47 protein-coding genes (1 of these 47 running past the window's edge) are annotated in these 57,671 nt (G+C 66.6%); 33 read left to right on the top strand and 14 right to left on the bottom strand.

The window, feature by feature from the left end; genetic code table 11:
- The 3 genes from polA to rpsA all read left to right on the top strand — a co-directional run.
- Positions 1 to 2,043 carry the 3' portion of a DNA polymerase I gene (gene polA, locus K4G53_RS10545; protein WP_260323526.1) on the top strand. The gene continues 600 nt to the left of window position 1, outside the view, so only the last 2,043 of its 2,643 coding nucleotides appear in the window; its start codon lies off the left edge, out of view; it ends in the stop codon at positions 2,041 to 2,043.
- 75 nt (positions 2,044 to 2,118) lie between these two features.
- The gene (locus tag K4G53_RS10540) at positions 2,119 to 3,417 is read left to right on the top strand and encodes a GNAT family N-acetyltransferase (protein ID WP_221385665.1); all 1,299 of its coding nucleotides are present in this window, start codon (positions 2,119 to 2,121) and stop codon (positions 3,415 to 3,417) included.
- 221 nt (positions 3,418 to 3,638) lie between these two features.
- Positions 3,639 to 5,114: a 30S ribosomal protein S1 gene (gene rpsA, locus K4G53_RS10535; protein WP_221385664.1), complete on the top strand. Its 1,476-nt coding sequence runs from the start codon at positions 3,639 to 3,641 to the stop codon at positions 5,112 to 5,114.
- A gap of 227 nt (positions 5,115 to 5,341) precedes the next feature.
- Here rpsA and K4G53_RS10530 read toward each other — a convergent pair whose 3' ends face one another.
- Positions 5,342 to 5,839: a GNAT family N-acetyltransferase gene (locus K4G53_RS10530; RefSeq protein WP_221385663.1), complete on the bottom strand. Its 498-nt coding sequence runs from the start codon at positions 5,837 to 5,839 to the stop codon at positions 5,342 to 5,344.
- Positions 5,802 to 6,512: a YigZ family protein gene (locus K4G53_RS10525; protein ID WP_308287862.1), complete on the bottom strand. Its 711-nt coding sequence runs from the start codon at positions 6,510 to 6,512 to the stop codon at positions 5,802 to 5,804. Before K4G53_RS10525 ends, K4G53_RS10530 begins: the two co-directional genes overlap by 38 nt.
- A gap of 121 nt (positions 6,513 to 6,633) precedes the next feature.
- Here K4G53_RS10525 and K4G53_RS10520 point away from each other — a divergent pair, with 121 nt between their 5' ends.
- The 5 genes from K4G53_RS10520 to K4G53_RS10500 all read left to right on the top strand — a co-directional run bounded on the left by K4G53_RS10520 (position 6,634) and on the right by K4G53_RS10500 (position 13,426).
- Positions 6,634 to 7,311 (top strand): SRPBCC family protein, encoded by a 678-nt coding sequence (locus tag K4G53_RS10520; RefSeq protein ID WP_221385661.1) that lies wholly within the window; start codon positions 6,634 to 6,636, stop codon positions 7,309 to 7,311.
- Between the two features lie 21 nt (positions 7,312 to 7,332).
- Positions 7,333 to 8,547: a dephospho-CoA kinase gene (gene coaE / locus K4G53_RS10515; RefSeq protein WP_221385660.1), complete on the top strand. Its 1,215-nt coding sequence runs from the start codon at positions 7,333 to 7,335 to the stop codon at positions 8,545 to 8,547.
- 79 nt (positions 8,548 to 8,626) lie between these two features.
- Positions 8,627 to 10,741, top strand: coding sequence for an excinuclease ABC subunit UvrB (gene uvrB, locus K4G53_RS10510; protein ID WP_221385659.1), 2,115 nt, complete (start codon positions 8,627 to 8,629; stop codon positions 10,739 to 10,741).
- Between the two features lie 187 nt (positions 10,742 to 10,928).
- Entirely contained in the window at positions 10,929 to 11,957 is a 1,029-nt protein-coding gene (locus K4G53_RS10505; protein ID WP_221385658.1) for a TerC family protein, read from the top strand.
- A 107-nt stretch (positions 11,958 to 12,064) separates the two neighbouring features.
- On the top strand, positions 12,065 to 13,426 hold the full coding sequence (locus K4G53_RS10500) for an MFS transporter (RefSeq protein ID WP_221385657.1): 1,362 nt from the start codon (positions 12,065 to 12,067) through the stop codon (positions 13,424 to 13,426).
- Here the strand turns inward: K4G53_RS10500 and K4G53_RS10495 are convergent.
- From K4G53_RS10495 to K4G53_RS10485, 3 genes are all read right to left on the bottom strand, one after another.
- A complete protein-coding gene (locus K4G53_RS10495; RefSeq protein ID WP_221385656.1) occupies positions 13,412 to 14,686 on the bottom strand; it encodes an alpha/beta fold hydrolase in 1,275 nt (424 codons plus the stop codon). The genes K4G53_RS10500 and K4G53_RS10495 overlap by 15 nt on opposite strands.
- A 67-nt stretch (positions 14,687 to 14,753) precedes the next feature.
- Entirely contained in the window at positions 14,754 to 15,254 is a 501-nt protein-coding gene (locus K4G53_RS10490; RefSeq protein ID WP_221385655.1) for a GNAT family N-acetyltransferase, read from the bottom strand.
- Between the two features lie 26 nt (positions 15,255 to 15,280).
- Positions 15,281 to 17,824 carry an RNA helicase gene (locus tag K4G53_RS10485; protein ID WP_221385654.1) on the bottom strand — a complete coding sequence of 848 codons (2,544 nt, stop codon included), beginning with the start codon at positions 17,822 to 17,824 and terminating at the stop codon, positions 15,281 to 15,283.
- A 95-nt stretch (positions 17,825 to 17,919) separates the two neighbouring features.
- Here K4G53_RS10485 and K4G53_RS10480 point away from each other — a divergent pair, with 95 nt between their 5' ends.
- The 17 genes from K4G53_RS10480 (at position 17,920) to K4G53_RS10400 (ending at position 37,288) form a co-directional block, all read left to right on the top strand.
- Complete coding sequence (locus tag K4G53_RS10480) at positions 17,920 to 18,699, top strand: trans-aconitate 2-methyltransferase (RefSeq protein WP_221385653.1); 780 nt, start codon at positions 17,920 to 17,922, stop codon at positions 18,697 to 18,699.
- Between the two features lie 151 nt (positions 18,700 to 18,850).
- Entirely contained in the window at positions 18,851 to 20,626 is a 1,776-nt protein-coding gene (locus tag K4G53_RS10475) for an ABC transporter ATP-binding protein (protein ID WP_260323508.1), read from the top strand.
- Between the two features lie 92 nt (positions 20,627 to 20,718).
- On the top strand, positions 20,719 to 22,437 hold the full coding sequence (locus K4G53_RS10470; protein ID WP_221385778.1) for an ABC transporter ATP-binding protein: 1,719 nt from the start codon (positions 20,719 to 20,721) through the stop codon (positions 22,435 to 22,437).
- The gene (locus K4G53_RS10465) at positions 22,434 to 22,814 is read left to right on the top strand and encodes a GntR family transcriptional regulator (RefSeq protein WP_221385651.1); all 381 of its coding nucleotides are present in this window, start codon (positions 22,434 to 22,436) and stop codon (positions 22,812 to 22,814) included. Before K4G53_RS10470 ends, K4G53_RS10465 begins: the two co-directional genes overlap by 4 nt.
- Before the next feature lie 47 nt (positions 22,815 to 22,861).
- The gene (uvrA, locus tag K4G53_RS10460; protein WP_221385650.1) at positions 22,862 to 25,786 is read left to right on the top strand and encodes an excinuclease ABC subunit UvrA; all 2,925 of its coding nucleotides are present in this window, start codon (positions 22,862 to 22,864) and stop codon (positions 25,784 to 25,786) included.
- Between the two features lie 82 nt (positions 25,787 to 25,868).
- Entirely contained in the window at positions 25,869 to 26,585 is a 717-nt protein-coding gene (locus K4G53_RS10455) for an HAD hydrolase-like protein (RefSeq protein WP_221385649.1), read from the top strand.
- Positions 26,572 to 27,240: a 1-acyl-sn-glycerol-3-phosphate acyltransferase gene (locus tag K4G53_RS10450; protein ID WP_221385648.1), complete on the top strand. Its 669-nt coding sequence runs from the start codon at positions 26,572 to 26,574 to the stop codon at positions 27,238 to 27,240. The genes K4G53_RS10455 and K4G53_RS10450 overlap by 14 nt, the downstream gene beginning before the upstream one ends.
- A 63-nt stretch (positions 27,241 to 27,303) precedes the next feature.
- On the top strand, positions 27,304 to 29,301 hold the full coding sequence (gene uvrC / locus K4G53_RS10445) for an excinuclease ABC subunit UvrC (protein WP_221385647.1): 1,998 nt from the start codon (positions 27,304 to 27,306) through the stop codon (positions 29,299 to 29,301).
- 69 nt (positions 29,302 to 29,370) lie between these two features.
- Positions 29,371 to 30,294 (top strand): RNase adapter RapZ, encoded by a 924-nt coding sequence (rapZ, locus tag K4G53_RS10440; RefSeq protein WP_221385646.1) that lies wholly within the window; start codon positions 29,371 to 29,373, stop codon positions 30,292 to 30,294.
- Positions 30,294 to 31,313 (top strand): uridine diphosphate-N-acetylglucosamine-binding protein YvcK, encoded by a 1,020-nt coding sequence (gene yvcK, locus K4G53_RS10435; protein ID WP_221385645.1) that lies wholly within the window; start codon positions 30,294 to 30,296, stop codon positions 31,311 to 31,313. The genes rapZ and yvcK overlap by 1 nt, the downstream gene beginning before the upstream one ends.
- Before the next feature lie 9 nt (positions 31,314 to 31,322).
- Positions 31,323 to 32,303, top strand: coding sequence for a DNA-binding protein WhiA (whiA, locus tag K4G53_RS10430; RefSeq protein WP_013600892.1), 981 nt, complete (start codon positions 31,323 to 31,325; stop codon positions 32,301 to 32,303).
- Between the two features lie 99 nt (positions 32,304 to 32,402).
- Complete coding sequence (locus K4G53_RS10425) at positions 32,403 to 33,029, top strand: superoxide dismutase (protein ID WP_221385644.1); 627 nt, start codon at positions 32,403 to 32,405, stop codon at positions 33,027 to 33,029.
- Positions 33,030 to 33,283: 254 nt separating this feature from the next.
- Entirely contained in the window at positions 33,284 to 34,294 is a 1,011-nt protein-coding gene (gene gap / locus K4G53_RS10420; RefSeq protein ID WP_221385643.1) for a type I glyceraldehyde-3-phosphate dehydrogenase, read from the top strand.
- 10 nt (positions 34,295 to 34,304) lie between these two features.
- The gene (gene pgk, locus K4G53_RS10415; protein WP_221385642.1) at positions 34,305 to 35,531 is read left to right on the top strand and encodes a phosphoglycerate kinase; all 1,227 of its coding nucleotides are present in this window, start codon (positions 34,305 to 34,307) and stop codon (positions 35,529 to 35,531) included.
- Between the two features lie 103 nt (positions 35,532 to 35,634).
- Positions 35,635 to 36,450: a triose-phosphate isomerase gene (gene tpiA, locus K4G53_RS10410; RefSeq protein WP_221385641.1), complete on the top strand. Its 816-nt coding sequence runs from the start codon at positions 35,635 to 35,637 to the stop codon at positions 36,448 to 36,450.
- Positions 36,451 to 36,498: 48 nt separating this feature from the next.
- A complete protein-coding gene (gene secG / locus K4G53_RS10405) occupies positions 36,499 to 36,753 on the top strand; it encodes a preprotein translocase subunit SecG (RefSeq protein ID WP_142133911.1) in 255 nt (84 codons plus the stop codon).
- A 139-nt stretch (positions 36,754 to 36,892) separates the two neighbouring features.
- Positions 36,893 to 37,288: an RNA polymerase-binding protein RbpA gene (locus K4G53_RS10400; RefSeq protein WP_221385640.1), complete on the top strand. Its 396-nt coding sequence runs from the start codon at positions 36,893 to 36,895 to the stop codon at positions 37,286 to 37,288.
- On the opposite strand, the gene pgl is transcribed toward K4G53_RS10400, so the two are convergent.
- Genes pgl through tkt form a run of 6 tightly spaced genes read right to left on the bottom strand, consistent with a single transcriptional unit; the run spans position 37,241 to position 45,459 of the window.
- Positions 37,241 to 38,011 (bottom strand): 6-phosphogluconolactonase, encoded by a 771-nt coding sequence (gene pgl, locus K4G53_RS10395; RefSeq protein WP_374226162.1) that lies wholly within the window; start codon positions 38,009 to 38,011, stop codon positions 37,241 to 37,243. The two genes, K4G53_RS10400 and pgl, sit on opposite strands and share 48 nt — an antisense overlap.
- A 37-nt stretch (positions 38,012 to 38,048) precedes the next feature.
- The gene (locus tag K4G53_RS10390; RefSeq protein WP_221385638.1) at positions 38,049 to 38,990 is read right to left on the bottom strand and encodes a glucose-6-phosphate dehydrogenase assembly protein OpcA; all 942 of its coding nucleotides are present in this window, start codon (positions 38,988 to 38,990) and stop codon (positions 38,049 to 38,051) included.
- Positions 38,987 to 40,546: a glucose-6-phosphate dehydrogenase gene (zwf, locus tag K4G53_RS10385; RefSeq protein WP_221385637.1), complete on the bottom strand. Its 1,560-nt coding sequence runs from the start codon at positions 40,544 to 40,546 to the stop codon at positions 38,987 to 38,989. The genes K4G53_RS10390 and zwf overlap by 4 nt, the downstream gene beginning before the upstream one ends.
- 15 nt (positions 40,547 to 40,561) lie before the next feature.
- Positions 40,562 to 42,193 (bottom strand): glucose-6-phosphate isomerase, encoded by a 1,632-nt coding sequence (locus K4G53_RS10380; RefSeq protein WP_221385636.1) that lies wholly within the window; start codon positions 42,191 to 42,193, stop codon positions 40,562 to 40,564.
- A gap of 6 nt (positions 42,194 to 42,199) precedes the next feature.
- Positions 42,200 to 43,315: a transaldolase gene (tal, locus tag K4G53_RS10375; protein ID WP_221385635.1), complete on the bottom strand. Its 1,116-nt coding sequence runs from the start codon at positions 43,313 to 43,315 to the stop codon at positions 42,200 to 42,202.
- Between the two features lie 26 nt (positions 43,316 to 43,341).
- Entirely contained in the window at positions 43,342 to 45,459 is a 2,118-nt protein-coding gene (tkt, locus tag K4G53_RS10370) for a transketolase (RefSeq protein WP_221385634.1), read from the bottom strand.
- 510 nt (positions 45,460 to 45,969) lie between these two features.
- Here tkt and K4G53_RS10365 point away from each other — a divergent pair.
- On the top strand, positions 45,970 to 46,926 hold the full coding sequence (locus tag K4G53_RS10365) for a heme o synthase (RefSeq protein ID WP_221385633.1): 957 nt from the start codon (positions 45,970 to 45,972) through the stop codon (positions 46,924 to 46,926).
- 269 nt (positions 46,927 to 47,195) lie between these two features.
- Positions 47,196 to 49,466, top strand: coding sequence for a bifunctional SulP family inorganic anion transporter/carbonic anhydrase (locus K4G53_RS10360; protein WP_221385632.1), 2,271 nt, complete (start codon positions 47,196 to 47,198; stop codon positions 49,464 to 49,466).
- A gap of 95 nt (positions 49,467 to 49,561) precedes the next feature.
- Here the strand turns inward: K4G53_RS10360 and K4G53_RS10355 are convergent, their stop codons facing one another.
- Genes K4G53_RS10355 through K4G53_RS10345 form a run of 3 tightly spaced genes read right to left on the bottom strand, consistent with a single transcriptional unit; the run spans position 49,562 to position 52,246 of the window.
- Complete coding sequence (locus K4G53_RS10355; protein ID WP_221385631.1) at positions 49,562 to 50,506, bottom strand: heme A synthase; 945 nt, start codon at positions 50,504 to 50,506, stop codon at positions 49,562 to 49,564.
- 7 nt (positions 50,507 to 50,513) lie between these two features.
- Positions 50,514 to 51,281 carry an ABC transporter permease gene (locus tag K4G53_RS10350; protein WP_221385630.1) on the bottom strand — a complete coding sequence of 256 codons (768 nt, stop codon included), beginning with the start codon at positions 51,279 to 51,281 and terminating at the stop codon, positions 50,514 to 50,516.
- A complete protein-coding gene (locus K4G53_RS10345; protein ID WP_221385629.1) occupies positions 51,278 to 52,246 on the bottom strand; it encodes an ABC transporter ATP-binding protein in 969 nt (322 codons plus the stop codon). Before K4G53_RS10345 ends, K4G53_RS10350 begins: the two co-directional genes overlap by 4 nt.
- Before the next feature lie 144 nt (positions 52,247 to 52,390).
- Between K4G53_RS10345 and K4G53_RS10340 the strand changes: the two genes are divergently transcribed.
- Genes K4G53_RS10340 through K4G53_RS10315 form a run of 6 tightly spaced genes read left to right on the top strand, consistent with a single transcriptional unit; the run spans position 52,391 to position 57,457 of the window.
- Complete coding sequence (locus K4G53_RS10340; protein WP_260323507.1) at positions 52,391 to 53,197, top strand: metalloregulator ArsR/SmtB family transcription factor; 807 nt, start codon at positions 52,391 to 52,393, stop codon at positions 53,195 to 53,197.
- Complete coding sequence (sufB, locus tag K4G53_RS10335) at positions 53,197 to 54,660, top strand: Fe-S cluster assembly protein SufB (protein WP_043454764.1); 1,464 nt, start codon at positions 53,197 to 53,199, stop codon at positions 54,658 to 54,660. Before K4G53_RS10340 ends, sufB begins: the two co-directional genes overlap by 1 nt.
- Positions 54,660 to 55,901: a Fe-S cluster assembly protein SufD gene (gene sufD, locus K4G53_RS10330; protein ID WP_221385627.1), complete on the top strand. Its 1,242-nt coding sequence runs from the start codon at positions 54,660 to 54,662 to the stop codon at positions 55,899 to 55,901. Before sufB ends, sufD begins: the two co-directional genes overlap by 1 nt.
- Before the next feature lie 17 nt (positions 55,902 to 55,918).
- Positions 55,919 to 56,275, top strand: a complete 357-nt coding sequence (locus K4G53_RS10325) for a non-heme iron oxygenase ferredoxin subunit (protein ID WP_221385626.1) — start codon at positions 55,919 to 55,921, stop codon at positions 56,273 to 56,275.
- Positions 56,276 to 56,317: 42 nt separating this feature from the next.
- Positions 56,318 to 57,112: a Fe-S cluster assembly ATPase SufC gene (sufC, locus tag K4G53_RS10320; RefSeq protein ID WP_221385625.1), complete on the top strand. Its 795-nt coding sequence runs from the start codon at positions 56,318 to 56,320 to the stop codon at positions 57,110 to 57,112.
- A 12-nt stretch (positions 57,113 to 57,124) separates the two neighbouring features.
- On the top strand, positions 57,125 to 57,457 hold the full coding sequence (locus tag K4G53_RS10315) for a metal-sulfur cluster assembly factor (protein ID WP_009357674.1): 333 nt from the start codon (positions 57,125 to 57,127) through the stop codon (positions 57,455 to 57,457).
- Positions 57,458 to 57,671: the final 214 nt, after the last annotated feature.

The raw sequence follows: 57,671 nt of genomic DNA, 5'->3' as shown, positions 1-57,671 counted from the left end.
GGGCTTGAAGGCGTCCTGGAACACCTGGACTCCATCGGCGGAAAGGTGGGCGATGCCCTCCGCGAGAACATCGAGAACGTCAAGCGCAACCGCCGCCTGAACCAGCTCCACACCGACCTCGAGCTCCCCGTGACCCTGGAGGACCTCTACCAGCCCCGCCCGGACCAGGCAGCCCTGGAGGACCTGTTCGACCAGCTCGAATTCAAAACCATCCGCAGCCGCCTGTTCGCCCTCTACGGCGACGCCGACACCCCCGCCGCGGAACGGGAAAGCATCGACGCGCCCCCGTACAGCACGCCGTCGAACGCCGCGGAACTTACCGCATTCCTGGCCGCCGGGGTGGGGCAACGCTCCGCCCTCGCCGTCGACCTCGTGCCTGGGCGCATCGGCGAGGACGCTGCCGCCCTGGCCATCGTCCGCGGCGATGCCGGGGTTTACCTCGACCTTGCCGCCCTTGACGCCGATACCGACAACGTACTGGCGGGCTGGCTGCGCGATCCCGAGGCGCCCAAGGTGCTGCACGGGTTCAAGGCCGCGCTGAAGGCACTGACGGCACGCGGCCTGGAACTGGAAGGCGTGGTGGACGACACCTCCATCTCCGGGTACCTCATCCAGCCGGACCGCCGCACCTACGAACTGGCCGAATTGGCCCAGCACCACCTCAACGTGGGCATCCCGGCCGCCACCGCCAAGGCCGGCCAGCTGGAACTTTCGTTCGACGGGGACGACGCCGCGGCCGCAGACGCACTCGTCCAGGCCGCCGCCGTCGTGCAGGCCCTCAGCCGGTACTTCGAGGATGAACTGAAGGAACGCAAGGCGGAGGAACTCCTGTCCACCCTGGAACTGCCCGTCAGCCGTGTCCTGGCGGACATGGAACTCGCCGGCATCGCCATCGACATGGACCGCATGGACGAACAGCTTGCCGACCTCGCCAGGGTCATCGACCAGGCCCAGGAGCAGGCTTTCGCCGCGATCGGCCACGAGGTCAACCTGGGTTCGCCGAAGCAGCTGCAGACCGTCCTGTTCGATGAACTGCAGCTTCCCAAGACCAAGAAGATCAAGTCCGGCTACACCACCGACGCCGCGTCGCTGAAGAACCTCCTGGAGAAGACCGGGCACGAATTCCTGGTGCAGCTCATGGCACACCGCGAAGCCGCGAAACTGCGCCAGATGCTTGAATCGCTGAAGAAGTCCGTGGCGGAGGACGGACGCATCCACACCACCTACGCCCAGAACGTGGCAGCCACCGGCCGGATCTCGTCCAACAACCCCAACCTGCAGAACATCCCCATCCGCAGCGAGGAAGGCCGCCGGGTCCGGGGAATCTTCGTGGTCAGCGACGGCTACGAATGCCTGCTGTCCGCCGACTACTCGCAGATCGAGATGCGCATCATGGCGCACCTCTCCGGGGACCAGGGCCTGATCCAGGCCTACAAGGACGGCGAGGACCTGCACCGTTTCGTCGGCTCGAACATCTTCCACGTCCCCACCGACCAGGTCACCAGTGCCATGCGCTCCAAGGTCAAGGCGATGTCCTATGGCCTTGCCTACGGACTGACTTCCTTCGGGCTGTCCAAGCAGCTGGAAATTTCCGTGGACGAGGCCCGCACCCTCATGAAGGACTACTTCGACCGTTTCGGCGCCGTGCGGGACTACCTGCGCGGAGTGGTGGACCAGGCCCGGGTGGACGGATACACGGCCACCATCGAAGGCCGCCGCCGCTACCTGCCGGACCTCACCAGCACGGACCGCCAGCTGCGCGAGAATGCCGAGCGGATCGCCCTCAACAGCCCCATCCAGGGCTCTGCCGCGGACATCATCAAGCGCGCCATGCTCGGTGTCCACGCCGAACTGCAGGCGCAGGGGCTGAAGTCGCGGATGCTGCTGCAGGTCCACGACGAACTGGTCCTGGAAGTGGCCACGGGGGAGCGGGCCGCCGTGGAGAAGCTGGTTACCGAGCAAATGGCCGGCGCTGCGGACCTGAGCGTGCCGCTGGAAGTCCAGATCGGCGTCGGACCCAGCTGGTACGACGCCGGCCACTAGGCCGGAGGGCGTCCAAGCCAGCCCCGGACGCGTTTTTGCTGGTCAGGCGCCGGATTCGTTACTAGGCTCGGACAAATGGGTGATCTGAGCGGAAACTACCAAATCCGGCGCTTTCCCGCCGTGTCCAAAGGCAAAGACGGTTACGCGGAAGCCGAAACCTGGGCCCGGGCCGTGGGCTTCGGTTTCCATGAAGCAACCCGCACATCCGACCATGTGGAGCGGTCCCTCGCCACCTACGAGGCGGACGGCCGGATCTTCACCGGCGCGTACCAGACCGGACCTGTGGCGGCATCGTCCCTGCCGGCCGACGTACCCGTCGCCACCTTCGGCACCATGCGGAAGAGCCTGAACATCGGCTTCGGCCGGATGATCGAGGCCCAGCTGGTCACTGCGGTGACGGTCCGCACGTCCCACCGCAGGCGCGGCCTGCTCCGCCGCATGATGACCGAAGACCTCCAGCTCGCGAAGGAGGACGGCATCGCCGTGGCGGCGCTCACCGCATCCGAAGGAACCATCTACGGGCGCTTCGGCTACGGCGTGGCCAGCCTTGAGCGCTCCGTCAAGGTCGACACCACGGCGCGCTTCACCCTGCAGCACCAGGCCATCGGCACCGTCGAGGTGGCGGACCCGAAAGTCCTGCTCGAGGTGGCGCCCGCAGTCTTCGGCCGGGTCCACCGCCACACGCCCGGGTCCATTGACCGGCAGGAATGGTACCGGCAGCTGGCGTCGGGGTCGCTCGCCCGGGACGGGAAGGAGGATCCCGCCGTCAAGGTGGCACTGCACTATGGCCCGGAGGGCGGGATCGACGGCTACGTTTCCTACAAGTTCCTCGGCTGGGACACCGACCCGGCCACCGTCGAGGTGGTGGACCTCGTCGCCGGCACGGACCACGCGTACCTGGAGCTCTGGCAGTACCTGGCCGCCATCGACCTCGTGGAGCGCGTCTCCTGGAACGAGGCGCCCGTGGACGATCCCCTCGGCTGGGCGCTCACGGACGCCCGCTGCATCGAAGCGTCGGACAGCCGCGACATGCTCTGGCTCCGGCTTCTCGACATTCCGCAGGCCCTGGCGGCCCGGCACTACGCGTCCGATGGCCGGCTGGTCCTGGAGGTGGGGGACCCGCTCGGCCTCACGCCAGGGACGTTTGCGCTGGACGTCCAGGGCGGGCAGGCCGCCGTCGAACGCGTTGCCGACGGCACGGCGGCGGACCTGGTACTGGACGTCTCCGCCCTCTCCTCCATCTACCTGGGCGGCGTCTGTCCCGTGACCTTGAAGGCGGCCGGCACGATCAGCGAGGCAAGGCCCGGGGCTGCCCTCAGCGCCCGGCAGATGTTCGCGGTGGAGCGGGCGACGCACTGCCTCACCCACTTCTAGGCGACGGGCTCAGCACCGCTTTTGACCCGTGTTGGCGGCTGCGACTAGAATAAACGGGCGTGTACCACGTGCACGTTCTGCAGTATCTGTAACAGCAATCCACAAAATCAGGATGACCCGGCGGATCCGTTCGGATTCACCGTACATCGCGCCTGCGTTCCATGACGCGGGCGCGCCGGTTTGCCTGACCGACTAACTATCCACAACGGAGCCCCTACTACATGACCATCACCTCCACCGAGAAGCCCGGTACCCCGCAGGTCGCCATCAACGACATCGGTACCGCTGAGGACTTCCTCGCAGCAGTCGACGCGACCATCAAGTACTTCAACGACGGAGACCTCGTCGAGGGTACCGTCGTCAAGGTCGACCGCGATGAAGTCCTGCTCGACATCGGTTACAAGACCGAAGGTGTCATCCCCTCCCGCGAGCTTTCCATCAAGCACGACGTTGATCCCGGAGACGTTGTCTCCGTCGGCGATCAGGTCGAAGCCCTGGTGCTCACCAAGGAAGACAAAGAAGGCCGCCTGATCCTCTCCAAGAAGCGCGCTCAGTACGAGCGTGCCTGGGGCGACATCGAGAAGGTCAAGGAAGAAGACGGTGTTGTCACCGGTACCGTCATCGAGGTCGTCAAGGGTGGTCTTATCCTCGACATCGGCCTGCGCGGCTTCCTGCCCGCATCCCTGGTCGAGATGCGCCGCGTGCGCGACCTGGCTCCGTACATCGGCCAGCAGATCGAAGCCAAGATCATCGAACTGGACAAGAACCGCAACAACGTTGTGCTGTCCCGCCGTGCATGGCTCGAGCAGACCCAGTCCGAGGTCCGCTCCACCTTCCTCAACAAGCTGGAAAAGGGCCAGGTCCGTCCCGGCGTTGTTTCCTCCATCGTCAACTTCGGTGCCTTCGTGGACCTGGGCGGCGTAGACGGCCTGGTTCACGTTTCCGAGCTGTCCTGGAAGCACATCGACCACCCGTCCGAGGTTGTCGAGGTTGGCCAGGAAGTCACCGTCGAGGTCCTCGAGGTCGACCTGGACCGCGAGCGCGTCTCCCTGTCGCTCAAGGCTACGCAGGAAGACCCGTGGCAGACCTTCGCCCGCACCCACGCCCTCGGCCAGGTTGTTCCGGGTAAGGTCACCAAGCTCGTTCCGTTCGGTGCGTTCGTCCGCGTCGAAGACGGCATCGAAGGCCTGGTCCACATCTCCGAGCTCGCCGTGCGCCACGTTGAGCTGGCTGAGCAGGTTGTCTCCGTTGGCGACGAACTGTTCGTCAAGGTCATCGACATCGACCTGGAGCGCCGCCGCATCTCGCTGTCCCTCAAGCAGGCCAACGAGGGTGTCGACGCCGACAGCACCGAATTCGATCCCGCCCTGTACGGCATGGCCGCAGAGTACGACGAAGAGGGCAACTACAAGTACCCCGAGGGCTTCGACCCCGAGTCCAACGAATGGCTCGAGGGCTACGAAGCACAGCGCGCCGCATGGGAGCAGCAGTACGCTGACGCCCAGGCACGTTGGGAAGCACACAAGAAGCAGGTTGCCCAGCACGCTGCCGACGACGCCGCTGCGGCGACGTCCGGTGAGGGCGACTCCGGCACCACCAGCTACTCCTCCGAGCCTGCTGCCACCGACACCGGTGCCGGCACCCTGGCTTCGGACGAGGCACTTGCTGCTCTCCGCGAGAAGCTGACCGGCAACTAATTGCCACCGGCCCGGATCTTCCGGGTTCAACACCAGACCCCCTGCCTGACCGGCAGGGGGTCTGGTGCTTTAACAGGGGTCTTCCCAGCGACGAAAATGCGTAACTCATGCGGGTCGAGGGCCAACGGGTGCCGCGGATTCCCGGGACCGGCGGCTTTCAGGCAACGCAGAAGTCACGCTTTCCGGTTTCCCGGGTTGGAGCTCGAGTGGGTTAAGGCCCGGCGGTGCTAGAGCTCGACGACGGCGAGGACCGTTCCGTCATCGTCCGGCGTAAGTACGGCCCCGGCTGCCGCCAGAAGCCGCTGGGCACTGGTATTCGCCGCGAGGGTACGGGCGGTGACCCGCTGCATTCCGGCGCGGCGGGCCTCTGCCAGGAGCAGGCCCAGGGCGGCGCCACCGATGCCGCGGGAGCGGAAGCTGCGGCCAAGCCAGATGCCGGTCTCCGCAGTGTGCGTGCCGGAGGCATCGCGCTTGAGCCGGACGGAGCCGGCCACGCCCCCGTCACTGAGCACGGCCCATGACTTTTCGCCGGCCGGGCCGTCGAGTCCCACGGCAGCGGCCCGGTGGTAGCCGAAGAACCAAGCGGTCCGCTCCGGGTTCCAGCCGGGGCCGCCGAGCGGGGGAGCCACCTCGTCAGGGGAGGCGTCACGCTTGGCCAGCTCGAGCAGCTGCTCCGCGGTGGCGTCGTCAACGTCCACCAGCGATACCCTGGGCGAGGGGCTCATCTATCCACTCCGTTCCTTCGGGCGTCAGCGAGGCACTGCCGGCGGTGAGCACCTGGACTCGCTCGGCGGCAGCCGCAATGGCGCCGGCTTCATCCGCCACGGCGACACGCAGGACAGTGCCCTGGGCCCCGTAGCTTGTCGGTGCCATGGTGAAACCGGCGGCACGCAGGTCGTTTTCCAGCCGTCCCGCCGCGGCGTGCGGCACGTCCACGGCGCAGACGCGCAGCCTGCTGCGGCGCACCAGGGGCGCCAGTGACAGCGCGGAGGACACGGATTCGGAGTACGCCCGGACCAGCCCGCCGGCGCCGAGCAGGATGCCGCCGAAGTAGCGCACGACGACGGCACTGACGTCGCTGAGGTCGGCCACCCCGGGCGCCGTTTCCCTTTTGGCCAGGGCCTCCAGCATGGGGATCCCGGCGGTTCCGGAGGGTTCGCCGTCATCGCTGGAGCGCTGGATGCCCCGGTCCGGGCCGATGATGAACGCCGAGCAGTGGTGCCGGGCGTCATGGAACTCGCGGCGGAGGCCTGCCACGAGGTCCCGGGCCTGGTCCTCGGTGGCTGCCCGGCGAAGGACCGTGATGAACCTGGACCGTTTGATCTCGAGTTCGTGGCGGAAATCCGGACCGGCGGCCAGCGTCGTATAGGCCGTGGCCCTGCTCTCCTGTTCATGCACCCGGCCCAGTCTAGTGCGGGCGTACCGACTCTTTTGGCTTCGGAATCCGGCGCAGCGTCCGCACTGGCACCAGGGCTTAGGTCCCATGACAGGGGAGGGACGCTGTCCGGAGAATTGATTCATGTCGTCGTCACTGGATGGAAATCGGCTTCCCGGGCCCGTGGTGGTCGCCGCCGTGGCGGCGGCGGGTTTCTTCTTCCGGCGGTTCTCCTTGCGGTGGGGTGCCTCCGATGCCGAATTTAACGGTCCCCTGCCAGGGGATGACTTCCTGCCCGCCGCGGACCTGCAGGCAACACGCGCAATCTCCATCAATGCCCCGGCGTCGGCGGTCTGGCCCTGGCTGGCCCAGATGGGTCAGCGCCGCGGCGGGCTGTACAGCTACGACTTCCTGGAAAACCTCGCCGCCCTGGACATCCACAGCGCGGACCGTGTCCACCCCGAGTGGCAGGACCTTAAGGCGGGCGACCGTTTCCACCTGGCACCGGCTGCGTCCGCAGACCTGGAAGTGGGTTTGGTGGACCAAGGCAGGGCGCTGGTCCTGCGCGTGCCACCCGATTCGCCTCCCGGGCCGTTCGACTTCTCATGGGCGTTCGTCCTGCAGCCGCAGGCCGACGGCAGCACCCGGCTGCTGGTACGGGAGCGGTATGCCTACCGTCGATGGTGGACAGCGTGGATGGTTGAAGCCGTGGAGGTGGCAAGCTTCATCATGTCCCGGCGGATGCTCCAGGGAATCAGAAGCCGTGCCGAGCAAACCGCGTTAGCGCATGAGGGGGGCCAAGGGGCCACCGGTGATCCTTGAGGCGTGCCCTAGGGTGGGAGGGTGCTGAAGATTGGGTTGACGGGCGGCATCGCGTCCGGGAAATCGCTGGTGGCTGCGCGCCTGCAGGAGCGCGGCGCGGTCCTGGTGGATGCGGATGCGCTGGCGAGGGAAGTGGTGGAGCCGGGGACCGAAGGCCTGGCCCGCGTGGCGGAGGAGTTTGGCAAGGAGATGCTCGACGGCGGCGGGCGGCTTGACCGCGCGCGGCTCGGCGAGGCGGTGTTCGGCAACCCGGAGCGGCTCGCGGCGCTGAACGCCATCATCCATCCGCTGGTCCGTGCCCGCGCCGCTGCCATCACGGAGACCGCGCCCGACGATGCGGTGGTGGTCCAGGACATCCCCCTGCTGGTTGAGACAGGGCAGGGGAGCGCCTTCCACCTGGTCCTGGTGGTTGATGCCCCGGACGAGGTGCGGCTGCAGCGCATGCAGGAACTGCGCGGCATGACCGGGGATGCCGCGCGCGCCCGGATGGCTGCGCAGGCCGCCCGCGATGTCCGGCTGGCCGCCGCCGACGTCGTCCTGGACAACTCGGGCAGCGTGGAGCACCTGCTGGGCCAGGTGGACAGGCTCTGGGATGACAGGCTGGTGCCCTTCGCCCGCAACCTGGCTGCGGGCCGGCGCGCACCACGGGACGCCGGCCCGGTCCTGCATCCGCACCGGGAGGAGTGGGCGGGGCAGGCGGCCAGGATCGCGGCACGGATCATGGCCGCGGCACCCGGGCTCGTCCTTGCGGTGGACCATATTGGCTCCACCTCCGTGCCCGGGCTGGCAGCCAAGGACGTGATCGACCTCCAGGTGGCAGTGCCGGACCTCGAAACCGCCACCCGCATCACGCCGCTCCTGGCCGCGGCCGGTTTTCCGGCTGTCCCGGGCGTGGAAGCTGATACTCCGAAACCGGGCGAGCCGGACCCTGGCCAATGGCAGAAACGGTTCCACGCCAACGCCGACCCGGGACGCCCGGTGAACCTCCACGTCCGCGTTGCCGGCTCGCCCGGGTGGCGCTACGCCCTGATGTTCCGGGACTGGCTGCGGAACGAGCCCACTGCCCGCAGTGACTACCAGGCGCACAAAGCGGCCCTCGCGGAACGTTTTGCCGGCCGGGCCGGAACCGGGGCCTACGCTGAAGCCAAGGAACCCTGGTTCACCGAGGCCGCCTGGCCCCGGATGTGTGCCTGGGCCGACGCAACCGGGTGGGCCCCGCCGTCGTACGCGTCCTGAACCTGCGGCGCACCTGCTGCATGTTCGCCCGTAACGGACTGGACCGTCCAGTGTCGGCGCCCGGTTGTAGATTAGATTCATGAGCCTTGCGCAGGAAATCAACCGTGTTGTAGCGCCCTTCGAAGTCATCAGCGAGTTCAAGCCTGCGGGAGACCAGCCTGCCGCCATCGCGGAGCTGACGGAGCGGATCAACAACGGCGAGAAGGACGTGGTCCTGCTGGGCGCCACGGGTACCGGCAAGAGCGCCACCACCGCGTGGCTCATCGAACAGGTGCAGCGCCCCACCCTGGTGATGGTTCAGAACAAGACCCTCGCGGCCCAGCTCGCCAACGAGTTCCGCGAACTGCTGCCCAACAACGCGGTGGAGTACTTCGTTTCCTACTACGACTACTACCAGCCCGAAGCCTACGTGGCGCAGACGGACACCTTCATCGAGAAGGATTCCTCCATCAACGAGGAAGTGGAACGGCTCCGCCACTCCGCCACCAACGCGCTGCTGACCCGCCGCGATGTGATCGTGGTGGCCACCGTGTCCTGCATCTACGGCCTGGGCACCCCTGAGGAATACATTTCCGGCATGGTTACCCTCCGCCGTGGCGCCGAGATGAACCGGGACGACCTCCTCCGCAAGTTCGTCTCCATGCAGTACTCCCGCAACGACATGGACTTCCACCGGGGAACGTTCCGGGTCCGCGGCGACACCGTGGAGATCATTCCCATGTACGAGGAACTGGCCATTCGGATCGAGTTCTTCGGCGACGAGATCGAGAGCATCCACACGCTCCACCCGCTCACCGGCGAGGTCATCCGCGACGAGGAAGAGATGTACGTCTTCCCGGCTTCCCACTATGTGGCCGGTCCGGAACGGATGGCGCGGGCCATCAAGCGGATTGAGGATGAACTGGCGGACCGGCTCAAGGTGCTGGAAAGCCAGAACAAGCTCGTCGAAGCCCAGCGGCTGCGGATGCGCACCACGTACGACCTCGAAATGATGCAGCAGATGGGTTTCTGCAACGGCATCGAGAACTACTCAGCGCACATCGACGGCCGCGGGCCCGGTACCGCGCCGCACTGCCTGCTCGACTACTTCCCGGACGACTTCCTGCTGGTGGTGGATGAGTCCCACGTGACCATTCCCCAGATCGGGGCCATGTACGAAGGAGACATGTCCCGCAAACGGAACCTGGTGGACTTCGGGTTCCGGTTGCCGTCCGCCATGGACAACCGGCCGCTGAAGTGGGACGAGTTCCTGGAACGCGTGGGCCAGACCGTCTACCTCTCCGCCACCCCGGGCAAGTATGAGCTGGGCAAAGCGGACGGCTTCGTCCAGCAGATCATCCGCCCCACCGGCCTGGTGGATCCCGAGGTGGTGGTCAAGCCCACGAAGGGGCAGATCGATGACCTCCTGGGCGAAATCAAGACCCGGGTGGAGAAGGATGAGCGCGTCCTGGTGACCACGCTGACCAAGCGCATGGCGGAGGACCTCACCGACTACCTGCTGGGCCACGGTGTGAAAGTCGAATACCTGCACTCCGACGTCGATACCCTGCGGCGCGTGGAGCTCCTGCGTGAACTGCGTTTGGGATCGTTCGACGTCCTGGTGGGCATCAACCTCCTCCGTGAGGGCCTCGACCTTCCAGAGGTGTCCCTGGTCAGCATCCTGGACGCGGACAAGGAAGGCTTCCTGCGCTCCTCCACCTCGCTGATCCAGACCATCGGCCGTGCCGCCCGCAACGTGTCCGGCGAGGTGCACATGTACGCGGACCGCATCACCGACTCCATGGCCAACGCCATTGATGAGACCAACCGCCGCCGCGCCATCCAGGTGGCCTACAACAAGGAACATGGCGTGGACCCGCAGCCGCTGCGGAAGAAGATCGCCGACATCACCGACCAGCTGGCCAAGGAAGACGCCGATACGGATGCGCTGCTGGGCAGCTTCGATTACGGCAAGGGCAAGCGTGGCATCACGGGGGCCAACAAAGCCGGGGCCAAGAAGGGCGCGGCGAAGGTCCGTTCCGATGGCCTGGCGGCCGCGCCGGCCGAAGACCTGGTGGGCCTGATCGAACAACTCACCGAGCAGATGCACGGCGCCGCGGCCGAGCTCCAGTTCGAGGTGGCGGCGCGCATCCGTGACGAGGTCAGCGAACTGAAGAAGGAACTGCGCCAGATGCAGGCGGCGGGCCACGCCTAGGGCGCGGGGCTGCCGCCGCCTGGGGTACAGTTAAAGGCACGTAGGGGAGTATCCCAAGCGCTACGATCGTCAACACGCAGGGCACAGTTGCCCCGCCGGGCGTAGCGGGCCGCCACATCAGCACCAAGTGCACAGGCAGGCCGGAGAGACTTACACCGCTTCTGTGTACCCTGCGAAAGGCTTACCTGTGCTCGATTTGCCCGTATGGTTCGAGGTCGGCTCATTTGTCGTCCTCGGCCTGATCCTCCTGACCGATCTCCTCCTGGTGGTCCGGCGCCCGCACGAACCCTCCATGAAAGAAGCCGGCCTGTGGGTGGCGTTCTACGTCTCCCTGGCCCTGGTGTTCGCCGGCGCAATGTTCGCTTTCACCGGCCCGGAGTTCGGCAGCCAGTTCGTGGCAGGCTGGGTCACCGAATACAGCCTCAGCATCGACAACCTGTTCGTCTTCATCATCATCATGGCCAGGTTCTCCGTACCCCGGAAATACCAGCAGGAAGTACTGATGGTGGGCATCATCATCGCGCTGGTCCTGCGCGGCATCTTCATCCTGCTCGGCGCCATGGTCATTGAACAGTTCAGCTGGGTCTTCTACATCTTCGGCGCCTTCCTGCTGTGGACCGCCTGGAAGCAGGCCCAGGACGAAGGCGAAGAGGAAGAGGACCGGGAGAACCCGCTGATCGCCAGGATCCGCAAGGTCATCCCCATGTCGGAGAAGTTCGACGGCGGAAAGCTCCGCACCACGGTAAACGGCAAGAAGGTGTTCACCCCGATGGTGATCGTCTTCATCACCATCGGCCTCACGGACCTGCTCTTCGCGGTGGACTCGATTCCCGCCATCTTCGGCCTCACCCAAAGCCCGTTCATCGTCTTCACCGCCAACCTGTTCGCCCTGATGGGCCTGCGCCAGCTGTACTTCCTGCTGGGCGGCCTGATGAACCGGCTCATCTACCTGAAGCACGCGTTGTCCTTCATACTCGCGTTCATCGGCGTCAAGCTGGTCCTGCACGCCATGCACGTCAACGAACTGCCGTTCATCAACGGCGGCAAGCACATCGAATGGGCGCCCGAGATTCCCACGTTCGTGTCCCTCGCGGTCATCGTGGGCACCATCATCATCGCCGTGATCGCGAGCCTGGTCAGCTCCAAGGCCCAGGTTGCGAAGATCGATCCCCGCCTCGAGGAAGATGCCCGGAAGAGCCACAGCGACGTGGACTGACGGCGCAGGCACCCTGTGCAGTCAAGGTGATCCCGGCCGCGCGCGGCCGGGATTTCCTGTTTAAAGACCCTCTTCTGGTGGTGGCCGGAGAGGACTACGCTCGTCCCATGGCCCGCACACTTGCGAAGGAACAGGGCGTGCGCCAGGTGCAGCGGCGCACTGTGGTGCTCCTGGGCGCAGCCCAGGTGTTTGGCGGCATCGGCACGGGAGCAACCGTATCGATCGGGTCCATCCTTGCTGTTGAGCTTTCCGGCTCAACGGCGTGGGCCGGTGCGGTAGCCACGGTGATGACGCTGGGAGCTGCCGCAGCCGCGTTGCCGTTGGCCGCACTTGCCGACCGCCGCGGTCGCCGCACCGGCCAGGTGGCAGGGCTCTCGGCCGCGCTGGCGGGGACCGTGCTCATGGTGCTCGCTGTGGTGTCCGGGCTCTTCATCCTGCTGCTCCTGGGCGCGGCAGGCATCGGCATCGGCACCGCCGCCAGCCTGCAGGCACGCTTTGCCGCCGTCGACCTCGCTGTTGCCGAGCATCGGGGCCGGGCACTGTCCGCCGTCGTCTGGGCGATGACCGTGGGCGCCGTGGCGGGCCCCAACCTGATCCAGCCCGGCGCTGCTGTGGGAACGGCCCTGGGACTGCCCCCTGTGGCGGGTCCGTTCGTCATTGCGGCGGCCGGACTTGTGGTGGCCACCGTGCTCCTGTTTGCCGGCCTTCGGCCGGACCCGCTCCTGCTGGCGCGCGAGCTCGCCGCCAGGGGTGCCGCGCCCCAGGGCGTCCAGGCGCCGGGAAGTCCAGCCGCCCTGAAAGCTGTCCCGGGCACGCCGGGGACCGCTGGGTCGCTGGTCCGCGGCCTGCACGCCATCAGGGATTCGCGGACCGCACTGCTGGCCGTGACTGCCGTGGTCGCAGCCCATGCCGTGATGGTCGGGGTGATGTCCATGACGCCGCTGCACCTGCAGCACCTGGTGGAAGGCCCCGGCGCTTCCCATGCCGCCCACTCCGCCGCCGGGGATGTCCTGGTCATCATCGGCTTCACCATCTCCCTGCATATCGCGGGGATGTTCGCCCTGTCCCCGGCCATGGGGTGGCTGACCGACAGGGCCGGCAAGATCGAGACAATCATGATCGGGTTCGCGGTACTGGTCCTTGCGGCAGCAGTCGCCGGGTTCGGGCAGGGCGCAACCCCCGCAGTGGCCGTCGGCCTGGTACTGCTCGGCATGGGATGGTCAGCCGCCACCATCTCGGGGTCCACCCTGCTGGCCGAAAGCGTGGGACAGGAAGCCCGGGTGGCCGTGCAGGGTGTGTCCGACATGCTGATGGGCGCGGCAGGGGCCATCGGCGGCGCCGTTTCCGGACTCGTCCTGGGGTGGATCGGTTACCTGGGCCTGAACCTGCTCGGCGGAACCATCGGCAGCGCCGTGCTGGCAGCGGCGTTCGTGACGCGAACGGCACGCCGCCGGTCAGCGGCTGCCTGACCTCGCCATTCCCAGCAGGCGGCCGAAAATCCGCTCGCCGTCGTCGGCGATGCCATCGTGGTGGAAGTCGGCGGTTTCCCAGACCTGCAGTCCGCGGACAGCCGAGGCCGTCTCCAGGGAAAGGTCCCGGTCAACGTAGATGTCGTCCGTGTAGACCGCTGCGGCCACCGGAACGCCATTGGCTGCCAGCCGTTGCGGGTCATAGAGCGGCTTCCAGTCGTCCTTCGCAGCGAGGAGCCCGGCCGCTTCACGCAACGGCTGGAGGGCCGGGTCCTGCTCGAAGTACCACGGGTAGACCATCTCGCCGGTGAGCAGCAGGGGATCGGCGTCGGGGCGGAACTCCGGGTATTCCTGCAGTACGCGCCACGCGGACCAGCCGGTGGCCGCTCCCTGCCCGTAGATGGATTCATGCATCAGGGCGTAGAGGGGATTGGAGCGCCGCGAGACGACGCCCTGGAGCTGCTCCAGGAACGGGTCCGAAAGCCGGGGGCCGGTGGCTGTCTCCACGAAGGCATCCTCCAGGAGGTTGTGGAGGCTGTCCACGCGGGTGTTGCCGCCCAGGAACGCGCCCAGCATCTGGAACCGTTCCACGGTGAGGGGTGAGCCGTCGGGCAGGACCTCCGGCGCGGACCGCAAATGCGCCGCGATCCGTTCAACGGCTTTCCGGTCCTCCGGATACCAGCCGAAATACTCGGCATTCCGGGCGGCCACCCGCTGGAACGTGGCCCGGTAAACACGGTCCGGCGTGCCGGTGAGCGGCGCCAGGCCGCCGGTGATCAACGCCTCGCGGACGCCCTCCGGAGCGAAGGAAAGGTATGTCAGCGCGCAGAAGCCACCGTAGCTCTGGCCGTAGATGGTCCATGCCGGCGACCCGAGTGCCGCGCGGATCAGTTCGGCGTCCGCCACGATCGAATCCGCCCGGAAGTGTTCCAGGTAGGCGGCCTGGTCGGCTGCGGATCCCCGCCGGGGGAGGGTGTTGCGGTCAACCGGCGTGGAAAGGCCGGTACCGCGCTGGTCCAGCATCAGGATGCGGAAGTCCTGCGCCGCGGCCTTGCTCCAGCCGCCCAGGGAACCCCACCTGTTCCCCCGGCCACCGGGTCCACCCTGCAGGAAGAGGAGCCAGGGCAACCGCTCCGCGGCCTCCTCGCTGTGGTTCGCGGAGACGTACTCGCGGGCGAAGACGGTAATGGTCTCGGCGGAACCGTCCCGGGGCGCCCAGTGGTCCAGGGGAACGGTGAAGTAGTGTTCCACCGTCCGCATTCCCCGGAACTCGTGCCTTGCCCGGACCTCATGCCCTGCCGCGGGGAGGAGTGCGGGCAGCCCCGCCCTAGCCACGGGCAGCTGCGGGTACAATGCCGCCGAACTGCTCCAGCGCGTCCCCTGTGAGGCGGAAGGTGGACCAGCCGTCCATGGGGCGCGCGCCCAGGCGGCGGTAGAAGTTGATGGATGGTTCGTTCCAGTCCAGGACACTCCACTCCACCCGTGCATAGCCGTTGGCCACGGCGATTCCGGCAAGGTGCTGCAGCAGGGCCTTGCCGTGCCCCTCGCCGCGGGCCTCCGGGCTGACGTAGAGGTCCTCGAGGTAGATGCCGTGCACACCTTCCCACGTGGAGTAGTTCAGGAACCACAGCGCAAAGCCCTGGACTTCGCCTGCGGCGTTTTCCGCCATGGCCGCGAACACGCGCGGGTTGTCGCCGAACAGCACCTGTTCCAGCATCCCGGGGGTGTTCCGGACGGCGTCGGGTTCCTTTTCGTAATGGGCCAGTTCGTGGATCATCCGGAGGATGGCGGGGACGTCCTGCCGGGTTGCGGGGCGGATTACACTCATTGTTCGAGCTTACCGCCGGCGCCGGGTCAGAGCCGGTTCACGTCCGTCACCCGCACCACGGCGGTTCCGGTGGCGTCGGACTCCGCGAGGTCCACCTCCGCCGAGATGCCCCAGTCGTGGTTCGCGGCCGGGTCGTCGAAGATCTGCCGTACCTTCCAGGTGCCGCCTTCTTCCGTGATGATCAGCAGGCCCGGTCCGCGTGCATCCGGACCGGTTCCGATGTCGTCGTGCTCGTCGAAGTAGTCGTCCAGCGCATCTTCCCAACGGTCCGCATCCCAGCCCGAGCCGCCGTCGAGCTCTCCCAGCGCCTTGGCGTCCTCGTCGGCGAACAATTCCACGCGGCGGAACATCTCGTTGCGCACCATCACCCGGAATGCCCGGATGTTGGAGGTGAGCGACGGCGGGGGAGGCGGCGGTGCGTCGTGCGGGGTGGGTGCCGCCCCGGAGGCCAGTTCCTCCCACTCGTCCAGGAGGCTGGAATCCACCTGGCGCACCAGCTCGCCGAGCCACGCTGTCAGGTCAGCGAGGTCCTCCCGGAGCATGTCCTGCGGCACGGTCTGCCGCAGGGCCTTGAAGGCGTCGGCGAGGTACCGCAGCACGATGCCCTCCGACCGCGCCAGCCCGTAGAACTGGACGAACTCGCCAAAGTTCATGGCCCGCTCGTACATGTCGCGGACCACCGACTTCGGGGCCAGCTCGAAGTCGCCCACCCACGGGGCAGCCTTCCGGTACACCTCGAACGCTTCACCCAGCATCTCCGCCAGCGGCTGCGGGTAGGTCACCTCGTCCAGCATGGCCATCCGCTGGTCGTAGTCGATCCCGTCAGCCTTCATCGCGGCCACCGCTTCGCCGCGTGCCTTCTTCTGCTGGGCGGAAAGGATCTGCCGCGGCTTTTCCAGCGTCGACTCGATCACGGACACCACGTCCAAGGCGTACGACGGCGACTCCGGGTCAAGGAGCTCCAGTGCGGCAAGTGCGAAGGGGGAGAGCGGCTGGTTCAGGGCGAAGTTCGGCTGCAGGTGGACGGTGAGCCGGACCGTGCGGCCGTCGGCACCCTGTTCGCCGGCCGGTATCCGCTCGATGACCTCCGCGGCCAGCAGCTCCCGGTAGATGCCCAGCGCCTTCTTCATCAGGCGGAGCTGCGAAGGGCGCGGCTCGTGGTTCTCGGTCAGCAGGCGGCGGGCGGCCGCGAACGGGTCGCCGGGGCGCTCCATCAGGTTCATCAGCATGGCGTGCGTCACGGTGAAGCTGGAGGTCAGCGGGTCCGGCACCGACTCCACCAGCCGCTTGAAGGTCGGCTCGCCCCAGGACACGAAACCTTCCGGCGGCTTCTTCTTCACCACCTGGCGCAACTTCTTCTGGTCGTCGCCGAACTTGGCGGTGGCCTTGGCCATCGCCTTGACGTTCTCGATCACGTGCTCGGGCGCCTGTACCACTACGGTCCCGGCGGTGTCGTAGCCTGCACGTCCCGCCCGGCCGGCAATCTGGTGGAACTCCCGGGAGTTCAGCAGCCGGGTGCGTACGCCGTCGTACTTGCTCAACGCCGTCAGCAGCACCGTCCGGATGGGCACGTTGATGCCCACGCCCAGCGTGTCGGTGCCGCAGATGACCTTCAACAGGCCCGCCTGCGCCAGCTGCTCCACAAGCCGGCGGTACTTGGGCAGCATGCCTGCGTGGTGGACGCCGATCCCGTGCCGCACCAGCCTGTTGAGCGTCTTGCCGAAGCCGGCTGCAAACCGGAAGTTGGCAATCAACTCGGCAATCCGGTCCTTTTCTTCCCGGGTGCACATGTTGATGCTCATCAGGTTCTGCGCGCGGTCGATCGCTTCGATCTGGCTGAAGTGCACCACGTAAACGGGCACCTGCCGGGTGGACAGCAGTTCCTCGAGCGTCTCGTGCACGGGAGTCTGGTGGTAGTAGTAGTGCAGCGGAATGGGCCGCTCGGCGGAACTGACCGTGGTGGTGGGACGGCCGGTGAGCGCGGTGAGCCCCTCTTCGAACCGGGTCACGTCGCCCAGGGTGGCGGACATCAGCAGGAACTGTGCCTGGGGAAGCTCCAGCAGGGGGACCTGCCACGCCCAGCCGCGCTGCGGATCCGAGTAGAAATGGAACTCGTCCATGATGACCGCGCCAAGCTCCGCGGCGGACCCCTCGCGGAGGGCGATGTTCGCCAGGATTTCGGCGGTGCAGCAGATGATGGGTGCATCCTGGTTGACCCCGGAATCGCCCGTGATCATCCCGACGTTGTCCGCGCCGAAGATATCGCACAGGGCGAAGAACTTTTCCGATACCAGGGCTTTGATCGGGGCGGTGTAGTAGCTGCGGCGGCCCTGGGTCATGGCCTGGAAGTGCGCGGCGATGGCCACGAGCGATTTTCCCGATCCGGTGGGCGTGGCCAGGATGACGTTGGCGCCCGTTGCCAGCTCCATGATGGCCTCGTCCTGGGCCGGGTACAGTGACAGCCCCCGGCTTTCCGTCCACTCCAGGAACCGGGTGTAGAGGTCGTCGGGGTCGACGGCGGCGGGAACGTTCCGGGCGGGCAGATCAGTCAGCTGGTCAACGAGTTTCATTGCTTTCCAGCTTAGTGCCCCGGTGCCGGGCATTCCCGACTGGCCGGGTTAGGCTACGGCAGTACCTGGAAACCCGCCGGAATGTGGAGAAACTGATGAAATGGGACCCCGCAAAGTATGTGCAGTTCGGCGACTACCGGGACCGGCCCTTCTTCGACCTCACCGGCCGGGTCGGTGCGCAGAAGCCGGGCCTGGTGGTTGACCTGGGCTGCGGGCCGGGCAACCTGACGGCAACGCTGGCCCGCCGCTGGCCCGGCGCCGAGGTGGTGGGACTGGATTCATCGGCCGATATGTTGGCAAGGGCGGCGGGGGTGGCGGAGGACGTTCCGTCCCTGCGTTTCGAGCTCGCTGATATCGCCGGGTGGATGCCCTCGCCGGAGACGGATGTTGTGGTCAGCAACGCGGCGCTGCAGTGGGTTCCCCGCCATCAGGAGCTGATGCGGGCGTGGCTGGCCGCGCTCCGGCCAGGTGCGTGGTTCGCCCTGCAGGTTCCCGGCAACTTCAATGCCCCCTCGCATGCCCTGATGCGGCAGTTGGCGTCCTCGGGCCGGTGGGCCGCGAAGCTGCGCGGTGTACTGCGGGGCGGGGAATCGGTGGGTGAGCCGGCCGGGTACCTTGGGATCCTGCTCGACGCCGGGTTCGCGGCGGACGCGTGGGAGACCAGCTACCAGCAGGTCCTGCCGGGTCCGGACCCGGTGCTGGAATGGGTCCGGGGCACTGCCCTGCGGCCCGTTTTGGCCGCTCTTCCGGCCGATGACGGCGCAGCGTTCGAAAGCGAGTATGCGGCCGCCCTCCGGGAGGCTTATCCATCCGGTCCGCATGGCACGGTCTTTCCCTTCCGCCGCATCTTCGCCGTGGGCCGGAAGAACGGCTGACGGCTCCCTCGGCTGCTTTTCCAACACAGTCACAGGCTGTGACAGCAGCGGAAAGTGATCTGGCTTACAATGACGCCAGAGCTTTGGGGTCGAGCCGCCGGCCCTTCCATCGGCTACTGCATATTCGGGGGATATTTTGCTGGTCGGACTCATGAGGCGGTTGCTGGACGGCCAGGGGCCACGTGTCGGTGCCATCGCTCTTCTGCAGCTGGTCCAGGCGGCGGCGAACCTCCTGCTGCCCACGGTGAACGCAGCAATCATCGACGACGGCATCGTGGCCGGCGATACCGAAGTCATCACGCGGCTGGGCGCGCTCATGGCCGTCATTGCGGCCGTGCAGGCTGCCTCGGCGATCGCCGCTGGTTACCTCGGCGCGCTGCTCGCCATGCGGATCGGGCGCCGCCTTCGGGCCGACATCTTCACCAAGGTCCAGTCGCTGTCCTCGCAGGACGTGGCCCTTTTCGGGACCCAAAGCCTGACCACCCGTGCCACCAACGACGCCCAGCAGGTCCAGGCGTTCGCCGTGCTGGTCTTCACCATGCTGGTCGCCGGCCCCGCCATGGGCGTGGGCGGAGTCATCCTTGCCCTGCAGCAGGACGTGGCACTGTCCGTCGTCGTTATCATCATCGTGCCCCTGCTCCTGCTCATCATGTACCTGATTGTCCGCCGCCTGATCCCGCTGTACCGGCAGGGCCAGGACCTGCTCGACCGCGCTGGCGGAATCCTCCGCGAGCAGATCATTGGTGTGGATGTCATCCGCGCCTTTGTCCGCCAGGAGCACGAAGTGCAGCGTTTCGCCCGGACCAATGCGGGGCTGACGGCGAACAACCTGCAGTCCGCGCTGCTGGTGGCAGCGATGCTGCCGATGATCATGCTGGTGGTCAACATCAGTTCCGTGGCCATCGTCTGGTTCGGCGGCCACCGCATCCAGGCGGGCCAGATGAACCTTGGGGCGCTGACGGCCTTCATCGCCTACATCATGCAGATCCTGCTGGCCATCATGATGGCCATGTACGTCCTGATGACTGCGCCGCGTGCCGCCGTCTGTGCCGAACGCATCCAGGCGGTCCTGGATACGGAGCCGTCGGTCCGGGACACTGCGGCCAGGGACTCTGCGGCCAGGGACACGGCAGCCACGGACGCTGCGGCGCAGGCAACGCCGCGGGATGCTCCCGCAGCGCCGTCGGCAGGGGTGGAATTCCAGGCGGTCGGTTTTTCCTACCCGGGGGCTGAGGCGCCTGTCCTCGCGGACATCAGCTTCACGGCTGCACCGGGTACCACCACCGCGATCGTGGGTGCCACCGGCAGCGGGAAGACAACGCTGCTGAACCTGGTCCCGAGGTTTCTGGACCCCACCGAAGGGCGCATCACCCTCGCCGGCAGGGACATCCGCGACCTGCCCCTGGACCATCTCCGGGAGTCCATGGCCATCGTGCCCCAGCAGTCCCACCTCTTCACCGGCACAATTGCGGAAAATCTGCGGATGGCGGCGCCCGACGCGTCGGACGGGGAGCTGTGGGCTGCTTTGGAGGCGGCACAGACCATGCGGTTCATGCGCGACCTGCCGCTCGGGCTCGCCACCCCGGTCGGACAGGGCGGAGCAAGCCTGTCCGGAGGGCAACGCCAAAGGCTGTGCATCGCCCGGGCACTGCTCCGCGATGCTCCCCTCTACCTCTTTGACGACAGTTTGTCGGCGCTCGATTACGACACCGATACCCGGCTCAGGTCCGCCCTGGGCCAACGGCTCGGCGGCGCCACGGTGATTATCGTGGCGGAACGCATTTCCGCCGTGGAGGGGGCAGACCTCATCCTGGTGCTCGACGACGGCCGCCTTGTGGGGCAGGGAACGCACCAGGACCTGTTGGCGGCGTCCGCCACCTACCGGGAAATCGCCGAATCACAGCTTGCCCTGCAGGGCCCCCTGTGACGGCTCCGGAGGCAGCCGGGGGAGCAGCGCCGGGAAGGTTCTGGCCCACGGCGCGCAGGCTGCTGGGCCTGCTGCGCCCTTTTCGGGCCCAGATGGTGGGAGCCGTCGGAGCCACGTGCGCCTTTGCCGGCCTCAACGTGGCCGCACCGAAGTACCTGGGCGACGCTACCGACGTCGTGGTGGACGGCGTCCTCCAGGGCACGCTGGACCAACGGCTTGGAATCCTGCTCGCAGCCGTGACTGTGATGTACATCTTCGCTTCCTTCTTTAACTGGGTGCAGGGAGCGCTGACGGCCCGTGCTGTGCAGGGGCTCATGTACGGCCTGCGGGCCTCCGTGGAGGACAAACTCCACCGCCTGCCCTCGACCTACTTCCGGGACCGGTCCCGTGGCGACGTCCTGAGCCGTGCCACGAACGACGTCGACAACATCGCCCAGGCCCTGAACCAGGTCCTGACGCAGTTGATCGTGGCGTTCCTGATGCTGGCCGGCTCCCTGGCCATGATGCTGTGGATCTCACCGCTCCTGGCTGCCATCGCCGTCGCCATCGTCCCCGTCTCGACCTGGATCACTGTCCTCGTGGCCGGCCGGTCCGCGGAACATTTCGCCAGGCAGTGGAAGGAGACCGGCGAACTTAACGCACACGTCGAGGAGTTCATCAGCGGCCATGAAGTTATCAAGGCCTTCGGCCGCCAGGCCCACGCCGCGGAGGTCTTCAGCCAAAGCAACCGGCGCCTGGCGCGGGCGGCGGGCACCGCCCAGTACTCGGCCGGGGTGGTCCAGCCGCTGATGGTGCTGATGTCCAACCTGAACTACATCGCGGTGGCAGTCATCGGGGCGCTCCAGGTGATTGCGGGAGCCATGACCATCGGCGGCGTCCAGGCCTTCATCCAGTTCAGCAGGCTGTTCACGCAGCCGGTGGGGCAGATCGGCGGCCTGCTCAATGTCATACAGTCCTGTGCCGCCTCCGCCGCCAGGGTGTTTGCCCTGCTGGACGCGCGGGAGGATCCGCCGGAGCCGGAGGAGGCCGCCTCCGGAGCACCGGTGGGCGGACCCATCGTCTTCGAGGACGTCTCGTTCAGCTATCCGGGCTCGGTCCCCGCCGTCCGCAACCTCACCTTCACCGTCGAGCCCGGCCAGGCTGTCGCCATCGTCGGCCACACCGGAGCCGGCAAGAGCACGGTGGTGAACCTGCTCATGCGCTTCCTGCAGCCGGGATCAGGGCGGATCACCATCGGCGGGACCGACATCGCGGCCATACCCCGTGACCAGCTGCGGGGACAGTTCGGCGTCGTCCTCCAGGACGCGTGGCTGTTTGCGGGCAGTATCCGGGACAACATTGCCTACGGCCTCCCCGGCGCAACCGAGCATGCCATCGTGGCGGCCGCCGAAGCCAGCCATGCCGACCGCTTCATCCGCTCGCTTCCCCACGGTTACGGGACAGTACTGGAAAATGGGGGCGAACCACTCAGCCAGGGCCAGCGGCAACTCCTCACCATCGCCAGGGCGCAGCTGGCCGGCCGCGCCGTGCTGATCCTTGATGAAGCCACCAGTTCCGTCGACTCCAGGACCGAGCTGCTGATCCGCCAGGCCATGCGCCGGCTGCAGGAAGGCCGCACCAGCTTCATGATCGCCCACCGTTTGTCCACGGTCAGGAACGCTGATCTAATTCTCGTCATGGACCATGGACGCATCGTGGAGCAGGGAACGCATGAAAGCCTCCTGGCCGCCAACAGCTATTACGCCCGGCTCTACAACGCACAGTTCTCGGCCCGTCCTGGCAGGGCCGGCGTCCTGGAGGCGGGCCTGTGAACCCCGCCGCCGACTTCCCCGGCTCCTGGCGGCCCAACCCCGCCAGCAGCGTCGCCCTGTTCGAGCAGTTGAGGCTCCAGGTCATCCACCTTGCCGACAACGGGGCGCTGCCGCCCGGCACCCGGCTTCCCGCCGTGCGGGCGCTGGCCGGACAGCTTGACGTAGCCCCGCACACGGTGGCCCGGGCGTACAAGGAACTTGAAGCGGCAGGCGTCGTGGCAACCCGGGGCCGGAACGGGACGGTGGTGTGTGCCCGCGACGACCGGCTGGGCGGCCTCTCCGAGGCCGCGGCAGCGTACGCCGCGGTCGCCAAATCGCAGGGGGCAACCTTCGCCGAAGCGGTGAAGCTCCTTGCTGCCGCCTACGATGTTCCCTGAGGGCGGAACCGTCAGTGTTCGAAAAAGTTTTCGATTAGCATAATGGGGTGCCTAAAGCCGTAGCTGAAGAAACTCCTGCCCCCTCCGCATCCTTCGCGGTCCCCTCTGCCGCCGCCCCGCACCGGCCGGACCTTTCCCGCCTCGTGGTGAAGGGGGCGCGGGAGCACAACCTGCGCAACGTGGACCTCGACCTCCCGCGCGACGCCATGATCGTATTCACGGGCCTCTCAGGGTCCGGGAAGTCTTCGCTGGCGTTCGACACCATCTTCGCCGAGGGCCAGCGGCGGTACGTTGAATCGTTGTCCGCCTACGCCCGGCAGTTCCTGGGGCAGGTGGACAAGCCGGATGTCGACTTCATTGAAGGCCTGTCCCCGGCGGTCTCTATCGATCAGAAGTCCACCAGCAAGAACCCGCGTTCAACGGTGGGCACCATCACCGAAATCTACGACTACATGCGCCTGCTGTGGGCCCGCGTGGGGCGGCCGCACTGTCCCGTCTGCGGCGAGCCGGTGTCCAAGCAGACGCCGCAGCAGATCGTTGACCAGCTGCTGGAGCTGGACGAGGGCACACGCTTCCAGGTCCTCGCTCCGGTGGTGCGCGGACGCAAGGGCGAGTTCGTGGACCTCTTCAAGGAACTCAGCGCCAAGGGGTACTCCCGGGCAAGGGTCGACGGCGAGCTGGTCCAGCTGAGCGATCCGCCCAAGCTCGGGAAGCAGTTCAAGCACACCATCGAGGTGGTGGTGGACCGCCTGGTGGTCAAGGAAGGCATCAGCCAGCGGCTCACCGACTCCATCGAAACCGCCCTTGGCCTCGCCGAGGGCCGGGTCCTGGCCGAATTCGTGGACGTCGATGCGGATGCGCCGGAACGGATCAGGGCATTCTCGGAAAACCTTGCCTGCCCCAACGAGCACCCCCTCGCCATCGACGAGATCGAGCCGCGCTCCTTCTCCTTCAACAACCCCTTCGGCGCCTGCGCCGCCTGCAGCGGAATCGGCACCCGCCTTGAAGTGGACGAGGAACTCATCGTCCCCAATCCCGAACTCTCACTGGCCGAAGGCGCCATCGCCCCCTGGTCCATGGGCACGGCCACCACCGAATACTGGAACCGGCTGCTGGAGGGCCTTGCCAAGGAAGTGGGCTTCTCCATGTCCACTCCGTGGGAGAAGCTGGGCAAGGATGTCCGGCAGACCATCCTGCACGGCAAGGACCACAAGGTGGTGGTGCAGTACCGCAACCGGTTCGGCCGGGAACGCAAGTACAGCACCGGCTTCGAGGGCGCCATCCAATACGTCCACCGCAAGCACGGCGAGACCGATTCCGACTGGGCCCGCGACCGCTACGAGGAGTACATGCGGCAGGTTCCCTGCCCCGCCTGCAACGGCGCCCGGCTCAACCCGGCGTCGCTCTCGGTCCTGATCAACGGCAAGTCCATCGCCGAAGTCGCGGCACTGCCAATGCGGGACTGCGCGGAATTCCTGAACAACCTGGTACTGACCGGCCGCGAAGCCCAGATCGCCCACCAGGTCCTCAAGGAGATCCAGGCGCGGCTGACCTTCCTCCTCGACGTCGGCCTGGAATACCTGAACCTGGAGCGGCCCTCCGCCACCTTGTCCGGCGGCGAGGCGCAGCGCATCCGGCTGGCCACCCAGATCGGGTCCGGCCTGGTAGGTGTGCTCTATGTCCTCGACGAGCCGTCCATCGGGCTGCACCAGCGCGACAACCGCCGCCTGATCGAAACCCTCACCCGGCTGCGCGACATGGGCAACACGCTCATCGTGGTGGAGCACGACGAGGACACCATCCACGTCGCGGACTGGGTGGTCGACATCGGGCCGGGTGCCGGCGAGCACGGCGGCCAGGTGGTCCACTCCGGCCCGTACAAGGAACTGTTGGAGAACAGGGAATCACTGACCGGCGACTACCTGTCCGGACGCAAGGCCATCGACGTCCCCAAGAAGCGCCGCAAGTACGACAAGAAGCGGGAAATCAAAGTCGTGGGCGCGCGGGAGAACAACCTCCTGAACGTCGATGCCGCCTTCCCGCTGGGACTCTTCACCGCCGTCACCGGCGTCAGCGGCTCCGGCAAGTCCACCCTGGTCAACGAGATCCTCTACAAGGTGCTGGCCAACAAACTCAACGGCGCCAAGCAGGTGGCAGGCCGGCACAAGACGGTGCAGGGACTCGAACACCTGGACAAGGTGGTCCACGTGGACCAGAGCCCCATCGGCCGGACCCCGCGGTCCAACCCGGCCACCTACACGGGTGTGTTCGACAACATCCGCAAGCTCTTCGCCGAGACCACCGAGGCAAAGGTCCGCGGCTACCTCCCCGGCCGGTTCTCCTTCAACGTCAAGGGCGGCCGCTGCGAGGCGTGTTCGGGCGACGGCACCCTGAAGATCGAAATGAACTTCCTGCCGGACGTGTACGTGCCGTGCGAAGTCTGCCACGGAGCCCGCTACAACCGGGAAACCTTGGAGGTGCACTACAAGGGCAAAACCATCGCCGACGTCCTCAACATGCCCATCGAGGAAGGTGCCGAGTTCTTCGCGGCGTTCTCGCCGATCGCACGACACCTGAAGACGCTGGTGGACGTGGGCCTGGGCTATGTCCGGCTGGGCCAGCCCGCCACCACCCTTTCCGGCGGTGAGGCGCAGCGCGTCAAGCTGGCCGCCGAACTGCAGAAGCGGTCCAACGGCCGCAGCATCTACGTGCTGGACGAGCCCACCACCGGCCTGCACTTCGAGGACATCCGTAAACTGCTCATGGTCCTGCAGGGGTTGGTGGACAAGGGCAACACGGTGATCACCATCGAGCACAACCTGGACGTCATCAAGAGCGCGGACTGGATCGTGGACCTCGGCCCGGACGGCGGCTCCGGTGGCGGCCAGATCGTGGCGGCCGGAACACCGGAACAGGTGGCAAGCTCGGACACGAGCCACACCGGGAAGTTCCTCGCCGAAATCCTGCGCTGACCTGCACCGGGATCCGGGCCGAAATATTCCCCGCGCGGAATGCGAGTTTCAGGCACTGCTGGTGTCATGAGAAACTAACCCGGTGACTTCAACAACAGTGCCCGTGATCTTTGACCTGGACGGCACTCTTGTCGATCCGGCCGGCGGAATTACAGACGGTATCGCGGCGGCCCTGCGCGAACTGGGCCTCCCGGTTCCCGGCCAGGAGCTGCTCGAATCGATGATCGGCCCCAAACTGAGCGACTCGCTGCTCAATGTGGCGAAGGTACCGGCGGACCGCCTGGCAGAGGTGGTCCGCCTGTACCGGGAGTACTACGTGGCCACCGGCATCGCGCAGAGCAGGCTGTACCCGGGCATCCGTGACGTCCTCGAGTCCTTCTCGGCCGCCGGCCGCCCTGTCGCGGTGGCCACCCAGAAGCCCCAGCGGCTCGCCCGTACCGTCCTGGCGCACCACGGAATCGACGAATTCTTCCACGGCATCCACGGCTCCGCGGACGACGAAACGGCCGTGGAAGGCGTCCCGCTGGGCAAGACCCAGATTATCGCTGCGGCGCTCAGGGACCTGGACACCCGGCACGCCATCATGGTGGGGGACCGCGCCCAGGATGTTTCCGGCGCCATTGCCAACGGACTGGACTGCATCGGGGTCATGTGGGGCTTTGCTCCCGACGCGGAACTGGAGGATGCAGGATCCTTCGCCGTCGTCAGCGACGCCGGGGAACTGCTCACGGTCATCGACCGGCTCCAGGCCATCCACTTCGCTGCCATGAGCGGGGTGAGCAACGATGGAAATGTTTGATGTTGTCCGCTGGACCACCCGCAACCTGATCTCCGGCACCTGCCGGCCCACCGTCGTCGGGCTCGAAAACGTGCCCTCCGACGGCCCCTTCATCGTGGCCCCCAACCACCTGTCCTTTTTTGACAGCGTCATCGTGCAGGCCCTCATGCCACGGCCGGTGGCGTTCTTTGCCAAGGCGGAGTATTTCACCACTGGTGGCGTCAAAGGCAAAGTCATGAAGGCCTTTTTCGAATCCGTGGGTTCCATCCCCGTGGAGCGCGGTGAACAGGCCGCCAGCGTCCAGGCGCTCAAGACGCTGCTCGACATCCTTGAGGCGGGCCGCGGCATCGGCATCTACCCGGAAGGCACCCGGTCCCGGGACGGCATCCTGTACCGCGGCAGGACCGGCGTCGGCTGGCTCGCCCTCACCACCGGTGCACCCGTGATTCCGGTGGGCCTGATCGGCACGGAAAAACTCCAGCGCGCCGGCGAAAAGGGGGTCAAGCCGCAGCACTTCACCATGAAGGTGGGGGAGCCGCTGTACTTCGACAAAACCGGCCCGGACCACTCCCTGCCCGCCCGCCGGGAGGTCACCGACCGCATCATGGATGCGATCGCCGCGCTCAGCGGCCAGGAGCGTTCAGGCAGCTACAACCAGAGCAAGTCCGTCGACTGACCCGGCCGGCGCCCAGGTGCCGGCCGGTGCAATGACACCGGCCGGCCTCAGTAGACTGGATAGGTGGCAAATCCAGCAAGTTACCGCCCTAAGACAGGTGAAATCCCCACCAATCCGGGCGTCTACCGGTTCCGTGATCCGCACGGCCGGGTCATCTATGTAGGCAAGGCCAAAAGCCTCCGGTCCCGGCTGAACTCCTACTTCGCCAACCCCGCCGGGCTGCTGCCCAAAACCTACGCCATGGTCCACGCTGCCAGCAGCGTGGAATGGACCGTGGTGGGCAGCGAACTGGAGTCGCTGCAGCTCGAATACACCTGGATCAAGGAATTCAAGCCACGCTTCAACGTCGTCTTCCGCGACGACAAGACGTATCCCTACCTTGCGGTGACCATGGGCGAGAAGTACCCGCGGGTCCAGGTCATGCGGGGGGACAAGCGGAAGGGCACCCGCTATTTCGGCCCCTACACCGCCGGGGCCATCCGGGAAACCATGGACACCCTGCTGCGGGTCTTTCCCGTGCGCAGCTGCAGCCCCGGCGTCTTCAAGCGGGCCGAAGCCAGTGGCCGGCCGTGCCTGCTGGGCTACATCGACAAGTGCTCGGCACCCTGCGTGGGCAGGATCTCCCCGGCGGACCACCGGGCCCTCGCAGAGGATTTCTGCGCTTTCATGGGCGGCGAGGCCAAACGCTTCATCGCCAAGCTGGAAAAGCAGATGGCCGAGGCAGTGGCGGAGCTTGACTACGAACGTGCTGCCCGCCTCCGTGATGACATCACCGCGCTGCGGAAGGTCTTTGAGCGCAACGCCGTGGTGCTGGCAGAGGACACCGACGCCGACGTCTTTGCCCTGCACGAGGATGAGCTTGAGGCAGCGGTCCAGGTTTTCCACGTCCGCGGTGGCCGGATCCGCGGGCAGCGGGGCTGGGTGGTGGAAAAGGTGGAGGACTTCTCCACCCCGGACCTGGTGGAGCACCTCCTGCAACAGGTCTACGGCGAGGACGGCGACACCCATGGCCGGCTGCCCCGCGAGGTCCTGGTGCCGGTGGCGCCAAGCAACGCCGAAGACCTTGCCAAATGGCTGGGCGGCATCCGCGGGGCCAAGGTGGACATCAGGGTTCCCCAGCGCGGCGACAAGGCGGCGCTGATGTCCACGGTGCGCGAAAACGCAGAGCACGCACTGAAGCTGCACAAGACCCGCCGGGCCGGAGACATCACCGTGCGGTCCCAGGCGCTCCAGGAACTGCAGGAAGCGCTGGACCTGCCGGTGCCGCTCCTGCGGATCGAATGTTTTGACGTCTCGCACGTGCAGGGAACCAATGTGGTGGCATCCATGGTGGTGGTGGAGGACGGGCTGCCGAAGAAGTCCGACTACCGGAAGTTCTCCATTACCGGCCCTGCCGCCGCCGATGATACGGCGGCCATGCATGACGTCCTCACCCGGCGGTTCCGGTATTACCTCCAGGACAAGTCCGCGCAGGTGGATGAATCCGCCCTCTCAGCCGGCCCGGTCGGAACAGCTGGGGAAGATGCCGCACTGGACACCACCACGCCGGCGCCGAAGGCAAAGTTCGCCTACCCGCCCAACCTGGTGGTGGTGGACGGCGGCCAGCCCCAGGTGAACGCCGCGGCCCGCGCCCTCAAGGACCTGGGCGTCGATGACGTCTACGTGGTGGGGCTGGCCAAGCGGCTGGAGGAAGTCTGGCTGCCCGACAGCGACTTTCCGGTCATCCTGCCGCGGACGTCCCAGGGGCTGTACCTGCTGCAGCGGATCCGCGACGAGGCACACCGTTTCGCCATCACGTTCCACCGCCAAAAGCGCGGCAAGGCCATGACCATCTCGGCCCTGGATGCCGTGCCCGGCCTTGGGTCATCCAAGCGCAAGGCCCTGCTGGCGCACTTCGGCTCCGTCAAGGGCGTGAAGGCAGCCACCGCGGAGGAACTGTCACAGGCGAAGGGAATCGGCCCGGCGCTTGCCAGCGCCATCGTGAACCACTTCGCCGGCGACCGTGCGGAGGCGGCGCTGCCGGCGATCAACATGACCACCGGCGAAATCGTCGAATCTTAGCTAGGGTAAAGGACGGGGTTAAGGCCGGCGCGGCCGCCCCGCGACGACAAGGGAAACGGGGCGGACTTGATGGCAGACACGACGGCGGAATCCGGAGCAGGGGAGGACGGGCTGGAGCCGGTCAAACCGCTCGAAGCGGAGCTGCTGGTGGTCACCGGAATGTCCGGCGCCGGACGGAGCACCGCCGCCGACGCGCTCGAGGACCACGGCTGGTATGTCGTGGAGAACCTGCCGCCGCAAATGCTGGGCACCCTCGCCGAGCTCGTTTCGCACGCCCCGCAGTCCATTCCCCGGCTGGCGGTGGTCATCGACGTCCGCAGCAAGGGCCTCTTCGCAGACATCCGCTCCGCCCTGGGGGCCCTGGCCGCCAGTGGGGTGACCTTCCGCGTGCTATTCCTGGACGCCAGCGACAACGTGCTGGTCCGGCGCTTCGAGCAGGGCCGGCGCCCGCACCCCCTGCAGGGCGGCGGGCGGATCCTCGACGGCATCGCCGCTGAACGTGAATTGCTGCAGGAACTGCGCGACAGCTCCGACGTCGTCCTGGACACCTCCAACTACAACGTCCATGGCCTTGCCACGGCCATCACCGAGCTGTTCAGCGAAACAGGTCCCGTCGCCCTCCGGCTCAATGTCATGAGCTTCGGCTTCAAATACGGCCTGCCCGTGGACGCGAACTACGTCGCGGACGTCCGGTTCATCCCCAACCCGCACTGGGTGCCGCAACTGCGGCCGCAGACCGGGCTGGACAAGGACGTCAGCGACTATGTGCTGGAAGCCGAAGGCGTGAAGAGCTTCGTGGACCGCTATGTGCTGGCGCTCGAGCCCGTCCTGGAGGGTTACCGCCGGGAAAACAAGCACTACGCCACCATTGCCGTGGGCTGCACGGGCGGCAAGCACCGCTCCGTGGCGGTCGCCGTCGAACTTTCCAAGAAGCTGGCCCAGTACCCGCGGGTCACGGTGACCACCGCCCACCGGGACCTGGGCCGCGAATAATGGCGCTGTTCACCGGTGCCCTGCCCCTGGTGCCGCCCGCCGCCGGATCGGCTTCATCGCAGCAGGACAAGGGCCCCAACGTTGTTGCCCTGGGCGGCGGGCATGGGCTCTCGGCCTCGCTTTCGGCGCTGCGCCTGCTCACCTCCGAGCTCACCGCGGTCGTCACGGTGGCGGACGACGGCGGCTCGTCCGGGCGTCTGCGCGAAGAGTACGGTGTCCTTCCGCCGGGTGACCTCCGGATGGCACTGTCTGCGCTGTGCGATGACACAGACTGGGGGCGCACCTGGCGGGACGTCATGCAGCACCGGTTCCGCCCCGGCAAAGGCCCCGGTGGCTCGCTGGACGACCACGCCATGGGCAACCTGCTGATCGTTACCCTGTGGGAACTGCTCGGCGATACCGTCGCCGGGCTCCGGTGGGCCGGTGCGCTGCTTGGCGCACGCGGCCAGGTTCTGCCCATGTCCACGGTCCCGCTCACCATCGAAGGCGACGTCCGGGTAACAGCACCCGACGGCGCCACCGCAGTGCAGACCATCCGGGGGCAGGCCCGCTGCGCCGTGGCCGGATCGCTGGAAGAGGTGCGGCTCCTGCCCAAGGCCGCGCCCGCCTGCGTTGAGGCCCTGACGGCCATCGAACTGGCGGACTGGGTCATCCTGGGCCCCGGCTCCTGGTACACATCAGTCCTGCCCCACCTGCTCCTGCCGGAAATGCGGCAGGCCCTGTGCAGCACTCCTGCTAAACGCTGCCTGACCATGAACCTGGCCATGGACACGAAGGAAACCAGCGGGATGACCGCAGCCGACCATCTGCACGTCCTGCGGCGGTACGCACCGGAGTTCAGCGTCGACGTCGTGCTCGCCGACCCCGCGTCCGTCCCGGACCGGCAGGAGTTCGAGGAGGCGGCCGGGATGATCGGCGCCGAGGTGGTCTTGGGTAAAGTAGGGGCGTCAGGGCGCCGCCCCGTCCACGAGCCGCTGCGGCTGGCGACGGCGTACCAGGACATTTTCGGGAACAGTTAGGAAGGTGCCATGGCACTGACATCATCAGTCAAGGAAGAACTGTCCCGTCTGGACATCAAGAAGTCATCCGTGCGGAAGGCTGAAGTCTCCGCAATGCTCCGGTTTGCCGGGGGACTGCACATCATCTCGGGCCGGATCGTCATCGAAGCGGAAGTCGACCTCGCCTCCACCGCCCGCCGGCTCCGGGCGGCGATCGCCGAGGTGTACGGCCACCAGAGCGAGATCATCGTCGTCTCCGCCGGGGGACTGCGGCGCGCCAGCCGCTACGTGGTGCGCGTCGTCCGCGACGGCGAGGCTCTGGCCCGGCAGACCGGGCTCCTGGATGGCCGCGGCCGTCCCGTGCGCGGGCTGCCGTCCGCCGTCGTCAATGGTTCCGCCGCCGACGCGGAGGCCGTCTGGCGCGGCGCATTCCTGGCCCATGGATCCCTGACGGAACCGGGCAGGTCCTCTTCCCTGGAGGTGACCTGCCCGGGGCCGGAGTCGGCGCTTGCCCTGGTGGGGGCCGCGCGCCGGCTGGACATCCAGGCCAAGGCGCGTGAAGTCCGGGGCGTGGACCGCGTAGTGATCCGCGACGGCGACACCATCGCGGCCCTCCTCACCCGCATGGGCGCCCACGACGCCCTCATGGTGTGGGAGGAGCGCCGCATGCGCAAAGAGGTCCGCGCCACCGCCAACAGGCTGGCAAACTTCGACGACGCCAACCTCCGCCGGTCCGCGCAGGCCGCCGTCGCCGCCGGTGCCCGCGTGGAGCGGGCCCTGGAAATCCTCGGCGACGACGTCCCGGACCACCTCAAATACGCCGGTGAGCTGCGGGTGGCGCACAAGCAGGCCAGCCTGGACGAACTGGGCCGGCTCGCCGACCCCGTCATGACCAAGGACGCGATCGCCGGCCGGATCCGGCGGCTGCTGGCCATGGCCGACAAACGCGCACTTGACCTGGGGATTCCCGGAACGGACGCCAATGTGACGCCCGAAATGCTGGACGAGTAGCAGGCCCATAGAATCAAAAAGATTCCGGGTGCCAGACGCCCGGATGCACAATCCGAGAGTTACCAACCGGACCGCGTGTCCACGATATTGGAGGATTTTGTGACTGAGTACGTATTGCCCGAACTCAAGTACGACTACGCCGCCCTCGAGCCGCACATCTCGGCGCGGATCATGGAGCTGCACCACAGCAAGCACCACGCTGCCTACGTTGCAGGCGCCAACAATGCGCTGGCCCAGCTTGCCGAAGCACGGGAAAAGGGCGACTTCGCCAACATCAACCGGCTCTCCAAGGACCTTGCGTTCCACACCGGCGGCCACGTCAACCACTCCGTCTTCTGGAACAACCTTTCCCCGGACGGCGGCGACAAGCCCGAAGGTGAACTCGCGGCCGCCATCGACGACGCCTTCGGTTCCTTCGATGCGTTCCGCGCCCAGTTCTCCGCAGCCGCCCTCGGCCTGCAGGGCTCCGGCTGGGGTTTCCTGGCCTACGAGCCCATCGGCGGGAACCTGGTCATCGAGCAGCTCTACGACCAGCAGGGCAACACGGCACTGGGCACCACCCCGCTGCTGATGCTGGACATGTGGGAGCACGCCTTCTACCTCGACTACGTCAACGTCAAGGCCGACTACGTCAAGGCGTTCTGGAACATCGTGAACTGGGCCGACGTCGCCAAGCGCTTCGAAGCCGCCCGCACCAGCGCCACGGGACTCATCACCCTCCCGTAGCCGCCAGCAGCGCGGTGTAACAAACTTCACATTCGGACTTAAACGGGCCGGGATGTGGACCGTCCGCCCCCGCACTTGCGGGGGCGGACCCAGTTAAACGTAAGATAGGTCACGGAAGGCGGTTAGCCTTCAGCAATGAGGCTGGTCGCCCTCCGTGTTCATCATCTCTGCCCAATGGCGTGCGGGATCTGTTAGTTGGCTTGAACGCCCGCTCAACTAGTAGTGCTTTTGAAAGCACCAAGGAGACTGTAAAAGTGACGACCCGTATTGGTATCAACGGCTTTGGCCGCATTGGCCGCAACTACTTCCGCGCAGCGCTTGCCCAGGGCGCGGACCTGGAAATCGTTGCCGTCAATGACCTCACCAGCCCCGAGGCCCTGGCGCACCTGTTCAAGTACGACTCCGTAGGCGGCCGCCTGAAGGAAACCATCGAGGTCAAGGACGGCAACATCGTCGTCAACGGCAACGTCGTCAAGGTCCTGGCCGAGCGCGACCCCGCCAACCTGCCTTGGGGTGAGCTCGGCGTGGACATCGTCATTGAATCCACCGGCTTCTTCACCAAGGCGGCCGACGCGCAGAAGCACATCGATGCAGGCGCCAAGAAGGTCCTGATCTCCGCTCCCGCGTCGGATGAGGACATCACCATTGTCATGGGTGTCAATCACCACCTGTACGACAATGCCAAGCACAACATCATTTCCAACGCTTCCTGCACCACCAACTGCCTCGGCCCGCTGGCCAAGGTGGTCAACGATGAATTCGGCATCGAGCGCGGCCTGATGACCACCGTGCACGCCTACACCGCCGACCAGAACCTGCAGGACGGCCCGCACAAGGACCTGCGCCGTGCACGCGCCGCAGCCATCAACATGGTCCCCACCTCCACCGGTGCCGCCAAGGCCATCGGCCTGGTCCTGCCGGAGCTCAAGGGCAAGCTGGACGGCTATGCCATCCGCGTTCCCGTGCCCACCGGCTCCGCCACCGACCTCACCGTCACGGTCTCCCGCGAGACCACCGTGGAGGAAGTCAACGCCGCCCTCAAGCGTGCCGCCGAGTCCGAGGAACTGCAGGGCTTCCTGACCTACACGGAAGAGCCCATCGTCTCCTCCGATATCGTCGGTGACCCCGCCTCGTCCATCTTCGACGCCGGCCTGACCAAGGTCATCGGCAACCAGGTCAAGGTTGTTTCCTGGTATGACAACGAATGGGGCTACTCCAACCGCCTCGTCGACCTTACGGAGCTTGTGGCAGCCAAGCTGGGCTAGGGTTAGACACATGACACTTCACACCCTCAACGAACTCATCGCTGAAGGTGTCCGCGGGCGGTACATTCTGGTTCGTAGTGACCTGAATGTGCCGCTCGACGGCTCTACAGTCACTGACGACGGCCGCATCAAGGCCTCACTTCCAGTGCTGTCAAAGCTCACGGACGCCGGTGCCCGCGTGCTGGTAACAGCCCACCTCGGACGCCCCAAGGGCGCCCCAGAGGAAAAGTACTCCCTCAAGCCCGCCGTGGCCCGCCTTGCGGAACTCGCGGACTTCAAGGTCTCCCTGGCTGGGGACACGGTAGGCGGCTCCGCCAAGGAAGCTGCAGCCTCGCTGCAGGACGGCGAGGTGCTGGTCCTGGAAAACGTGCGCTTCGACGCCCGTGAGACCAGCAAGGACGACGCCGAGCGCGGCGCCTTCGCTGACGAGCTGGTGGCCCTGACGGGCGGCAACGGAGCGTACGTGGATGACGCCTTCGGGGCTGTGCACCGCAAGCACGCCAGCGTTTACGACGTCGCCACCCGGCTGCCGTCCTACCTCGGCGACCTCGTGCACACCGAAGTGGAGGTGCTGCGCAAGCTCACCGCAGATACGCAGCGCCCCTACGTGGTGGTGCTCGGCGGTTCCAAGGTTTCGGACAAGCTCGCCGTCATCGACAACCTGCTGGGCAAGGCAGACACCATCCTGGTGGGTGGCGGCATGCTGTTCACCTTCCTCGCCGCGGCCGGCCACAAGGTGGCTTCCAGCCTGCTGGAAGAAGACCAGATCCCCGTGGTCCAGGACTACCTGAAGCGGGCAGCGGACGCCGGCACCGAATTCGTGGTGCCCACGGATGTTGTCGTGGCGGAGAAGTTCGCTGCCGACGCCGCCCATGAAACCGTCCCGGCGGACGCCATCGAAAGCAGCAGCTTCGGGGCCCAGGGCATCGGCCTGGACATCGGACCGGACTCGGCGGCCGCCTTCGCGGAGCGGATCAAGGGCGCACGCACGGTCTTCTGGAACGGTCCCATGGGCGTCTTCGAATTCGAGGCGTTCTCAGCCGGCACCCGTGCCATCGCGCAGGCCCTGACGGAGACCGATGCGTTTACCGTGGTGGGCGGCGGCGACTCCGCGGCGGCAGTCCGCACCCTGGGCTTCGCGGACGACCAGTTCGGCCACATTTCCACCGGCGGCGGCGCCAGCCTGGAATACCTCGAGGGCAAGGAACTGCCCGGGCTCAGCGTCCTGGACCGCTAGCCCCGCGGCCGCTGCACAAATGGACTTTGCAGTCCTCCGGCCGGCAGGTTGCCTGTGGCAGCCTGCCGGCCGAACACATATCAAGTACTTTTTTGGAGATTACGTGACAACGTCAACGAACGGCGCTTTTGACCGCAAGCCCTTCATCGCGGGCAACTGGAAGATGAACATGGACCACGTGCAGGGCATCACCCTCCTGCAGAAGCTGGCCTGGACCCTCTCCGATGCCAAGCACGACTACAGCCGGGTGGAGGTTGCCGTCTTCCCGCCGTTCACCGACCTGCGCGGTGTGCAGACGCTTGTCCAGGGCGACGACCTTCAGGTTGCCTACGGCGGCCAGGACCTGTCGCAGTTCGATTCCGGCGCCTACACGGGGGACATCTCCGGCCAGTTCCTGGCCAAGCTCGGGTGCAAGTACGTGCTGGTGGGCCATAGCGAACGCCGCACCATCCACAACGAGTCCGACGACGTCCTCAACGCCAAGGTCAAGGCCGCCTTCAAGCACGGGATAACCCCCGTCCTCTGCGTCGGTGAAGGACTGGAAATCCGCCAGGCCGGAACCCACGTGGAGCACACCCTCCAGCAGCTCCGCGCCGGCGTAGCGGGGCTGACCAACGAGCAGGCAGCCGAACTCGTGGTGGCCTACGAGCCTGTCTGGGCCATCGGCACCGGAGAGGTGGCAGGCCCCGGGGACGCACAGGAAATGTGCGCCGCCATCCGGGCGGAACTGCAGACCATCTTCGGAGCCGACGTGGCAGCCAAGACCCGCCTGCTCTACGGCGGTTCCGTCAAGGCGAACAACGCCGCCGCCATCCTGCAGGAACCCGACGTGGACGGTGTCCTGGTGGGTGGCGCCAGCCTCGATCCGGCCGAGTTTGCTAATATTGTCAGGTTCGAGAGCCACCTGGTCACGGACTAGTCCGGCACCAGCGCACACTCCAGCAATTCCAACTTCCGAAAGGCCGTCGTGGACGTTCTTCATGTCATCCTGCAGATCCTCCTGGGCATCACCAGCCTCCTGCTGACGCTGCTGATCCTCCTGCACAAGGGGCGTGGAGGTGGCCTGTCCGACATGTTCGGCGGCGGGATGAGCTCCGGGCTGAGCTCATCGGGTGTGGCGGAACGCAACCTGAACCGCTTCACCATCATCCTGGGGGTGACCTGGGGCGTGGTCATCATCGCGCTCGGCCTGATCATGCGCTTCAGTGGCGGCGACTCGTAAAACCCTTCGCGGATAGGGTCTTGCGGCACTGCTGCAGTCCCTCCCGGCCATCTAGACTGTGGCTGTCGGTTCACCCGGCAGCCACAGTTCTGTTTAAGCCGCGGACGCTCCAGCGTTCCGCTTCACGGCAGGAGTTGCAATGGTCCATCCAGCATCTGGCTTCCGGGGTACCCGTGCCGGCGTTACCGCAGGTTCCGGATCCAGCCTGCAGTCGAGCGATCCGAGCCCCCATCCGCTGCCGCGCATCCGGGTATCGTACTGGTGCGCGAAAGGCCATGAGACCCAGCCTGTCTTCCTGAAGATGCCGGAGGACCAGATTCCGCTGACATGGGACTGCCGGAGATGCGGTGGGATTGCCTCCCGGGACGGACAGGCAGCGGCTGCGGACGACCCGTTTGACGACGGTTACAAGAGCCACCTTGAATACGTTAAAGAGCGGCGCTCCGGCCAGGACGCAGAAGACGTCCTGGCCGGAGCGCTGGAAAAGCTACGCGCCCGCGGCGTCCTTCCGGACGAGCTGCTGCGGGACACGTGAGGCCGCGTTCTCGTCGATCAGCCACAGGGTACGGGATGTGCCCCGGGGCCCCGCGGCAGGCACCTGGACAGGGTTCGCGCCCGCCAGAGCCAGCCCTACCGCACCGGCCTTGTCCTCGCCTGCCACCACCATCCACACCTCCGCTGCAGTGTTGATGGCCGGCAGGGTCAGGGAAACGCGCAGCGGCGGTGGCTTGGGCGAATTCCGCACGGCAACCACCGTCCGCTCCTTCTCGCGGATTCCGGCCTGCTCGGGGAAGAGCGACGCCACATGGGCGTCAGGACCGACACCGAGCAGCACCACATCCAGCCGGGGGAGGGACGAAGGCTCCTCTGGCCGGTCATCCGACATGTCGGCAGCGTGTTCGGCGGCGGCAGCATCACGCAGCTGCCGGGCATAGTCGTCCGCTGCCTCTTCCGGCGTGCCGAAGTCATCGGACGATCCCGGGGAGTGGACCCGGTCAGGGTCCACCGGGATGTGTGACAGCAGGGCATCGAACGCCTGCTTGGTGTTCCGGTCCGGGTCGGCCGACGCGACGAAACGCTCGTCCCCCCACCAGAAATTGACCTTCGACCAGTCGACGGCGGGCGCCGCCGGAGAGTCAGCAACAGCCTTCAGCGTGCCGATACCCACCGTTCCCCCGGTGAGCACCACGGTGGCTTCGCCGTACTTGTCCTGCACATCAACGAGCTTGGTGATCAGGCGCGCCGCGATGGCAGCCATGAGGACGGACGAATCAGGATGAATGCTTACTCTTGGGTCAACGCTCACTGGGTCGGACGCTCCTTAGATTGGTTCGTGGCAGTCCCATAGTAATCACTTCGCCAAACACTTCATCCGGGTCGAGCCGGCGCAGTTCCTCGGCGAGGCAGTCGCGGAGGCTGCGGCGCGGCAGGGAGATGCGCTGCGCCGGTTGGCCGGGTTGGGTGAGTTCGGCGATGGAGAGCCCGGGCCGGAAGAGCTGGATGTCACCGCCCGGGCGGGTGAGCCGGACGCGGCGTATGCCCGTCCCGGCCGGGTCCGCGACGATGGTGACAGGTGCGTCCAGGGTCAGCGTGAGCCAGGCGGCCAGGAGGATGGTGCTCGGCGAGTCCGACGCTCCTTCCACTGCGACCGCAGTGACCGGGGAGGAGTCGGCTTCGTCCAGTGCGGCCGCGAGTTGGATGCGCCAGTTGGTTAGGCGTGTCCAGGCGAGGTCGGTATCACCGGCCTTGTAGGTCCGGTGGATGCGCTCGAGGGCGGCCTGGGGGTCGGGTTCATTCGCGGAGTCGGTGATCCGGCGGTGCGCGATCGCGCCGATGGAAGTCTCGCAGGCGTTCTGCGGGGCGCCGTGCGGCCACCAGGCCACTATGGGTGCGTCCGGGAGCAGCAATGCAGCGACGAGGGATTCGGATTCGTGCGCGAGTTGGCCGTAGCCGCGCAGCACGATCACCTCCGACGCGCCGGCGTCCCCGCCGACCCGGATCTGGGCGTCGAGCCGGTCCGCGTGGTCCTTCCCGGCGTCGGCGAGGACGATGATCCGGCAGGGGTGTTCGCGGGAGGCGTCGTTCGCGGCCTCGATCGCTTCTTCCTCCAGCCCCGACTTCGTGACCACGACCAGGGTCAGGACCCGGCCCAGGGCGATCACGCCGCCCTGCTCGCGCAGGGCCATCAGTTCCTTGGAGACCTTCGAGGTGGTGGTATCGGGCAGGTTAACGATCATGGCCTTCTCCAGGTTCGTCCGTCACGGGCCAGCAGCTCATCAGCAGAGGAGGGTCCCCAGGAGCCGGGGGCATAGGGTTCAGGCTGCTCACCCAGGGAGGCCCAGTATTCCTCGAACGGGTCAAGGATCTTCCAGGACAGCTCCACTTCCTCATGGCGGGGGAACAGCGGCGGCTCACCGAGCAGCACATCCAGGATCAGCCGTTCGTAGGCTTCCGGGCTGGATTCGGTGAACGAGTGCCCGTACCCGAAGTCCATCGTCACATCGCGGACTTCCATCTGGGTGCCGGGAACCTTGGACCCGAACCGGATGGTCACACCCTCATCGGGCTGGACCCGGATCACCACCGCGTTCTGCCCGAAATCATCCTCCCCGTGGTCACGGAAGAGCAGGTTGGGGGCGCGCTTGAACACCACCGCGATCTCCGTCACCCTGCGGCCCAGCCGCTTCCCGGCGCGCAGGTAGAACGGCACCCCGGACCAACGCCGGGTGTGAATGTCCACCCGAATTGCCGCGTAGGTCTCCGTGGTCGAATCGGCAGGGATACCCTCTTCTTCCAGGTAGCCCTGGACCTGTTCCCCGCCCTGCCAGCCGCCGGTGAACTGCCCCCGTGCCGAATGCGTCGACAAATCGTCCGGGAGCTTGACCGCGGCGAGGACCTTTTCCTTCTCCGCGCGCAGGTCATCGGCGTTGAACGAGATCGGTTCCTCCATCGCCGTCAGCGCCAGCAGCTGCAGCAGGTGGTTCTGGATGACATCCCGCGCCGCACCCACGCCGTCGTAATACCCGGCGCGGCCGCCGGTGCCGATGTCCTCGGCCATCGTGATCTGCACATGGTCCACGTAGTTCGCGTTCCACAACGGCTCGAACAACTGGTTCGCGAACCGCAGCGCCAGGATGTTCTGCACCGTCTCCTTGCCCAGGTAATGGTCAATCCGGAACACGGCGTCCGGCGGGAACACCGACTCGACAATGTCGTTGAGCTTCCGCGCCGACTCCAGGTCGTGGCCGAAGGGTTTCTCGATCACCACCCGCCGCCACTTGTCCCCCTCAGCCTGCGCCAGGCCGTGCTTGGACAACTGCCGGCAGACCTGCTCGAAGGCCTTGGGCGGGATCGACAAATAAAACGCGTGGTTCCCCCGGGTGCCCCGGACATCGTCGAGTTCCTTGATGGTCTCGCCCAGGCGCTCAAACGCCGCGTCGTCGTCGAACTCGCCCTGGACAAACCGGATGCCCTCCGAGAGCTGGTTCCACACCGCCTCATCAAACGGCGTCCGCGCATGCGCCTGCACCGAGTCCTTCACCTGGGCGGCGAAATCGGCGTCACTCCACGCACGCCGGCCAAACCCCACCAGCGCGAAACTCGGCGGCAACAACCCACGATTCGCAAGGTCATAAACAGCCGGCATCAACTTCTTCCGGGCCAAGTCACCCGTCACCCCAAAAAGGACCAACGACGACGGACCGGCAATCCGGTTCAAACGGCGGTCACGCGGATCGCGCAGCGGATTACGCCCGCGGCCCGCGCCCTTCCTGCCGTATTCAGTTTCTGGCATGGTTGCTTCTGCGCCTTAGCTTTCGGTTGCGGATGCGCGGGCGGACAGGGCAGCGACGATGTCCTGCAGCTGCGCCACGCCGGCGGCACGGTCGGTGAGGTGGAGGCGCAGCACGGGACGGCCGTGCTCTGCCAGGACCTGGGCGTCCCCTGCCGCCTGGGCGGTGATGAGTTCACCGAAGGTGAAGGGACGGTCAGGGATGGCAAGGTCTTCCGTGGGCGCGGCAGTGACCTGGAGGAACACTCCGATGGCGGGGCCGCCCTTGTGGAACTGGCCGGTGGAGTGCAGGAAGCGCGGTCCCCAGCCGAAGGTCACCGGACGGCCGGTTGCTGCGGCCAGCTCATCGCGTACGCCTTCGAGTTGAGCGAACGCCAGCCGGTCGAAGTAGGCCTGGACGCTGAGGTAGCTGTCCGGCTGAAGGGTATCCAGCAGGGCACGGACTGCTTCTTCGGCCGTTGCGGCAGCACCAAGCCACTCGCCGCCGCGGACCTCGATGGCGCCGTCGACGAAGGCGGCCGGAGTAGGCTCGGGCTGCGCGTCCAGGAGTCCGCGGGCGGCCACCTTGGCAGCTTCGACGTCCGGCTGGTCGAACGGGTTGATGCCCAGCAGGCGTCCGGCCACTGCGGTGGCGAACTCCCACACCATCATCTGCGCCGCGAGGCCGCCGGCGATGGCAACCTCGTTGGCACCGAGTTCGACGTCGGCGTCGGCGCCGACCAGGCGCACCACCAGGACGTCGTCGGCGCCGGTCTTCGCCTCGGGCGATGAGGGACCGGCGACAACCGGGAGGACACCGGTGCCCAGCTTGCCGGTGGATTCGGCGATGAGCTGTTCCGCCCAGTCGGCGAAGCCCACGATGCCGGAGCCGTCCTCGGCGATGACGATCTTGTTGCGCAGCGGGCTGGTTCCGCCCAGCGCGGTACCCAGCGCCAGGCCGATGTTCTCCGGTGCGTCCTCGTTGAGGACTTCGGCTGCTTCCTCGGCCTCGTCCAGGAAGGCCCGGATGTCCACGCCGGCCAGGCCGGACGGCACCAGGCCGAAAGCGGTCAGGGCGGAGAAGCGGCCACCGACGTTGGGGTCGGCGTTGAAGACGGCGCGGTAGCCGGCCTCGCGGGAAGCCTTGTCCAGGGGGGAGCCGGGGTCGGTGACGATGATGATCCGGCTGTTTGCGTCGATGCCGGCGTCGTTGAACGCCTTTTCGAAGACCCGGCGCTGGGAGTCGGTCTCAACGGTGGACCCGGACTTGGACGAAACCACAATGGCAGTTTCGGCCAGGCGCTCCGCCAGGGCAGCACGGACCTGGTCCGGGTCCGTGCTGTCCAGCACAGTCAGCTCGACGCCGGCGGTGCCTGCGATGACCTCCGGGGCCAGCGAGGACCCGCCCATGCCGCAAAGCACGATGCGGGTAACCCCTTCGGCCCGGAGGGCGTCGCGGAGTTCCAGGATTTCCTTGACCAGAGGCTGGGAGACGGTGGCCGCCTCGACCCAGCCGAGGCGGATGGCCGACTCGGACTCCGCGTCGGGGCCCCACAAGGTGTGGTCCTTCGCGAAGATCCGGGTGGCGATCCGGTCCTCAACCAGGGCGGGGAGGTGCTGTTCCAGTGCCTGCTGTGCGGCACCGGTGGCTTCGTAGCTGAGTGTGCTCATGGGTGGTTAGGAGGCCTTCCGTGCAGCGGCGAGTGCGCCTTCGACGTCGGCCAGCAGTTCCTTCCAGCTGGCCACGAACTTGTCCAGGCCCTCGGATTCGAGGATGGCAACGACGTCGTTGTAGGAGACGCCGAGCTTCTCCAGTGCGTCGAGGGTGGCGTTGGCTTCCGCGTAGGTACCGGTGACGGTGTCACCGGTAACCACACCGTGGTCGAAGGTGGCGTCGAGGGTCTTCTCCGGCATGGTGTTCACGACGCCGGGTGCCACCAGTTCGGTCACGTAAAGCGTGTCCGGGTAGGCGGGGTCCTTCACGCCGGTGGATGCCCACAGGGGGCGCTGGGGGAGTGCGCCGGCGTCGGCCAGCAGGGCCCAGCGCTCGGTGGCGAAGAGCTCCTCGTAGACCTGGTAGGCGAGGCGGGCGTTAGCCAGCCCGGCCTTGCCCTTGAGGGCCTTGGCTTCGTCGGTGCCGATCGCATCGAGGCGCTTGTCGATTTCGGTATCCACGCGGGAGACGAAGAACGAGGCCACGGAGTGGATCTTCGAGAGGTCGTGGCCGTTTTCCTTGGCCTGCTCCAGGCCCGACTGGAAGGCGTTGATGACGGCACGGTAACGCTCGAGGGAGAAGATCAGGGTCACGTTGACGCTGATGCCCTCGGCGAGGGTAGCCGTGATCGCTTCGAGGCCTTCGAGCGTTGCCGGGATCTTAATGTGGACGTTGTCCTTGTTGACCTTCTTGTACAGGTGCTTCGCCTCGGCGATGGTACCTGCCGTGTCCCAGGCCAGGCGCGGGTCTACTTCGATCGACACGCGGCCGTCGACGCCCTTGGTGGCTGCGGCCACGGGGGCGAACAGGTCGCAGGCGTCGGCGACGTCGGTGGTGGTGATTTCGAAGATGGTGTCCTCGACGCTGGCACCGGCTGCGGCCTGGGCTGCGATGGTGGCGTCGTAGTCGGTGCCGGTGGTGATCGCGGCGTGGAAGATGGACGGGTTGGTGGTCACGCCGACCACGTTCTTCTCCTCGATGAGCTTGCGGAGGGTGCCGGTTTCCAGGCGTCCGCGGGAAAGGTCATCGAGCCAGATGGAAACTCCGGCGTCGGAGAGCTGCTGGGTGGGGGTAGTCATGGTGTTGATCTCCTAGAAGTTTAGGTTCAGGCCTGGAGGGCGGAGAGGGAGTCCTTGGCAGCGGCGGCCACTGCTTCTGCGGTGATGCCGAACTCCTGGAACAGGCGCTTGTAGTCGGCGGAAGCGCCGTAGTGCTCGAGACTGATGGAACGGCCGGCGTCACCGACGAATTCCTGCCAGCCCAGGGCCAGTCCTGCTTCTACCGAGACACGGGCCTTGACGGCAGCGGGCAGGACAGATTCGCGGTACGCGGCGTCCTGCTTCTTGAACCACTCAACGCAGGGCATGGACACGACGCGGGCTGCGATGCCTTCGGCCTGGAGGGCTTCGCGGGCCTTCACGGCGAGCTGGACCTCGGAGCCGGTGGCGATCAGGATGACGTCGGCCGGGACGGTGGCGCCGTCCTTGGAAGCCTCCGCCAGGACGTAGCCGCCCCTGGCAACACCCGCGGTGGAACCGAACGTGTCGCCGTCGGCGTCGCCCGTGCCGCGTTCCCAGGTGGGGATGTTCTGGCGGGTCAGGACGATGCCTGCGGGGTTGGCGTGGTTTTCCAGCATGGTCTTCCAGGCCGCTGCCACTTCGTTGGCGTCGCCGGGGCGGACGACGTCCAGGCCGACGATGGCGCGCAGCGAGGCGAGCTGTTCCACCGGCTGGTGGGTGGGACCGTCTTCGCCGAGGCCGATGGAGTCGTGCGTCCAGACATACAGCGACGGGACACCCATCAGGGCGCCGAGGCGGATGGCGGGGCGCTGGTAGTCGGAGAAGATCAGGAACGTGCCCGAGAACGCGCGGGTGTTGCCCGCCAGGCTGATGCCGTTCACGATCGAGGCTGCGGCGTGTTCGCGGATGCCGAAGTGCAGCACCCGGCCGTACGGGTTGCCGGACCAGGCGCCGGTCTGCTTGGAGGCCGGAACGAACGACGGCGAGCCTTCGATGGTGGTGTTGTTGGACTCGGCGAGGTCCGCTGAGCCGCCCCAGAGTTCGGGCAGGACCGGGCCCAGGGCATTCAGGACCTTGCCCGATGCGGCACGGGTGGAGACATCCTTGCCGGCTTCGAAGACCGGCAGGGCAGCGTCGATGCCTTCGGGCAGTTCCTGCGCCTCGATGCGCTGCAGCAGGGCCGCGCCTTCGGGGTTGGCTTCCTGCCAGGCGTTGAAGGACTCTTCCCATTCCTTGCGGGCGGCCGCGCCGCGGTCCACCACCTGGCGGGCGTGGTCCAGGACTTCCTGGTCCACCTCGAAGGACTTGGCAGGGTCGAAGCCCAGCACGTCCTTCAGCGCTGCGACTTCCTCGGCGCCGAGGGCGGAACCGTGGATCTTGCCGGTGTTCTGCTTCTTCGGTGCCGGGTAGCCGATGATGGTCCGCAGCGAGATGATGGACGGCTTGGAGGTCTCTGCCTTTGCCGCGAGCAGAGCGCTGTAGAGCTCCTGCACGTCTTCCTTGTATTCGCCAGTCTTGGTCCAGTCCACCCGCTGGGTGTGCCAGCCGTAGGCTTCGTAACGCTTGAGGACATCCTCGGTGAACGCGATGTCGGTGTCGTCTTCGATGGAGATGTGGTTCTCGTCGTAGATGACCACGAGGTTGCCGAGCTCCTGGTGGCCTGCCAGCGAGGAAGCCTCGGCAGTGACGCCTTCCTGGAGGTCGCCGTCGGACGCAATGACCCAGACAGTGTGGTCGAAGGGCGACTCGCCGGCGGGGGCATCGGCGTCGAACAGGCCGCGCTGGCGGCGCTGGGAGTAGGCGAAGCCCACGGAGGAGGCCAGGCCCTGGCCCAGCGGGCCGGTGGTGATCTCCACGCCCGCGGTGTGCTTGTATTCCGGGTGGCCCGGGGTCAATGAACCCCAGGTGCGAAGCGCCTCCAGGTCCTTGAGTTCCAGCCCGTAGCCGTTGAGGAACAGCTGGATGTAAAGCGTCAGCGACGTGTGGCCCGGGGACAGGATGAAGCGGTCGCGGCCCAGCCACTGCGGATCGCGGGGATCATGGCGCATCAGCTTCTGGAACAGCAGGTACGCAGCCGGAGCAAGGCTCATCGCCGTACCCGGGTGGCCATTGCCCACCTTCTCCACGGCATCCGCAGCCAGCACGCGGATGGTATCCACCGCCTTCTGGTCCAAGCTGGTCCATGACAGTTCTTGCTCTTCCAAATGTGGCACGAAAACCGGGCCCCTCTCTGTGCTGATCGCGCCGGTACACCTGGTTCGGCTGCAGGCGCGCTGTATGGCGCCCGTCGCGGGTGTACCCAGTCGCCATCGAAACGTGGATCCTTGACTCAGCCACCGCGTGCTTCGGAATGCGTTTTCCGCTACTTCCTTCATGCGGGCTGACCTGCTGCCAGCTTAGCCGTTATCCATACTTCGGGCGGCGCAAATCTCACGTTTTGGACGCAATTTCCCCTTTTGTGAATCACCCTGACGGCAGCTTGAGTTAATCTGCTCGAATCGGCATGCGAGCGATCAATTGCGCATATGGACAGGCCGGAAGGCCCGTGGCGGCGCGGTATGATATTTGAGGCCAACACCGGGTGTGCCACTACTGCCGTCCGGAGTTACCAGGCTCTCGCACGGTCCACCGGATCTGATCCTTCCGCGGCGTGCCCGGGCTGCGGGCCGCAAGACCGGAGCTGCACTGCCAGCCGCAACTGCCACACAGAACGGGTGACTGCCACCGTGAGCACAACAGATACGCCGCTGAACGCATCCCGGGCCACCGGCGCCGGGTTTGCCCGCAAGGCCAAGGCGTATCTCGCCCTCACCAAGCCGCGCGTCATTGAACTGCTCCTTGTCAGCACGCTGCCCACCATGATCTACGCGGAGCGCGGCTTTCCCTCGATCGGGCTCATCCTGGCCACGCTGGTGGGTGGCGCCTTCGCCGCCGGCAGTGCCGGTGCCTTCAACTGCTACATCGACCGGGACATCGACAAGCTGATGCACCGTACCGAGAACCGGCCGCTGGTCACCGGCGAAGTCACCCCCCGCGAAGCGCTGGTGTTCTCGTGGCTCCTGGGTGCCGCGGCCATTGTGATCCTGTGGTTCGGGGCCAACCCGCTCTCGGCCTGGCTTGGACTGGGTGCCATCTTCTTCTACGTGGTGATCTACACCATGATCCTGAAGCGGCGCACCGCGCAGAACATCGTGTGGGGCGGTGCGGCAGGCTGCTTCCCGGTCCTGATTGCCTGGGCCGCAGTGACCAACTCGGTGGAGTGGCCCGCCATCATCCTCTTCATGGTGATCTTCCTGTGGACGCCGCCGCACTACTGGCCCTTGTCCATGCGCTATGGCGAGGACTACCGCAACGCGAACGTTCCCATGCTCGGCGCCATTGCCGGCGCGAAGGTGGTTTCCGTCCAGGTTGTCCTCTATGCCTGGGCCATGGTGGCCTGCTCACTGCTCATGGTCCCGGCAGGCGGAGCGGGCTGGGTCTACACCGTGACCGCCGTGCTGGCCGGCGCCTGGTTCCTCTACGAATCACACGCCCTGTACGCACGCGCGCAGCGCGAGGACATCCCTGACAAGCGGGCCATGAAGGTCTTCCACGGGTCCATCAGCTACCTGACCCTGCTGTTCATCGCCCTGGCCGTCGATCCGTTCGTCGGACCCGCCCTGGTGGGCTAGGAAGAGCAGCCCCCTCACTGCAACAAACCGGACGCGGCCCCATCTCATGGGGCCGCTTCCGGTTTAACAGCCAGGACTTGACGCCCCCTCGCCCCCTGCCCCAAAGCGGGAAGCGCCCCATCACGTCCTGAATGCCATCTGCGCCAGTCGAAGGTGATGGGGCCTCACAGCGCCTATGACATTTTTGTCACATCCGTCACTTTTCGTGTCACTGGGCGTGACTACCTGCTTACGGTGGAGCGGACCCTATCCTCAAACGAAGGAGAATCATGGAAGCCCGACCCTCCACCATTCCTGCTCCCAGCCACAGCCCGCCGGGAGGAAAGGACGGCCGCAGCCGCTTCACGCGTTTCCGCACGCCGTTCACCCACCTTGGCGCAGATGTGCCGGCGTCCCTGGTGGTCTTCCTCGTCGCCCTGCCACTCTCGCTCGGCATCGCCGCCGCCTCCGGCGCCCCCATCATGGCCGGTCTTATCGCAGCCGCCGTCGGCGGAATCGTCGCCGGCAGCCTCGGCGGGTCACCGCTGCAGGTGAGCGGTCCGGCGGCCGGCCTGACAGTGGTGGTTGCCGGACTGGTCCAGGAATTTGGCTGGCAGGTGACGTGCGCGATCACGGCCGCTGCCGGCGTCGTGCAACTCCTGCTGGGGATCAGCCGCGTAGGCCGGGCGGCCCTGGCCGTCTCTCCGGTGGTCGTCAAAGCCATGCTGGCCGGTATTGGAATCACCATCATCCTGCAGCAACTCCAGGTGCTCCTGGGGTCCCGGCCCGCCGGCTCCGCTTTTGAGAACCTCGTTGCCCTGCCCGCCGCCATCACCAACCTCGAACTGCACGCAGCCCTGCTGGGGCTGGCGGTGGTTGCGATCCTGCTCTGCTGGAGATTCCTGCCCGCGGTGGTCCGGCGTGTCCCCGGCCCACTCGCCGCCGTTGCAGCCGGCACCGCCCTGTCGGTGGCCTTCGCGCCCGGCGTCGAACGCATCGCCCTGGACGGCTCGATCTTTGATGCGGTTGCCTTGCCGGAACTCCCCGATGGGAACTGGCGTGCCTTCGCCTTCGCCGTCCTGACGATGGCCCTCATCGCCAGCATCGAGTCCCTGCTGTCCGCCGTGGCGGTGGACAAGATGCAGACCGGACCCCGCACCAACCTCAACCGCGAGCTCATTGGCCAGGGCGCAGCAAACATGGTTTCCGGCTCGCTTGGCGGACTCCCCGTCACGGGCGTGATCGTCCGCAGCGCCACCAACGTCGAAGCGGGCGCTGCCACCCGGACCTCCGCCGTACTGCACGGCGTCTGGGTCCTGGCCTTCTCGGCCCTCTTCGCCGGACTGATCCAGCTGATCCCGCTGGCCGTCCTGGCCGGGCTGCTCATCGTGATCGGTGCCCGCCTCATCAAGGTGGCCGACATCCGCACGAGCCTGCGCACCGGCGACCTTCCCATCTATGCGGCAACGCTCCTCTGCGTGGTCTTCCTGAACCTGCTCGAAGGCGTCATGATCGGCCTCGCCCTGGCAGCGGCCAGCGTGCTTTGGCGGATGCTGCGGACCGCCATCCATGCCCACCCGCCTGCCCCGCCGTCGTCGTCGTGGCGGGTCACCATAGCCGGCTCATGCAGCTTCTTTGCGCTTCCGCGGCTGAATGGCGTCCTGCACTCCATACCCGCCGGCACTGGGGTGGTTGTCGAACTGAACGCGGACTACGTGGACCACGCCTTCCGCGAAGCCCTGCTCGCCTGGCAGCTCCAGCACCAGGCTGCAGGGGGTTCGGTCCACCTCGAAGAGCACGGGAACACCCTGTTCCAGGACGCGGCACACCAGGCGCCCCGGCGCGAGGAAGCGTCCGAACTGCCACTTCCACCCCGGCAGGAACCGCTCCTGCACGGCATTGACAAGTACCACCGCCGGTTCTCCGGCCAGGTCCGCCCCCTGGTGCAGGATCTCACCGACGCGCAGAACCCGGACACCCTGTTCGTTGCCTGTGTCGATTCCCGCGTCAACCCGAACCTGATCACCAGCAGCGGCCCCGGCGACCTGCTCACGCTGCGGAACATCGGCAACGTGGTCTGCAATGACCACCGGGACAGCTCAATCGACTCGGCGCTGTCCTTCGCGGTCAACGGCCTGGACGTGGAGACGGTGGTCATCTGCGGGCACTCGAACTGCGGTGCCATGAAGGCTGTGCTTGGCGAAGCGTCCGGGGAGGACATCGGGCTCCTCGGTTCGGGGTTCAACGCCTGGCTTGACCATGCGCGGCCCAGCCACCTGGAGTTGCTGGCAGGCCATCCCGTTGGCAGGCAGGCAGCTGCCGCAGGTTACAGCACAGTGGACCAGCTGGCGATGGTCAACGTTGCGGTGCAGCTGGGTAAGCTGCGCAGCCATCCCGTGACAGGACCGGCGCTGTCGGCTGGACGGCTGCAGGCCATGGGCCTGTTCTACGACATTGCCACCGCCCGGGTCCTGCAGATCACTGCCGACGGCATAGGCAACCTCGACTCGGCGGTGACCGCGGGACAGAAGGACCATGCCGGCGCGCTGAACCGCGGCTAGGCCGGACGGTCCATTCGCGACAGGCAAAGGCGCCCCGGTTCCAAACGGTACCGGGGCGCCTTTTCCAGCTGCCCGGAGGCCTGCGGGGGGCTGGACTAGTCCACGGGGCTGGAACGGGCGATGTCCCAGGCGTTTGTTGAGGCGGCCATGAGCAGCGCGGCGCCCAGCATGTGGGCCGCCACCAGGAGTGCGGGAATGCCGTTGTAGTACTGGGTGAAGCCGATGACAGCCTGGAGCACGGTGACCCCGAGGAGTCCCAGGACCGCGGTCCGGAACGGCCCGGCAATGCGGCGCCTGAATACGACCACCAGCGCCACCAGCGTCCCCGCCGTCACCAGGTAGGCCGGCACGGCGTGGATGTGGGAAAACAGGTCCCAGTCCAGGTTGTTGCGCGGAGCGTCGGCGTCGCCGGCGTGCGGGCCAGCCCCCGTCACCACAACCCCCAGCATCACGGCTGCGGCGGAGAAAAGCGCGACGGCGGCCGTCACCGGACGCAGCAGCCCCGGCAATGCCTGGTGCCGGAAGGACATGACGCGGCCGGTCCGGCCGAAGGCCCGGTTGACCAGCAGGGTGGCGAAGACCACCAGGGCCATGGAGACCAGGAAGTGCAGGCCCACCACCCAGGGGTTGAGGTTGGTCAGCACGGTGACGCCGCCGATCACGGCCTGGGCCGGGATGCTGGCCAGCAGTCCCAGTGCCAGCAGGAACAGGTCCTTGCGTTCCTTCCTCAGGTTCCACAGGTACACCAGCATCAGGGCAGCCACCGCGGCCAGCGCGAACGTCAGCAGCCGGTTCCCGAACTCGATGAAGCCGTGGATGCCCATTTCCGGCGTGTTGACCAGCGAGTCGGAGGTGCAGCGTGGCCAGGTGGGGCAGCCCAGTCCGGATGCGGTCAGGCGCACCGCGCCTCCGGTGACCACCAGCAGGGTCTGGCCGATCAGGGAGGCGACGGCGAGGCGGCGGACGCGCGCGTCCACGGTACGCGGCAGCCGTGACGCCAGTAGGCCTGCCAGCTGGGGGAGGCGTGAAGCCGTGCTCACAATGATCTCAATTCCACTTGAACCAACGGATGGCTGCTGCCCCGGCGATAACGGTCCAGAGCAGCAGGATGAGGGCGGCGCCGCCGTTCAGGGCGCCACCAAGGAAGGCCGCACGCATGGACTCGCCCAGCGCGCCGGAGGGCAGGAAGTGCACCACGGCCTGGGCTGCGGCGGGCAGCCTTTCGGCGGGAATGACAATGCCGCCCATGGCCCCAAGCAGGATCCACAGCAGGTTGGTGATGGCCAGGGTGGCTTCCGGGCGTACTGTCCCGGCCACCAGCAGGCCGAGCGCGGTGAAAGCTGCGGCCCCGAGAGCCAGGAGGGCCAGGCCGGGGAGCCAGCCTGCGGCCACCGGCTTCCAGCCCAGTGCCATGGCAACAGCGCCTACCACCACTACCTGGAGGCAGAGGACGGCCAGGACGGAAAGCACCTTGCCGGCGATGAGGCCTCCGCGGCCCAGGGGAGTGGTGGACAGGAACCTCAGGACCCCGTACCGCCGGTCGAAGCCGGTGGCGATGCCCTGGCCGGTGAAGGCCGTGGACATGGCGCACAGGGCAAGGATGCCCGGAACGGCAACGTTGATCCGGCTGGAGCCCATCCCGTCCAGGAACGGAGTCACCGTCAGCCCGACAAGCGCCAGCAGGGGCAGCACGACGGCGAGGATCAGCTGTTCGCCGTTGCGGAGCATCGTCAAAGCCTCGTACTTGCCCTGCAACAGGACACGCCGCAGCAGGGACGCGGGCTGCTGGGTTTGCTGCGTTGCCGCCGGGCTCATCGGATGTCCTTTCCCGAAATATCCAAAAAGACGTCTTCAAGGCTACGCGCCTGGAGGCTCATTGATGCCGGCATGATGCCCTGCTGGTCCCACCATTGGGCCAGGGCGGAAAGGTGGCCGGGCGTCAGGGTCCCGGTCACCGTGTAACTGCCGGCGCGGGGTTCGGAGACGTCCACGCCGTCCGGCAGCACCCGGGAAAGGTCCAGCCCCGGCGGGGCCTCGAAGACCAGGGTCCGCACGTGTTCCGCGCCTTGGTCTGCGCCGGGATTGCGCTGCAGGAGCTCCTGGACGGTTCCTTCGGCGACGTTCCGGCCGCCGTCGATGATGTAGACATAGTCCGCGAGGCGCTGTGCGTCGTCCATCAGGTGGGTGGTGAGGATGATTCCCATGCCGCTATCGCGGAGTTCGGCGATCAGGTCGAACACGAGTTGCCGCGACTGCGGGTCGAGACCCGCGCTTGGCTCGTCCAGGAAGAGCACTTCCGGCCGGCCGATCAGGGCCGCCGCAAGCGCCAGGCGCTGCTTCTGCCCGCCGGAAAGGCGGCGGACGCCTGTCCTGCTGAAGGCATCGATGCCGAGCCTGCCCACCAGGTCCTCCACGGGCCAGGGCCGCGCGTAGAGTCCGGCGATGTGCCGCAGCAAAGGAAGGGGACGGGCCGACGGCGGGAGCCCGCCGTCCTGCAGCATCACACCTACCCTGGCGCGCAGGTCCGCCCCTGCCGTGGCCGGGTCCTGGCCCAGCAGGGAGATGGTGCCGCCGCTGCGCTTCTGCAGTCCCTGCGCGCATTCCAAGGTGGTGGTCTTCCCCGCACCGTTGGCGCCCAGCAGGGCTGTAACCTGCCCCCGCTCGGCAACGAGTGAAACGCCACTCACCACCCGGAGCATTTTGCCGTCCAGGCTGGAGAGGGGGCCAACGTCCTTGATGAGCCCATGGATGGACAAGACAGGGGATTGGGGGGATCGCACCACAGTATTCTACGGGATGTAGTATTCACCGCCGCCTGCGGGGGAGTGGAGCCGCGGCCTGGTCATAATCGGTGCGCACCCAAGGTCAGCCTGCCCTTACTGGAGTGCGGGAGTAAATTACGACATGATTGTGTTGTGTATTCCATGACCCACGCTACAGCTGCGCCCGTCGCCGGGCCCGGTCCCGCGGGATCCAGCCCAGTGGCTGACGCCGATGAGCGGACCCGTGACCGCGTCCTTTCGGCGGTCCTGGAACACGGCCCCGTCAGCGCGGCCGAACTCGGCGACATGCTGGGATTCACCCCGGCTGCCGTGCGCCGTCACCTGGACCACCTCTCCCGCGCGGGCGTGATCGAGGTGAAGCGGATCGCCAGGCCCGGCGCCGGCGCAGGCCGTCCCGCCCGCCGCTACGTCCTCAGCTCCCAGGGCCAGTCCAGCCTGGGCAACGACTACCTGGACATTGCCGCCCTGGCACTCCAGCAACTGCAGAAGGTCGCCGGTCCTGACGCCGTCCGCGCCTTCGCCGTCGAGCGCTTCGCCGACATGGAAAAGCGCTACGCACCGGAAATCGAAAAAGCCGGGCCCGATGTCCGCGACCGAGCAGCAGCCTTGTCGGCGGCCTTGAGCCGGGACAACTTCGTTGCCTCCACGGCTTCCATTGAAGCCAAGGCGCCGCTGCCGGCTGCGCTTTCCAGCGTCCAGCTGTGCCAGGGCCATTGCCCCATCCAACAGCTCGCGGCCCGCTTCCCCGTCTTCTGCGACGTCGAAACCGAAGTCTTTTCAAGGCTGGTGGGAGTGGACGTCCGGCGTCTTTCCACCCTGGCCCGCGGCGGACACGTGTGCACCACCCACATACCTACAGGCAGGCTGTCTGCAAAACCGGCCACCGCGCCGGCCGCAGCCCCCGCCCGCCTGGACGAAGTAATCAACCATCAGCAAGAAAGGCCGTGATGACGGACCAACTATCAGAGAAAGCAGTAGCCGAAAACACTGTGATCTCGGAGATTCTGGAAAAGAATCCCGAGCTCCACGGCATCGGCAACTACGAGTACGGCTGGGCCGACAAGAACGACGTCGGCGCCAATGCACGGCGTGGTCTCGATGAAGAGGTAGTCCGGGACATTTCGGCCAAGAAGAGCGAACCCGAGTGGATGCTCGACCTCCGCCTGAAGGGCCTGAAGTACTTCGACCGCAAGCCCATGCCCACCTGGGGTGCTGACCTCTCCGGCATCGACTTCGACAACATCAAGTACTTTGTCCGCTCCACCGAGAAGCAGGCCGCCACGTGGGAAGACCTGCCCGAGGACATCCGCAACACGTACGAGAAGCTCGGCATCCCGGAAGCTGAGCGCAGCCGCCTGGTCTCCGGCGTGGCCGCCCAGTACGAGTCCGAGGTGGTCTACCACCAGATCCGCGAGGACCTCGAAGCCCAGGGCGTCATCTTCCTGGACACCGACACCGCGCTGAAGGAACACCCGGAGATCTTCCAGGAATACTTCGGCACCGTGATCCCGGTGGGCGACAACAAGTTCGCTTCGCTGAACACCGCAGTGTGGTCCGGCGGTTCCTTCGTGTACGTGCCCAAGGGCGTCCACGTGGACATCCCGCTGCAGGCCTACTTCCGCATCAACACGGAAAACATGGGCCAGTTCGAGCGCACCCTGATCATCGCCGACGAGGACTCCTACGTCCACTACATCGAAGGCTGCACCGCGCCGATCTACACCTCGGACTCGCTGCACTCCGCCGTCGTTGAGATCATCGTGAAGAAGGGCGCCCGCGTCCGCTACACCACCATCCAGAACTGGTCCAACAACGTGTACAACCTGGTGACCAAGCGCGCCGTCTGCGAAGCCGGCGCCACCATGGAATGGGTTGACGGCAACATCGGCTCCAAGGTCACCATGAAGTACCCGGCCGTCTACCTGGTGGGTGAGCACGCCAAGGGCGAGACCCTGTCCATCGCCTTCGCCGGCGAGGGACAGCACCAGGACACGGGCTCCAAGATGGTGCACATCGCACCGAACACCAAGAGCTCCATCATCTCCAAGTCCGTTGCCCGCGGCGGCGGCCGTGCCGCCTACCGCGGCCTGGTCCAGGTCCGGGAAGGCGCCAAGCACTCGGCCAACACCGTGCGTTGCGACGCCCTCCTGGTGGACACCATTTCCCGCTCGGACACTTACCCGTACATCGACATCCGCGAGGACGATGTCCAGCTGGGACACGAGGCCACCGTTTCCCGCGTCAGCGAGGAGCAGCTCTTCTACCTCATGTCCCGCGGCATGCCCGAGGACGAGGCCATGGCCATGATCGTGCGCGGCTTCATCGAGCCGATCGCCCGTGAACTGCCCATGGAATACGCCCTTGAGCTGAACCGCCTCATCGAACTCCAGATGGAAGGATCCGTCGGTTAATGACTGCCGAAGCAACCACCGAAAAGGCGCGCATCGGCGCACCGTCGATCGCCGGCTTCACCGAGGAGGGCGAACACCTGGTCGCCTCCAAGGTTGACCGCCACCACAGCCACGGCACGCAGGTCATGGCCTCCCGCGCCGAACGGCTCACCAGCCACGACGTGGCCGACTTCGCCGTGCCCAACGGCCGGGAAGAGGAATGGCGGTTCACCCCGGTGCGGGAACTGTCCAACCTGTTGTCCGACGCTCCGTCGGAAGACGGTGTCCTGGACGTTTCCGTCGAGGCGCCGGCCGCCGTCGTGCAGCGGATCCTCGGCGCAGGCGAGGCCCCCCGTGGTGCCACCCTGGTCCCCGCCGACCGTGCCGCCGTCGTCGCCTCCGCCAACGCCGGTGGCGCCCAGCTCATCTCCATCCCGGAGAACGCTGAACTGGACGCTCCCGTGCGCGTTGTCCTGACCGGCAAGGGTGCGGGCCGCCGCAGCAACTCCCATGTGGTCATCGAAGCCGGGGCCAACAGCCGCGGCGTGGTGATCCTGGAGCACGGCGGCATCGCCGACCACAACGGCAACGTGGAGGTCCTGGTCCGCCAGGGCGCCCAGCTCACCGTGGTTTCGGTGCAGCTGTGGGAAGACGACGCCAAGCACCTGGCCCAGCACGACGCCGAGGTTGCCAAGGACGCCGTGTACAAGCACATCGCCGTAACCCTTGGCGGCAAGATCGTCCGCCTGAACTCCAACGTCCGGTTCGCCGGTGAAGGCGCCGAAGCCGAGCTCCTGGGCCTCTACTTCGCCGACGCCGGCCAGCACCTGGAGCACCGCTCCTTCGTGGACCACAACGTCCCCAACTGCAAGTCCAACGTCCTGTACAAGGGCGCGCTGCAGGGCAAGGGTGCACACACGGTCTGGGTGGGCGACGTGCTGATCCAGAAGCAGGCCGAAGGCACCGACTCCTACGAGAAGAACCAGAACCTGGTCCTCACCGACGGCTGCCGCGCGGACTCCGTGCCCAACCTCGAAATCGAGACCGGCCTGATCGAGGGTGCCGGCCACGCCAGTGCCACCGGCCGCTTCGACGACGAGCACCTGTTCTACCTGATGGCCCGCGGCATCCCCGAGGATGTTGCCCGCCGCCTGGTGGTCCGCGGCTTCCTCAACGAGATCATCCAGCAGATCAAGGTCCCGGCCCTCGAAGAGCGCCTGACCGAGGCTGTGGAACGCGAACTCGCGGCGACGGACAACTAAGGGACAGGCAGGAACGCATGAGCGGGACACCCAAGGGCGAGCTGGTCTGCAGTGCCAGTGACATCAAGGTCAAGCAGGCGCTGCGCATCCTGGTCGACGGCTACCCGGTGGCTGTGGTCCGGGATTCGATGGGCGAGATCCATGCAATCGGCGACACCTGCTCGCACGCGGACATTTCGCTGTCCGAAGGCGACGTTGAAGGCTGCGCCATCGAATGCTGGGGCCACGGCTCCCAGTTCGACCTGCGCAGCGGCCAGCCGCTGCAGTTGCCCGCCTACGATCCCGTTCCGGTGTTCGCCGTCGAGCTCGATGGCGACGACGTCTACGTGGACGTCACCAACGTTTTGAACGGCGCGGCAGTAGACAACTACTGATTGCCGCCAGCACCAGACTTACGAGCTAAAAGAAAGAAGAGCATGTCAACTCTTGAGATCAAGGACCTGCACGTCAGCATTGAGACGGAACAGGGCACCAAGGAGATCCTGAAGGGCGTCAGCCTGACCATCCGCACCGGTGAAACCCACGCGATCATGGGCCCCAACGGTTCGGGCAAGTCCACCCTGGCCTCCACCATCGCAGGCCACCCCCGGTACACCGTCACCAACGGCACCATCACCCTGGACGGCGAAGACGTCCTGGCGATGAGCGTTGACGAGCGCGCCCGCGCCGGCGTGTTCCTGGCCATGCAGTACCCGGTTGAGGTTCCCGGCGTCACCATGACCAACTTCCTGCGCACCGCCAAGACCGCCATCGACGGAGAAGCACCCAAGCTGCGGACCTGGACCAAGGACGTCAAGGACGCCATGGAGAAGCTGCGCATCGACGCCGACTTCGCCCAGCGCAACGTCAACGAAGGCTTCTCCGGCGGCGAAAAGAAGCGCGTGGAGATCCTCCAGCTGGAGCTCTTCAAGCCCAAGTTCGCGGTGCTGGACGAGACCGACTCCGGCCTGGATGTCGACGCGCTCAAGATCGTCTCCGAGGGCGTCAACCGTGCCCACGCCGAAGGAAACATGGGCACGCTGCTCATCACGCACTACACGCGCATCCTGCGCTACATCAAGCCTGACTTCGTCCACGTGTTCGTGGACGGCCAGGTTGTTGAAGAGGGCGGTCCCGAACTCGCCGACCGCCTTGAGGAAGAGGGCTACGACCGCTACGCCAAGGGCGCCGGCGCTGCCAGCATCGCGGCTGCGGCCGCAGCACAGGCCTAGTAAGGACTTGCCATGACCGAAATCACGCCGGGCCGCACGGCCCTGGAGGACGTCGAAGAGGCGCTCAAGGACGTCATCGATCCTGAGCTTGGCGTCAACGTTGTGGACCTCGGGCTGCTTTACGGCCTGAAGTACTCCGACGACGACGGTGCGCTGCTGATCGACATGACGCTCACCACCGCCGCCTGCCCGCTCACCGACGTGCTCGAGGAGCAGGTGGGCAAGGCCTTGGACGGCGTCGTGGACGACTGGCGCCTGAACTGGGTATGGATGCCGCCGTGGGGTCCGGAACGGATCACGGACGACGGCAAGGACCAGATGCGGGCCCTCGGGTTCAATATCTGAACAAGAAGTACGACGACGGCCGGTGGCCTTTCCCAGGAAAGGTCACCGGCCGTCGTCGTTGGTTTATCGATTGCTGCGCAGCTGCCGTTATGACCTCGGCGGATTCATATGGTCGTTGCAACGAAACCGTTGAAGGGGTGTTGCGATGCCGGCGGGGTACGTTTTTGGGGATGCGGTCAGGGACGGGTTCTTTGCGCTTTTGCGGCAAGGGGCC

This window comes from Arthrobacter sp. MAHUQ-56, from assembly GCF_019710585.1.
Classification (GTDB): domain Bacteria; phylum Actinomycetota; class Actinomycetes; order Actinomycetales; family Micrococcaceae; genus Arthrobacter.
The sequence above is the reverse complement of the archived record's forward strand: the minus strand, read 5'-3'. Positions and strand labels throughout refer to the sequence as shown.

What these genes read in the sequence shown, in the direction of transcription:
- K4G53_RS10540 (WP_221385665.1), top strand. Translation starts at nt 2,119, where the DNA reads ATGGGTGATCTGAGCGGAAACTACCAAATCCGGCGCTTTCCCGCCGTG.
- rpsA (WP_221385664.1), top strand. Translation starts at nt 3,639, where the DNA reads ATGACCATCACCTCCACCGAGAAGCCCGGTACCCCGCAGGTCGCCATC.
- K4G53_RS10530 (WP_221385663.1), bottom strand. Translation starts at nt 5,839, where the DNA reads ATGAGCCCCTCGCCCAGGGTATCGCTGGTGGACGTTGACGACGCCACC.
- K4G53_RS10520 (WP_221385661.1), top strand. Translation starts at nt 6,634, where the DNA reads ATGTCGTCGTCACTGGATGGAAATCGGCTTCCCGGGCCCGTGGTGGTC.
- uvrB (WP_221385659.1), top strand. Translation starts at nt 8,627, where the DNA reads ATGAGCCTTGCGCAGGAAATCAACCGTGTTGTAGCGCCCTTCGAAGTC.
- K4G53_RS10500 (WP_221385657.1), top strand. Translation starts at nt 12,065, where the DNA reads ATGGCCCGCACACTTGCGAAGGAACAGGGCGTGCGCCAGGTGCAGCGG.
- K4G53_RS10495 (WP_221385656.1), bottom strand. Translation starts at nt 14,686, where the DNA reads ATGCGGACGGTGGAACACTACTTCACCGTTCCCCTGGACCACTGGGCG.
- K4G53_RS10490 (WP_221385655.1), bottom strand. Translation starts at nt 15,254, where the DNA reads ATGAGTGTAATCCGCCCCGCAACCCGGCAGGACGTCCCCGCCATCCTC.
- K4G53_RS10485 (WP_221385654.1), bottom strand. Translation starts at nt 17,824, where the DNA reads ATGAAACTCGTTGACCAGCTGACTGATCTGCCCGCCCGGAACGTTCCC.
- K4G53_RS10480 (WP_221385653.1), top strand. Translation starts at nt 17,920, where the DNA reads ATGAAATGGGACCCCGCAAAGTATGTGCAGTTCGGCGACTACCGGGAC.
- K4G53_RS10475 (WP_260323508.1), top strand. Translation starts at nt 18,851, where the DNA reads ATGAGGCGGTTGCTGGACGGCCAGGGGCCACGTGTCGGTGCCATCGCT.
- K4G53_RS10470 (WP_221385778.1), top strand. Translation starts at nt 20,719, where the DNA reads ATGGTGGGAGCCGTCGGAGCCACGTGCGCCTTTGCCGGCCTCAACGTG.
- K4G53_RS10450 (WP_221385648.1), top strand. Translation starts at nt 26,572, where the DNA reads ATGGAAATGTTTGATGTTGTCCGCTGGACCACCCGCAACCTGATCTCC.
- rapZ (WP_221385646.1), top strand. Translation starts at nt 29,371, where the DNA reads ATGGCAGACACGACGGCGGAATCCGGAGCAGGGGAGGACGGGCTGGAG.
- yvcK (WP_221385645.1), top strand. Translation starts at nt 30,294, where the DNA reads ATGGCGCTGTTCACCGGTGCCCTGCCCCTGGTGCCGCCCGCCGCCGGA.
- whiA (WP_013600892.1), top strand. Translation starts at nt 31,323, where the DNA reads ATGGCACTGACATCATCAGTCAAGGAAGAACTGTCCCGTCTGGACATC.
- pgk (WP_221385642.1), top strand. Translation starts at nt 34,305, where the DNA reads ATGACACTTCACACCCTCAACGAACTCATCGCTGAAGGTGTCCGCGGG.
- K4G53_RS10400 (WP_221385640.1), top strand. Translation starts at nt 36,893, where the DNA reads ATGGTCCATCCAGCATCTGGCTTCCGGGGTACCCGTGCCGGCGTTACC.
- pgl (WP_374226162.1), bottom strand. Translation starts at nt 38,011, where the DNA reads ATGGCTGCCATCGCGGCGCGCCTGATCACCAAGCTCGTTGATGTGCAG.
- K4G53_RS10390 (WP_221385638.1), bottom strand. Translation starts at nt 38,990, where the DNA reads ATGATCGTTAACCTGCCCGATACCACCACCTCGAAGGTCTCCAAGGAA.
- zwf (WP_221385637.1), bottom strand. Translation starts at nt 40,546, where the DNA reads ATGCCAGAAACTGAATACGGCAGGAAGGGCGCGGGCCGCGGGCGTAAT.
- K4G53_RS10380 (WP_221385636.1), bottom strand. Translation starts at nt 42,193, where the DNA reads ATGAGCACACTCAGCTACGAAGCCACCGGTGCCGCACAGCAGGCACTG.
- tal (WP_221385635.1), bottom strand. Translation starts at nt 43,315, where the DNA reads ATGACTACCCCCACCCAGCAGCTCTCCGACGCCGGAGTTTCCATCTGG.
- K4G53_RS10360 (WP_221385632.1), top strand. Translation starts at nt 47,196, where the DNA reads ATGGAAGCCCGACCCTCCACCATTCCTGCTCCCAGCCACAGCCCGCCG.
- K4G53_RS10350 (WP_221385630.1), bottom strand. Translation starts at nt 51,281, where the DNA reads ATGAGCCCGGCGGCAACGCAGCAAACCCAGCAGCCCGCGTCCCTGCTG.
- K4G53_RS10340 (WP_260323507.1), top strand. Translation starts at nt 52,391, where the DNA reads ATGACCCACGCTACAGCTGCGCCCGTCGCCGGGCCCGGTCCCGCGGGA.
- sufB (WP_043454764.1), top strand. Translation starts at nt 53,197, where the DNA reads ATGACGGACCAACTATCAGAGAAAGCAGTAGCCGAAAACACTGTGATC.
- sufD (WP_221385627.1), top strand. Translation starts at nt 54,660, where the DNA reads ATGACTGCCGAAGCAACCACCGAAAAGGCGCGCATCGGCGCACCGTCG.
- K4G53_RS10325 (WP_221385626.1), top strand. Translation starts at nt 55,919, where the DNA reads ATGAGCGGGACACCCAAGGGCGAGCTGGTCTGCAGTGCCAGTGACATC.
- sufC (WP_221385625.1), top strand. Translation starts at nt 56,318, where the DNA reads ATGTCAACTCTTGAGATCAAGGACCTGCACGTCAGCATTGAGACGGAA.
- K4G53_RS10315 (WP_009357674.1), top strand. Translation starts at nt 57,125, where the DNA reads ATGACCGAAATCACGCCGGGCCGCACGGCCCTGGAGGACGTCGAAGAG.